53 protein-coding genes and 3 tRNA genes (1 of these 56 cut by a window edge) are annotated in these 55,825 nt (G+C 75.3%); 28 read left to right on the plus strand and 28 right to left on the minus strand.

What is annotated here, in order from left to right; translation table 11 throughout:
• Positions 1–85 precede the first annotated feature (85 nt).
• The gene (locus O2V63_RS00005; RefSeq protein ID WP_269165534.1) at positions 86–1,228 is read right to left on the minus strand and encodes an acyltransferase family protein; all 1,143 of its coding nucleotides are present in this window, start codon (positions 1,226–1,228) and stop codon (positions 86–88) included.
• A gap of 198 nt (positions 1,229–1,426) precedes the next feature.
• Here O2V63_RS00005 and O2V63_RS00010 point away from each other — a divergent pair, with 198 nt between their 5' ends.
• Genes O2V63_RS00010 through O2V63_RS00030 form a run of 5 tightly spaced genes read left to right on the plus strand, consistent with a single transcriptional unit; the run spans position 1,427 to position 7,175 of the window.
• Positions 1,427–2,923, plus strand: coding sequence for a hypothetical protein (locus O2V63_RS00010; protein ID WP_269165535.1), 1,497 nt, complete (start codon positions 1,427–1,429; stop codon positions 2,921–2,923).
• A complete protein-coding gene (locus tag O2V63_RS00015; RefSeq protein ID WP_269165536.1) occupies positions 2,920–4,275 on the plus strand; it encodes a lipopolysaccharide biosynthesis protein in 1,356 nt (451 codons plus the stop codon). The genes O2V63_RS00010 and O2V63_RS00015 overlap by 4 nt, the downstream gene beginning before the upstream one ends.
• Positions 4,272–5,594, plus strand: a complete 1,323-nt coding sequence (locus tag O2V63_RS00020) for a hypothetical protein (RefSeq protein ID WP_269165537.1) — start codon at positions 4,272–4,274, stop codon at positions 5,592–5,594. Before O2V63_RS00015 ends, O2V63_RS00020 begins: the two co-directional genes overlap by 4 nt.
• On the plus strand, positions 5,591–6,679 hold the full coding sequence (locus O2V63_RS00025; RefSeq protein WP_269165538.1) for a glycosyltransferase family 4 protein: 1,089 nt from the start codon (positions 5,591–5,593) through the stop codon (positions 6,677–6,679). The genes O2V63_RS00020 and O2V63_RS00025 overlap by 4 nt, the downstream gene beginning before the upstream one ends.
• Complete coding sequence (locus O2V63_RS00030; protein WP_269165539.1) at positions 6,669–7,175, plus strand: hypothetical protein; 507 nt, start codon at positions 6,669–6,671, stop codon at positions 7,173–7,175. The genes O2V63_RS00025 and O2V63_RS00030 overlap by 11 nt, the downstream gene beginning before the upstream one ends.
• Before the next feature lie 9 nt (positions 7,176–7,184).
• Here the strand turns inward: O2V63_RS00030 and O2V63_RS00035 are convergent, their stop codons facing one another.
• Both O2V63_RS00035 and O2V63_RS00040 read right to left on the minus strand, forming a co-directional pair.
• Positions 7,185–8,444: a glycosyl hydrolase family 28-related protein gene (locus O2V63_RS00035; protein WP_269165540.1), complete on the minus strand. Its 1,260-nt coding sequence runs from the start codon at positions 8,442–8,444 to the stop codon at positions 7,185–7,187.
• Entirely contained in the window at positions 8,441–9,550 is a 1,110-nt protein-coding gene (locus O2V63_RS00040) for a glycosyltransferase (RefSeq protein WP_269165541.1), read from the minus strand. The genes O2V63_RS00035 and O2V63_RS00040 overlap by 4 nt, the downstream gene beginning before the upstream one ends.
• A 350-nt stretch (positions 9,551–9,900) precedes the next feature.
• On the opposite strand from O2V63_RS00040, the gene O2V63_RS00045 reads away from it, so the two are divergent.
• The 3 genes from O2V63_RS00045 to O2V63_RS00055 all read left to right on the plus strand — a co-directional run bounded on the left by O2V63_RS00045 (position 9,901) and on the right by O2V63_RS00055 (position 13,189).
• On the plus strand, positions 9,901–11,403 hold the full coding sequence (locus O2V63_RS00045; RefSeq protein ID WP_269165542.1) for a sugar transferase: 1,503 nt from the start codon (positions 9,901–9,903) through the stop codon (positions 11,401–11,403).
• 75 nt (positions 11,404–11,478) lie between these two features.
• Positions 11,479–12,237 carry a 3'(2'),5'-bisphosphate nucleotidase CysQ gene (locus O2V63_RS00050; protein ID WP_269165543.1) on the plus strand — a complete coding sequence of 253 codons (759 nt, stop codon included), beginning with the start codon at positions 11,479–11,481 and terminating at the stop codon, positions 12,235–12,237.
• A 64-nt stretch (positions 12,238–12,301) separates the two neighbouring features.
• A complete protein-coding gene (locus tag O2V63_RS00055) occupies positions 12,302–13,189 on the plus strand; it encodes a hypothetical protein (RefSeq protein WP_269165544.1) in 888 nt (295 codons plus the stop codon).
• Between the two features lie 3 nt (positions 13,190–13,192).
• Here O2V63_RS00055 and cysC read toward each other — a convergent pair whose 3' ends face one another.
• The 5 genes from cysC to O2V63_RS00080 form a co-directional block, all read right to left on the minus strand.
• Entirely contained in the window at positions 13,193–14,221 is a 1,029-nt protein-coding gene (gene cysC / locus O2V63_RS00060; protein WP_269165545.1) for an adenylyl-sulfate kinase, read from the minus strand.
• Between the two features lie 84 nt (positions 14,222–14,305).
• The gene (locus O2V63_RS00065) at positions 14,306–14,473 is read right to left on the minus strand and encodes a hypothetical protein (protein WP_269165546.1); all 168 of its coding nucleotides are present in this window, start codon (positions 14,471–14,473) and stop codon (positions 14,306–14,308) included.
• A 187-nt stretch (positions 14,474–14,660) separates the two neighbouring features.
• The gene (locus O2V63_RS00070) at positions 14,661–14,804 is read right to left on the minus strand and encodes a hypothetical protein (protein WP_269165547.1); all 144 of its coding nucleotides are present in this window, start codon (positions 14,802–14,804) and stop codon (positions 14,661–14,663) included.
• Between the two features lie 172 nt (positions 14,805–14,976).
• Positions 14,977–16,026, minus strand: a complete 1,050-nt coding sequence (locus tag O2V63_RS00075; protein ID WP_269165548.1) for a PHP domain-containing protein — start codon at positions 16,024–16,026, stop codon at positions 14,977–14,979.
• 9 nt (positions 16,027–16,035) lie between these two features.
• Positions 16,036–16,584: a DoxX family protein gene (locus tag O2V63_RS00080; protein ID WP_269165549.1), complete on the minus strand. Its 549-nt coding sequence runs from the start codon at positions 16,582–16,584 to the stop codon at positions 16,036–16,038.
• A 484-nt stretch (positions 16,585–17,068) separates the two neighbouring features.
• On the opposite strand from O2V63_RS00080, the gene O2V63_RS00085 reads away from it, so the two are divergent.
• A complete protein-coding gene (locus O2V63_RS00085; RefSeq protein ID WP_269165550.1) occupies positions 17,069–17,728 on the plus strand; it encodes a hypothetical protein in 660 nt (219 codons plus the stop codon).
• A gap of 27 nt (positions 17,729–17,755) precedes the next feature.
• Here O2V63_RS00085 and O2V63_RS00090 read toward each other — a convergent pair whose 3' ends face one another.
• The 4 genes from O2V63_RS00090 to O2V63_RS00105 form a co-directional block, all read right to left on the minus strand.
• Positions 17,756–18,244 (minus strand): hypothetical protein, encoded by a 489-nt coding sequence (locus O2V63_RS00090; RefSeq protein WP_269165551.1) that lies wholly within the window; start codon positions 18,242–18,244, stop codon positions 17,756–17,758.
• 414 nt (positions 18,245–18,658) lie between these two features.
• A complete protein-coding gene (locus O2V63_RS00095) occupies positions 18,659–19,204 on the minus strand; it encodes a DUF6318 family protein (RefSeq protein ID WP_269165552.1) in 546 nt (181 codons plus the stop codon).
• A 288-nt stretch (positions 19,205–19,492) separates the two neighbouring features.
• Positions 19,493–20,035, minus strand: coding sequence for a phosphatase PAP2 family protein (locus O2V63_RS00100; RefSeq protein WP_269165553.1), 543 nt, complete (start codon positions 20,033–20,035; stop codon positions 19,493–19,495).
• 9 nt (positions 20,036–20,044) lie between these two features.
• Positions 20,045–20,575: a CGNR zinc finger domain-containing protein gene (locus O2V63_RS00105; RefSeq protein ID WP_269165554.1), complete on the minus strand. Its 531-nt coding sequence runs from the start codon at positions 20,573–20,575 to the stop codon at positions 20,045–20,047.
• Positions 20,576–20,680: 105 nt separating this feature from the next.
• Here O2V63_RS00105 and O2V63_RS00110 point away from each other — a divergent pair, with 105 nt between their 5' ends.
• The 3 genes from O2V63_RS00110 (at position 20,681) to O2V63_RS00120 (ending at position 22,162) form a co-directional block, all read left to right on the plus strand.
• Positions 20,681–21,889: an MFS transporter gene (locus O2V63_RS00110; protein ID WP_269165555.1), complete on the plus strand. Its 1,209-nt coding sequence runs from the start codon at positions 20,681–20,683 to the stop codon at positions 21,887–21,889.
• A gap of 88 nt (positions 21,890–21,977) precedes the next feature.
• Positions 21,978–22,066 (plus strand) — tRNA-Ser (locus tag O2V63_RS00115).
• Between the two features lie 23 nt (positions 22,067–22,089).
• A tRNA-Arg gene (locus tag O2V63_RS00120) sits at positions 22,090–22,162 on the plus strand.
• 70 nt (positions 22,163–22,232) lie between these two features.
• Here O2V63_RS00120 and O2V63_RS00125 read toward each other — a convergent pair.
• Entirely contained in the window at positions 22,233–22,904 is a 672-nt protein-coding gene (locus tag O2V63_RS00125; RefSeq protein ID WP_269165556.1) for a biliverdin-producing heme oxygenase, read from the minus strand.
• 57 nt (positions 22,905–22,961) lie between these two features.
• A complete protein-coding gene (locus tag O2V63_RS00130; protein ID WP_269165557.1) occupies positions 22,962–23,381 on the minus strand; it encodes a PaaI family thioesterase in 420 nt (139 codons plus the stop codon).
• Positions 23,382–23,556: 175 nt separating this feature from the next.
• Between O2V63_RS00130 and O2V63_RS00135 the strand changes: the two genes are divergently transcribed.
• Positions 23,557–26,355, plus strand: a complete 2,799-nt coding sequence (locus O2V63_RS00135) for a penicillin-binding protein (protein WP_269165558.1) — start codon at positions 23,557–23,559, stop codon at positions 26,353–26,355.
• A 287-nt stretch (positions 26,356–26,642) separates the two neighbouring features.
• Here O2V63_RS00135 and O2V63_RS00140 read toward each other — a convergent pair whose 3' ends face one another.
• Together O2V63_RS00140 and O2V63_RS00145 are read right to left on the minus strand one after the other, a co-directional pair.
• Positions 26,643–27,554 carry a universal stress protein gene (locus O2V63_RS00140; RefSeq protein ID WP_269165559.1) on the minus strand — a complete coding sequence of 304 codons (912 nt, stop codon included), beginning with the start codon at positions 27,552–27,554 and terminating at the stop codon, positions 26,643–26,645.
• Positions 27,551–29,002 carry a dihydrolipoyl dehydrogenase family protein gene (locus tag O2V63_RS00145; protein ID WP_269165560.1) on the minus strand — a complete coding sequence of 484 codons (1,452 nt, stop codon included), beginning with the start codon at positions 29,000–29,002 and terminating at the stop codon, positions 27,551–27,553. The genes O2V63_RS00140 and O2V63_RS00145 overlap by 4 nt, the downstream gene beginning before the upstream one ends.
• A 110-nt stretch (positions 29,003–29,112) precedes the next feature.
• On the opposite strand from O2V63_RS00145, the gene O2V63_RS00150 reads away from it, so the two are divergent.
• Positions 29,113–29,754 carry a class I SAM-dependent methyltransferase gene (locus O2V63_RS00150; protein WP_269165561.1) on the plus strand — a complete coding sequence of 214 codons (642 nt, stop codon included), beginning with the start codon at positions 29,113–29,115 and terminating at the stop codon, positions 29,752–29,754.
• Between the two features lie 36 nt (positions 29,755–29,790).
• Here O2V63_RS00150 and O2V63_RS00155 read toward each other — a convergent pair whose 3' ends face one another.
• A complete protein-coding gene (locus O2V63_RS00155) occupies positions 29,791–31,077 on the minus strand; it encodes a lactate 2-monooxygenase (protein ID WP_269165562.1) in 1,287 nt (428 codons plus the stop codon).
• A 251-nt stretch (positions 31,078–31,328) separates the two neighbouring features.
• Here O2V63_RS00155 and O2V63_RS00160 point away from each other — a divergent pair, with 251 nt between their 5' ends.
• The 9 genes from O2V63_RS00160 (at position 31,329) to O2V63_RS00200 (ending at position 40,937) form a co-directional block, all read left to right on the plus strand.
• The gene (locus O2V63_RS00160; RefSeq protein ID WP_269165563.1) at positions 31,329–32,531 is read left to right on the plus strand and encodes a hypothetical protein; all 1,203 of its coding nucleotides are present in this window, start codon (positions 31,329–31,331) and stop codon (positions 32,529–32,531) included.
• A 59-nt stretch (positions 32,532–32,590) separates the two neighbouring features.
• Complete coding sequence (locus tag O2V63_RS00165; protein WP_269165564.1) at positions 32,591–33,106, plus strand: MarR family winged helix-turn-helix transcriptional regulator; 516 nt, start codon at positions 32,591–32,593, stop codon at positions 33,104–33,106.
• Between the two features lie 97 nt (positions 33,107–33,203).
• The gene (locus O2V63_RS00170) at positions 33,204–34,703 is read left to right on the plus strand and encodes an HAD-IIIA family hydrolase (RefSeq protein WP_269165565.1); all 1,500 of its coding nucleotides are present in this window, start codon (positions 33,204–33,206) and stop codon (positions 34,701–34,703) included.
• The gene (locus O2V63_RS00175) at positions 34,700–35,701 is read left to right on the plus strand and encodes a glycosyltransferase family 9 protein (RefSeq protein ID WP_269165566.1); all 1,002 of its coding nucleotides are present in this window, start codon (positions 34,700–34,702) and stop codon (positions 35,699–35,701) included. Before O2V63_RS00170 ends, O2V63_RS00175 begins: the two co-directional genes overlap by 4 nt.
• The gene (locus O2V63_RS00180) at positions 35,698–36,663 is read left to right on the plus strand and encodes a glycosyltransferase (RefSeq protein ID WP_269165567.1); all 966 of its coding nucleotides are present in this window, start codon (positions 35,698–35,700) and stop codon (positions 36,661–36,663) included. Before O2V63_RS00175 ends, O2V63_RS00180 begins: the two co-directional genes overlap by 4 nt.
• Positions 36,660–37,868: a glycosyltransferase gene (locus O2V63_RS00185; protein WP_269165568.1), complete on the plus strand. Its 1,209-nt coding sequence runs from the start codon at positions 36,660–36,662 to the stop codon at positions 37,866–37,868. Before O2V63_RS00180 ends, O2V63_RS00185 begins: the two co-directional genes overlap by 4 nt.
• 23 nt (positions 37,869–37,891) lie before the next feature.
• A complete protein-coding gene (locus O2V63_RS00190; RefSeq protein WP_269161253.1) occupies positions 37,892–38,560 on the plus strand; it encodes a D-sedoheptulose-7-phosphate isomerase in 669 nt (222 codons plus the stop codon).
• Positions 38,557–39,960 carry a D-glycero-beta-D-manno-heptose 1-phosphate adenylyltransferase gene (gene rfaE2 / locus O2V63_RS00195; protein WP_269165569.1) on the plus strand — a complete coding sequence of 468 codons (1,404 nt, stop codon included), beginning with the start codon at positions 38,557–38,559 and terminating at the stop codon, positions 39,958–39,960. Before O2V63_RS00190 ends, rfaE2 begins: the two co-directional genes overlap by 4 nt.
• Positions 39,960–40,937, plus strand: a complete 978-nt coding sequence (locus tag O2V63_RS00200) for a glycosyltransferase family 9 protein (RefSeq protein ID WP_269165570.1) — start codon at positions 39,960–39,962, stop codon at positions 40,935–40,937. The genes rfaE2 and O2V63_RS00200 overlap by 1 nt, the downstream gene beginning before the upstream one ends.
• A 39-nt stretch (positions 40,938–40,976) precedes the next feature.
• On the opposite strand, the gene O2V63_RS00205 is transcribed toward O2V63_RS00200, so the two are convergent.
• The 7 genes from O2V63_RS00205 to O2V63_RS00235 all read right to left on the minus strand — a co-directional run bounded on the left by O2V63_RS00205 (position 40,977) and on the right by O2V63_RS00235 (position 49,234).
• The gene (locus tag O2V63_RS00205) at positions 40,977–42,638 is read right to left on the minus strand and encodes a VWA domain-containing protein (protein WP_269165571.1); all 1,662 of its coding nucleotides are present in this window, start codon (positions 42,636–42,638) and stop codon (positions 40,977–40,979) included.
• Positions 42,639–42,807: 169 nt separating this feature from the next.
• On the minus strand, positions 42,808–43,800 hold the full coding sequence (locus O2V63_RS00210; protein WP_269165572.1) for a UDP-glucuronic acid decarboxylase family protein: 993 nt from the start codon (positions 43,798–43,800) through the stop codon (positions 42,808–42,810).
• 215 nt (positions 43,801–44,015) lie between these two features.
• Positions 44,016–45,347 carry an ABC transporter substrate-binding protein gene (locus O2V63_RS00215; protein WP_269165573.1) on the minus strand — a complete coding sequence of 444 codons (1,332 nt, stop codon included), beginning with the start codon at positions 45,345–45,347 and terminating at the stop codon, positions 44,016–44,018.
• A 113-nt stretch (positions 45,348–45,460) separates the two neighbouring features.
• A complete protein-coding gene (locus O2V63_RS00220) occupies positions 45,461–46,639 on the minus strand; it encodes a branched-chain amino acid ABC transporter permease (protein ID WP_269165574.1) in 1,179 nt (392 codons plus the stop codon).
• Between the two features lies 1 nt (position 46,640).
• Positions 46,641–47,525, minus strand: coding sequence for a branched-chain amino acid ABC transporter permease (locus O2V63_RS00225; protein ID WP_269165575.1), 885 nt, complete (start codon positions 47,523–47,525; stop codon positions 46,641–46,643).
• A 46-nt stretch (positions 47,526–47,571) separates the two neighbouring features.
• Positions 47,572–48,342: an ABC transporter ATP-binding protein gene (locus O2V63_RS00230; RefSeq protein WP_269165576.1), complete on the minus strand. Its 771-nt coding sequence runs from the start codon at positions 48,340–48,342 to the stop codon at positions 47,572–47,574.
• On the minus strand, positions 48,335–49,234 hold the full coding sequence (locus O2V63_RS00235; RefSeq protein ID WP_269165577.1) for an ABC transporter ATP-binding protein: 900 nt from the start codon (positions 49,232–49,234) through the stop codon (positions 48,335–48,337). The genes O2V63_RS00230 and O2V63_RS00235 overlap by 8 nt, the downstream gene beginning before the upstream one ends.
• A 171-nt stretch (positions 49,235–49,405) precedes the next feature.
• Here O2V63_RS00235 and O2V63_RS00240 point away from each other — a divergent pair, with 171 nt between their 5' ends.
• Positions 49,406–50,611 (plus strand): helix-turn-helix domain-containing protein, encoded by a 1,206-nt coding sequence (locus O2V63_RS00240; protein ID WP_269165578.1) that lies wholly within the window; start codon positions 49,406–49,408, stop codon positions 50,609–50,611.
• Between the two features lie 17 nt (positions 50,612–50,628).
• Here the strand turns inward: O2V63_RS00240 and O2V63_RS00245 are convergent, their stop codons facing one another.
• From O2V63_RS00245 to O2V63_RS00255, 3 genes are read right to left on the minus strand one after another with little or no spacing between them, the layout of a single operon-like run.
• Positions 50,629–50,862 (minus strand): DUF2630 family protein, encoded by a 234-nt coding sequence (locus O2V63_RS00245; RefSeq protein ID WP_269165579.1) that lies wholly within the window; start codon positions 50,860–50,862, stop codon positions 50,629–50,631.
• Between the two features lie 43 nt (positions 50,863–50,905).
• Entirely contained in the window at positions 50,906–51,826 is a 921-nt protein-coding gene (locus O2V63_RS00250) for a prephenate dehydrogenase (protein ID WP_269165580.1), read from the minus strand.
• Positions 51,823–52,290, minus strand: coding sequence for a PaaI family thioesterase (locus tag O2V63_RS00255; RefSeq protein ID WP_269165581.1), 468 nt, complete (start codon positions 52,288–52,290; stop codon positions 51,823–51,825). Before O2V63_RS00255 ends, O2V63_RS00250 begins: the two co-directional genes overlap by 4 nt.
• 12 nt (positions 52,291–52,302) lie before the next feature.
• Here O2V63_RS00255 and O2V63_RS00260 point away from each other — a divergent pair, with 12 nt between their 5' ends.
• From O2V63_RS00260 to O2V63_RS00275, 4 genes are all read left to right on the plus strand, one after another.
• Positions 52,303–52,827, plus strand: coding sequence for a tRNA adenosine deaminase-associated protein (locus O2V63_RS00260; RefSeq protein ID WP_269165582.1), 525 nt, complete (start codon positions 52,303–52,305; stop codon positions 52,825–52,827).
• The gene (locus tag O2V63_RS00265) at positions 52,824–53,474 is read left to right on the plus strand and encodes an HAD-IA family hydrolase (RefSeq protein ID WP_269165583.1); all 651 of its coding nucleotides are present in this window, start codon (positions 52,824–52,826) and stop codon (positions 53,472–53,474) included. Before O2V63_RS00260 ends, O2V63_RS00265 begins: the two co-directional genes overlap by 4 nt.
• 82 nt (positions 53,475–53,556) lie before the next feature.
• Positions 53,557–54,015: a nucleoside deaminase gene (locus O2V63_RS00270; protein WP_269165584.1), complete on the plus strand. Its 459-nt coding sequence runs from the start codon at positions 53,557–53,559 to the stop codon at positions 54,013–54,015.
• A 10-nt stretch (positions 54,016–54,025) separates the two neighbouring features.
• Positions 54,026–54,113: transfer RNA gene (locus tag O2V63_RS00275), tRNA-Ser, on the plus strand.
• A gap of 58 nt (positions 54,114–54,171) precedes the next feature.
• Here the strand turns inward: O2V63_RS00275 and O2V63_RS00280 are convergent.
• Positions 54,172–55,825, minus strand: partial view of a serine/threonine-protein kinase gene (locus O2V63_RS00280; RefSeq protein WP_269165585.1) — the 3' portion only. It continues 251 nt past the right edge of the window; the window shows 1,654 of its 1,905 coding nt (coding positions 252–1,905); its start codon lies off the right edge, out of view; its stop codon occupies positions 54,172–54,174.

Consider the following 55,825-nt stretch of genomic DNA (forward strand, 5'->3'; position numbering starts at 1 on the left):
GGCGCAACGCGCTGGACCGTGACCACTGGGTGGCCGCCGGCTGGACCTACCGCGCGCTCGGCCGCCGCGCCGGCTGAACGCCCCGCTACCGGCGGGCGGCGGTGCGGGCGGTTGACCCGGCCGCCGCCCGGTGCTGGCGCGGAGTCCCGCGGTGGGCTGGAGAGGGACCGCTGGGCCCACGGGTCCTTCGGCGGAGGGCGGGCGGCAGGTCGAACAGCCAGATCGCCCACGGCCGCCCGGCTGTGAACGTGGCGACGGCGAACGGGATGCCGACGCCGGCGGCGACGGCCACCAGGGCGATGACGTACGGCTGGTCGACCCCGAACTGCACGAGCACGATCCGGACCCCGGCCACCACCAGCACGTGCGCCAGGTAGATCGGCAGGGTGCGGCGGCCGATCACGGCCAGCAGGCCGCGCAGCGGCGACACCCGGGCCAGCAGCACCGAGACGGCGAGCAGCGCGACCGTGCCGGCCACCGCGGCGCCGAGGCTCAGCGCCCGCTCGGCCAGGCCGACCTCGGCCGGCAGCGTCGACGGGACGACGTCGGCCCGCAGCAGCAGCCCCAGCGAGCCGGTGCCGAGCAGCCCGACCGCCGTCCAGGCCCAGACCGGGCCCTGCATCCAGGCGCCCAGCCGAGCCAGCCCGACCATGGACCCGGCCGCCGAGAACGCCAGCAGCGAGAGCCCGGTGAGCCCGAACAGGGTCGGGTTCCAACCCCAGGTGAGCAGGCTGGCCAGCACCAGGCCGCCGCCGCCCAGCAGTCGGCGGGCCCGGCCCTGCCACGGTCGCAGCACGGCCAGCACCGCCGCCGTCACGATCAGGAACGGCAGGAACCACAGGTGGGCGAACGGCTCCCACACCCGCCAGATCGCCCCGGCGTCCCGCGGCACGTTCTTGACTTCGTTGGTCGCCAGCTCGGCGAGGCTCTGCACCAGGAACCACAGCAGGTACAGGTAGAGCATCAGAGTGGCCCGCTCGCGGACGTAGCCGACCGCCCCACGCCTGGTCACCGCGCGGGGGACGAACAGCCCGAGCAGGAACGCCAGAGCCGGCATCCGGAACAGGTACAGCGCCGAGTTGACCGCCTCGAGGGGGTGGTCGGCCGGGATCAGGCCGGCGTTGAGCATGCCGTCGATGGAGTGGTTGGCCGCGACGCCGACGATCGCCACGGCCCGGGCGACGTCGATCGCCGCCACCCGCTGCGGGGGCGCGGGGGCCTCGGTCACGCGGCAGAGCCTAGGTGTCGATCTTCCGGTGTCCAGCCGGGGTCCGAAGACGTATGCGCAGGTCAGTGGCTCGTTCCCTGCTGTCCACCCGGCGTTCACCCGGAGGGATGAGTGGCACCAGTGCAGTCGGACGAGCCCTATCATCTGGACGCTGTTGCGGGCGGACTCCGCCGATGGCACGAGGGAGGACGCACGCGCATGAGCAGCTCGACAGGCCGGCCGGCCGGCACCAACCCGGGAGGCGGCGCGCCTGAGGACGCCACCCGGGCCGACACCTGGCCCGGGCCGGCTGCGCCGCTGGCCTGGCTGGCTCGGCTGGCGCTCGTCGGCGCCCTCCTCGGCGGGCTGCTCGGCCTGCTGGTCGGGCTCGTCGCCGAGGAGGAGGTCACCGCCTCGGCCACCTTCGAGGTCGTCCCCGACGCCCAGGTGCTCAGCGGCCCGCTGCCGACCACCGTCCAGACCGGCACCGACGACTCCGTGGTCGCCGGCCGGCTCGAGGTGCTGGACGCGCTCCGGCTGAGCCAGGAGGAGCAGACGGACGACGCGGTCACCGTCTCCGTCGCGCAGGTCGGCACCTCCGACGTCCTGCGGATCAGCGCCACCGCCCCCACCGCCGAGCAGGCCGTCCAGGCCGTGACGACGCTGCTCGACGGCTACGTCACCGCCCGCCAGGAGGCCGCCGGGACGGCGGTGACCGCGGCGCTGGACGCGGTGCAGCAGCGGCTGGACGCCCTCGGCGAGCCGGGCGCGGTGAACAGCCCGGTGGCCCAGGAGGTCGAGCGGCTGCTCGCCGAGCAGAGCCAGCTGACCGGCGCCGCTACCCGGGTCCCCGACCTGGTGCCGGTGCTGCGCGACCCGACCGTCGACGAGGAGACGGGTGCGCCGGCCGCGCTGCTGTCCACCGTGCTGGGCGCGGTGCTCGGTGCCGTGCTGCTGCTGGCCGCCGGCGCGGTGTGGCGGGCGACGTCGAACCGGCTGTTCGACGCCCGGCTGCTCGTGGCGGCCGGCGTGCCCGTGCTGCTGCCGCGGCTGCCGACCGGGCGGGTGCGCGGCCGCAGCCCGCAGGTGCCCGCCCGGCTGCCCCGGGCCGAGGCCCTCTCGGCGGCCCGACTGCTGGTGCCGCAGGTGCTCGACGTCAGCGCCGGTGCCCGCCGCCTCGTGGTGGTCGGCGCCGACGAGCGCGCCGGGGCCGCCGAGGTCGCCTGGGAGCTGGCCTGGGCGATCTCCTCCACCGGTGCCCCCGTGGTGCTGGTGAGCACCGCGGCGCACGCGCACAGCGCCCGCCCGGCCGCGTCGGCGGAGTTCCCCGGCGAGCAGGCGCACACGCCGCTGCTGACCGTCGTCGCCGTCCCGCCGCACGACGGCGACGCGGCGCTCGCCGCGACCGTCGCCCGGCACACCGCCGCCGGCCGGCACGTCCTGCTGCACGCCCCGGCGCTCACCTCCGGCGCCCGGTTCGACGGGACAGCCCGGCACGCCGAGCAGGCCGTCGTCGTCGTGGGGGAGGGGGTCACCTCGCTGGAGGACGCGCTGGCCGCCGTCCGCGACGTGACGTCGTCCGGCCCGGCGCTGCGGGGCGTCGTCGTCACCACCACCGGGCGGCACCTGGGGCGCGACCGGCCCCAGCCGTCGCCCCCGCGGGCTGCGGAGGAGACGACGTCCCCTCGGCAGGAGCCCGTCGCCAGCGAGGCGTGAGCGTGGGCGTGGAGGCGGACCGGCCTGAGGGTCAGCAGAGCCAGGAGGTCCGCCGGAGCTTCGGCCTGCGCATGGTCGTGGCCGTCCTCGGGCTGGTCGCCACGTTCCTGACGTCGGTGCTGGCGGTCCGCACCCTCGACGACCGCGCGGCCACCGGCTTCCTGGCCGTGCTCGGCGCCCTGATGCTCGGGCCGATGGTCGGCCGGCTGGGCCTGGGCCAGCACGCCATCCGGGCGATCGCCGCGGCCTCCTCCCCGGCCGAGGTGGCCGCCCAGGTGCTCGCCCACCTGCGGGCGGTCGCGCTGCTGAGCCTCATCACCGCACCGGCGGTCGCCTGGGTGGCCACCGCTGTCGTCCGCGACGACCGGGCGCTGGTGGTCGCGCTGGTCGCCGGGCTGATCGTGCTGGAGACCGTCCGGCTCACCGTCAGCGACGTGTACGCCGCGGTCGGCCGGATCCGCTGGTCGGTCGCGGCCACCCACCACAGCCGGTCGGTGCTCGCCCTGCTCGCCATGGGCGTCGTCGTCTGGGTCCAGGGCGGCCGGACGTCGCTGGTCACCCTGCTGACCGTCTACGCCGCGACCTCCCTCGCGCTGCTGGTGGCCGTGCTGCTCCGGCTGCCGCTGCGGGCCCGGGTGCGGGGCGCCCGCTGGTGGTCGCCGATGGCCGCCGCCGTCGCGGGCGGGGCCTGGCTGTTCACCGTCGAGCTCGGCGCCTTCCTGGTCGGCCGCGGCGACGTCTGGCTGGCCGGCTGGGCCTTCCCCGGCGACCAGGCGCTGCTCTACTCGACCGCCAGCGTGCTGGCCATGCAGGTCACGGTGCTCGAGGGGCTGGCCAACATCGCCATCACCCCGGTGGCCGCGCGGCTGGAGGCCGAGGGGCGGCGCGACCGGGTGCTGGACCTGCTGTCGGCCGCGGCCACCGTCTCGACCGCGGTCACCGTGCTGCTGGTCGCCGCCACCTGGCTGCTCGCCCCGCAGGTCCTGCGCGTCTACGGCGAGGGGCTGGACGACGCCGCCCCCTACCTCGCCGTGCTGGCCACCGGTGGCCTGGGCATGGCGGTCTGCGGCTCCTGCGCGGTGCTGCTCGTCGTCACCGGCCACGGCCGCGCCGCCGCCCGCGCCGTCGGGCTGGCGCTCCTGGTGGTCGTGCCCGCCGCCGTGCTCGCCGCCCAGCTGGGCGGTCCGCTCGCGCTGGCCCTCACCAGCGCCACGGCGACCGTGGTGCTCTTCGGCTCCTACGCGGTCGCCTGCCGCCGGACCTTCGGGACGGCGCCGCTGCCCGGGCTGCAGCTGCGGCGCAGCCTGCGACTGCTGGCCGGCCGCGAACCGGACGACGTGGGAGCCCGATGAGCACCCGGATCACCGCCGTCCGGCCGCGGACAGCGGATCTCGGCGGTCGGCCCGGGGGCGTGTGGTGGCTGTCGCCGGTCGCGCTGATCGGACTGGTCGCGCTGCCCACCACGTGGCTGAGCCTGGCCATCGCCGACGAGCGCTACCGGGCGCTGTGGGGCACCCCGAAGGCGATCGACCTGGAGTGGACGCTGTGGTTCACCGCCGGCCTGCTGCTGTTCCTCGGCGGCGCGCTGCTGCCGGGGCTGCGCGGCGTCCGCCGGGTGCCGGGCTGGCCGGGGCTGTCGGCCGGCGACCTGCACGTCCTGGAGCGCGCGGCCACGGTGCTGTTCTGGCTGACCATGGTCGGCTACCTCGCCTACGGCATCAACGCCGTCCGGGTGGGCCTGGACCCGGTGGTGCTGGTGACCGCGCTGATCGACCAGGAGCTCTACGGCCTGGGCATCCGCGACCAGCTGGGCACCGTGCCCGGGCTGACCACGATGACCCAGTTCGGCGTCGCCTTCGTGGTGCTGACCGGTGTGCTGCTGCTGGCGCAGGGGCGCCGGCCGCGGTACCTGCGGCGGCTGGCCGTGGTCGCCTTCCTCGCCCTGCTGCGGGCCTTCTTCGTCACCGAGCGCCTCGCCCTGCTCGAGCTGCTCGTGCCGCTGCTGGTGCTGGTGGTCGCCGGGATGTCCCGGACCACCCGGGGCACCCGCCGCGCGGCGTTCCTGCCCGCGGTCCTGCTGCCGGTGGTGGTGGTCGTCTTCGCCGCCTTCGAGTACTCGCGCAGCTGGGTGTTCTACGCGGCGCAGGGCGGCCAGTCCTTCCCCGTCTTCGTGGTGGAACGCTTCGCCGGCTACTACGTCACCGCCTACAACAACGGCGCCATCCGGCTGCTGCACCAGGAGCCGGCCGGGCTGCCCTACGACCTGTGGTCGGCGTTCTGGACGGCGCCGGGCATCGGCAGCCTCAACCTGTTCCGGTCGCTCACCGGCGTCGACCCGGAGCCCGCCTACACGCTGGCGCTCGCCCAGTTCGGCAACCCCGAGTTCAACAACTACGGCGGCGTGGCCAGCCCGTTCGTCGACCTGGGCATCGCCGGCGGGCTGCTGTTCTTCCTCGGCGCCGGCCTGCTCACCGGCACCCTGCACCGCGCCCTGCGCGAGGGCCGGATCTGGGGCCTGCTGCTCTATCCGCTGTTCGTGCTGACCATGCTCGAGCTGCCGCGGTACTTCTACCTCGGCCAGGGCCGGGCCACCCCCGGGGTGGTCGCCCTGGTCGTGGTGGCGCTGCTGGTCAACCGCGCCCGACGACGCCGTACCGGAGCCGTGCTGTGACGCCCCGACCGCTGCGCTACCTGCTGATCGGCACGCACGTCCCGGCCTCGGGCCAGGGCGGCGGGATGGTGCGCTACGTGGTGCAGCTGGCCCAGGGGCTGGCCGCCCGCGACGACGTGGAACTGCACGTGCTGGCCGGCGCCGGTGCGCAGGGCGCCTTCACCCACCTGGTCGACGCCGACCGGGTGCACACCCTGCCCGGCCGCGGTCCGCTGGTCTCCGCCGTCGAGCGGCTGGCGGGCGCGCGGGTCGGCGGCCCGATGGACGTCGTGCACGGAACCAAGCACCTGCTGCCCCGCGGGGTGCCCGGCGTCGGCGTGCTGACCGTGCACGACATGCTCGCGCTGGACCGGCCGCACGACTTCGGCCGGGCCAAGCGCTGGCTGGTGCGACCGCCGTACCTCGCCTCGCTGCGGGCCGCCGACGCGCTGGTGTGCGTCAGCGCCGCCACCCGGGAGCGGCTGGTCAGCTACCTGCCGTCCACGGCCCCGCGGGCCTCGGTGGTGCACCACCCCGACGGCTCCTCGCTCACCGACGTCGTCCCGGAGCTCGTGCCGGAGCTGGTCGGCCGGCCGTTCGCGCTGGTCGTGGGCGACCCCTCGCCGCGGAAGAACGTCGGCCTGGTCGTCGACGCCTGGGCGCAGGTGCGCGCCGCCGTCCCGGACGCCGTGCTGGTGGTGGTCGGCCCGGACAGCTGGGGGCCCACCGACCGCGGCCGGGCGTTCGCCGAGCTGGCCGCCGACGGCGCGGTCGTCGCGATGGGCCACGTCCCCGACGGTCGGCTGCGCTGGCTCTACGAGCACGCCCGCGTGGTGCTGTGCCCCAGCCTCGCCGAGGGCTTCGGCCTGCCTGCCGCGGAGGGGCTGGCGCTGGGCGCACCGGTGCTGACCTCGGAGGACCCGGCGCTGGCCGAGGCATCCCCGGTCGGGGCGCAGCGGCTGCCCGGCCGCCGTCCCGAGGTGTGGGCCGCCGCGCTGGTGGAGCACCTGGGCCGGCCCCGGCCGCCGGTGCTGCTCCGGCCGGCCCGCCGCGGCTGGGACGACGTCGTCGAGGAGACCCTGGAGGCGGTCCGCCGTGCCCGCTGATGTCCGCGCCATCCTCTCCACCCCGGTGTTCGGCGAGGTGCTGGGCGTGCTGCACGTCGCCGGCCCCGCCGAGCTGGCCACGGCCCGGGCGACCGCCGCCGCGCAGACCGCCGCCGGCTGGCGCACCGGTGTGCTCGAGCCCGCCGCGCTGCCCGAGGCGGCGCTGGACGACGTCGACGTGGTGGTGCTCTGGGGCCGGCGCGCCGCCGCCGGGCGGGACGTCGTCGCCGGCCGCCGGGCGACCGTCGTCGTCCTCGGGGCCCGGGACGTGCGCGCGGTGCTGAGCTCGCCGCTGCGCTGGGCCCGGGAGCTGCGCCGGACGCCGCGCACCAACCTGCTGCTGGTGCCCGCCGGGCTGGCCGAGCGCTACACCCGGTGGGGTCCGCCGGTGCCGCTGGCGCACCGCCCCGAGGGGCTGCCGGAGCCGGACGCCGTCACCGTGCTGTCGGCCTGGACGGCGCGGGCCCACGCGTTCGGCGCGCGGCCGGCCGGCTGAGCCGGTCGCTCACCAGCCGCGCTTCTCGGGGACGGGGGAGCCGTCGTCCCGGACGCCGATCAGCCGCACCGCCGAGGGCACGTTCGTGTAGAACGGCCGCTGCGGGCCACCGGTGAGCGAGATCCCGGAGAGGGTGACCCGCTGGACGCCCGCACCCGGGTCGGCCAGCACCCCGAGGTCCCAGCTGGCGCCGGCCCGGGTGCCGCTGACCGCCAGGTCGCGGATCGTGACGTCGGCGGTCGTGGTGCCGCTGTTGCCGGCGTAGACCAGCACCGCGCCGTGGTCCTTGGCCGGGTTGGCGTTGGCGCCGGTCACCGTGCCGCGAGTGACCCGAACCCGGCGCGAGGGGAACGTGTAGTACGGGTCGCCCTCGCTGCCGACGTAGACCGCGGCGGCGTCGGTGTCCCGGATCGCCACGTCGGTGTAGGTGATGTCGTCCCCGCCGACGACGGAGATGCCCCGGCCCCACGTCGTCCCGTTCACCGTCGGCGAGGTGATCTGCACCCGCGCGCACGGCACCCCGTCGGCCCGGTAGGAGACGACGGCGACCCCGTCGTCCCCGGTGCCGGTGGTGACGGGGGAGACGACCCGGCCGTCGTGCGCGCCGCCGGTGACGTGCACGCCGTCGGCGCGGCTGCCGACGACCGTCACCCGGTCCAGCAGGAACCCGCCGGAACCGTTGCCGACGTAGAAGCCGGCCGCCGCCGCGCCGCGGACGTGCACGTCGCGCAGCACCACGCGGTCGGCGGAGACCCGGACCTTCATCTGCTCGTAGGCGTGGAAGCGCTGGGTGGAGGTGCGGAGGGCGAACGTGACCCCCTCGACCACCACCCGGTCGGCGTCGACGTGGAAGGCCGACCGGGTCTCCTGGGTGGCGGTGACGGTCGCGCCCTTGCCGGTGACCGTGAGGCCGGGGGTGCGCACCCGGAGGACGTCGGAGTGCAGGTAGGTCGCGCCCGCGCGGAGCCGCAGGGTGCTCCCGGTGGGCACGCTGTCCAGCGCCCTCTGCAGCGCCGCGGTGTCGTCACGGACGCCGTCGCCCACGGCGCCGAACCGCTCGACCGGGACCACCTGGCGCGCCGAGCCGGCCGGCACGACGGCCCCCGCGGCGCCGGGACCGGTGGCGGCTGCCGGAGGCGTGGCGCCGGGCGGCACCGTCGAGCCCGTGGGCCCGACGGCACACAGCGCCAGCAGCGCGCTCGCCAGCACCGCCCGGGACACCAGGCGCCGTGCGCGCCCGCTGGGGGCCGTGCCCACGCGCGTGCTCATCGAGCCCCGGCCAGGCGCAGCAGGTGCTCGGCGACGGCGGCCTGCGAGGTGGCCGCCGCGAACCGGGTGGTCGCGACCGACCGGCCCACCTCGGCCTCCCGGGCGGCGGTGGCCGGGTCGAGCAGCCGGGCGGTCAGCGCGGCGGCGAACGCCTCGACGTCGAACGCCGGGACCGCCGCACCCGCGTCGCCGAGGGACCCGCCGATGCCGGCGACGTCGAAGGCGACCACGCTGCGCTGACCGGCCATCGCCTCCATCGCCACCAGCGGCAGCCCGGCCTCCCAGCGGGAGGGGACGGCGACGACGTCGGCGGCGGCGTACCACTCGGCCAGCCGTTCTCCGGGGGCGAAGCGGACCGAGTCGTCGGCCCGGGCGCGCAGCGCGGCCTCGTCCGGGCCGGTGCCGACGAGCACCAGCCGGGCGTCCGGCACGGCCCGCCGCACGCTGGGCCAGGCCGCGAGCAGCATGTCCTGGCCCTTCTGCCGGGCCAGCCGCCCGACGCAGACCACAGTGGGCGCCGCCGTGAGCCCGAGGGCGTCGCGGGCGGTCGCCCGGTCCTGCGGGGCCCACACCTCGGGCTCCACGCCGTTGGGCGCCACCACCGCCGGCCCGGTCAGGCCCGCGGCCCGCCCGGTGGCCAGCTCGGCCTCGCTGACGCAGAGGGTCAGGTCGGTCCAGCGCTGGGCGAACCGCTCCCACCCGCGGGAGGCCGTCTGCACCGGCCCGGTGACCGCCTCGAACGACCAGGCGTGCGGCTGGAACACCGTCGGTCGCCGGCCCCGGACCGCCAGCCGCCCGGCCAGCCCTGCCTTCGCGCTGTGCAGGTGCACCACCTGGGGGTCCGTGGTCGCCACGATGCGGCGCAGCGCCGCCGCCTCGCCGGGCACCGACGGGCCGGGTGAACGGCTCGCCCGCCACGGCAGCAGCCGGGCGCCGGCCGCGCGGACCGTGTCGGGCAGCCAGCCCTCGCCGGGGCAGGCCACCAGGACGTCCCAGCCGCGGCGGCGCTGGTCGGCGACCAGCCCGGCCACCACCCGGGCCACTCCTGCCTCGACCGGCTGGCTGACGTGCAGGACGCGCAGCGTCGGGTTCTCGGGTCCGCCCACGGGTCGAGCATGCGGCACCGGCAGCGGCCTCGACGAAGGACACCACGAGCGTCCAGGAGGTGACCGATCTCACGAGGATGACACCAGGTGGACGGCAGCTGACGGCTGTATGGACCCTTCTGCGCGCCGTCACCGTCCGCACCGGGAAGGAGACGTGTAGTCCTCATCGATGTGGCGCACTCCACGGCCGGCGATCGTGGTCCGCTCGTGGTCCCGGAGCGGGGCTAGGCGACCGGAGCGGACCGACCATAGGTTCCCCCGGGTCCGTCGGGGGAGCTGTTCCCCGACCGACCGGCGGCGACCAGGCGTCGCACGTGACCACCGATCGACCGACGTACGGGAGCCGGACCTTGTCGCTGCTGGAAGCCCCCGAAGAGAAGGTCCTGCCGCGGACGGAGGTCCTCGCCCGCCGTCGCTTCTGGTCCGCGGCGCGCCTCCGCGGCGAGGGCACCGCGGCTCGCCGGGCCTGGCGGAAGACCTACGTGCGCCGGATCCTCCTGGGCGACGCCGTCGTCGCCGTGCTCGCCGCCCTGGTCGGCCGGCTGCTGCCCGAGCAGGGGCCGCTCGCCGCGCACCACGCCCCCTGGCCGGTCGTCGTCCTGCCGCTGGTCTGGGTGGCGGCGATGGTGGTCGGCCGCAGCTACGAGGAGCGCTTCCTCTGGGTCGGCCCCGAGGAGTTCCGCCGGGTCTTCTTCGCCGCGGCCCTGCTGCTGGCCTCCGTCGGCACCGTCTCCTGGGCGTTCAAGCTCGAGGTCGCCCGCAGCTTCGTCGTGGTCGCGCTGCCGCTGGCCACCGTGCTGACCCTGCTGCAGCGCTACGCCCAGCGCGCCTGGCTGCACCGGCAGCGCGCGTACGGCCGGTACCAGCAGACCGCGATCCTGGTCGGCCACCGCAACGGCACCGCGGAGCTGCACGCCCAACTGGTCCGCCAGGCCCAGCACGGCCTCCGGGTGATCGGCGTCTGCCTGCCGACGGCCCCGCCCGCCGGGACCGTCTTCGACGGGCTGCCGGTGCTGGGCGGCTTCGCCGACATCGCCGACGTCGTCCGCCGGTACGAGGTCGACACCGTCGCCGTGCTGCCCTCGCCCGAGCTGGACGGCGCCGCGCTGCGCCGCCTCGGGTGGGACCTGGAGACGACGGAGGCCGAGCTGCTGCTCGCCCCGGCGGTGACCGAGTTCGCCGGCCCGCGGGTGGGCATCCGGCCGGTCAACGGTCTGCCGCTGATGCACCTGGAGCGGCCGGAGTTCCGCGGGCTGCGACGGGTCACCAAGGACGTCTTCGACCGGTCGGTCGCGCTGGCCGCCGTCGTGCTGCTGCTGCCGGTGCTGCTGGTGCTGGCCGTGGCGGTCAAGGCCACGAGCCGGGGCCCGGTGTTCTTCCGGCACGAGCGGATCGGCCGCGCCGGACAGCCCTTCCACGTGCTGAAGTTCCGCAGCATGGTGTCCGACGCCGACCAGCGGATGGCGGCGCTGCTGGCCCAGAACGAGGGCAACGCCGTCCAGTTCAAGATGAAGCGCGACCCGCGGGTCACCCGGGTGGGCGCCGTCATGCGGCGCTGGTCGCTGGACGAGCTCCCGCAGCTGCTCAACGTCGTCGGCGGCACGATGTCGCTGGTCGGCCCGCGGCCGCACGTGACCCGTGAGGTCGAGCAGTACGGCTTCGACATGCGGCGCCGCCTGCTCGTCAAGCCCGGGATCACCGGCCTGTGGCAGGTCAGCGGCCGGTCGGACCTGTCCTGGGACGACTCGGTGCGGATCGACGTCCGGTACGTGGAGAACTGGTCGCTCGCCCTGGACCTGATGATCCTGGGCAAGACCCTGGGTGCGGTGGTCCGCGGCTCCGGGGCCTACTGACGGGACCCGCCGCGGCGGCGCGGCGGCGCGGGGCCGGAGGATGGCCCCTCACCCCCGCCCGGACGGAGACCGACGTTGACCGGCACCGATCACGACCTCGCCCGCACGCTGGCCACCCAGGCCGGCGAACTGTTGCTCACCGTGCGCAGCCGGGACTTCGCCGACGCCGCAGCGCGCAAGGCCGCCGGCGACGGGGAGTCCCACCGCTGGCTGGCCGAGCAGCTCGGCGCGCTGCGGCCCGGGGATGCCGTGCTCTCCGAGGAGGCCGCTGACGACCCCGCCCGGCTCACCGCCGACCGGGTCTGGATCGTCGACCCGCTCGACGGCACCCGGGAGTTCTCCGAGCTGGAGCGCACCGACTGGGCGGTGCACGTCGCGCTCTGGGAGCGGGGCGAGCTCGTCGCCGGTGCCGTCGCGCTGCCGGCCGAGGGCGCGACCCTGGGCACCTCCGCCGTCGGGCCGCCGCCGGCCCGCCCGGGCGGGCCGCTGCGGCTGGCGGTCAGCCGCAGCCGGCCGCCGGCCATGGTCGCCGAGCTCGTCGCGCAGCTCGCGGCCGAGCCGGTGGCGATGGGCTCGGCCGGGGTCAAGGCGATGTCCGTCGTCCGCGGGGCGACCGACGCCTACGTGCACGGCGGCGGCCAGTACGAGTGGGACTCCGCCGCGCCCGTCGCGGTGGCCCGGGCCGCCGGGCTGCACACCAGCCGGCTCGACGGCTCCCCGCTCCGCTACAACCGGCCCGACCCCTACCTGCCCGACCTGCTCATCTGCCGCCGTGAGTTCGCCGACCAGCTGCTCGCGGCCCTGGCCGACCCGGCGGGAGGCGACCGGAGCTGATCCCTCCGGAATCGGCAGCCCCGACCCGGTCAAGTACCGGTGCGGACCTGCCGATCACGAGGACATGCCGTGGTGGGGATGGGTGCTCGTCGGGTGGACGACGCTCGCGGTCCTCGTCGCCGTGCCCCTGGGCATGGCGCTGCGGATCGCCGACGAGCGCTCGCGGGCGCAGGACGGTCTGCTGCCGACCGCGCCCCGCCCCGCCCGGGCCCGCCCACGCCGACGCCGGCTCCCCGTGCCGCCGCTGGCCGCCGCGCTGATCGGCATCGGCGTCACCCTGGAGTCCATCGGCCTCGGCCTGCGGATCGCCGGCAACGACCGGGGTCTCGCCCGCCACCTGTCCATGGACGCCCCGCTGTCGGTGCCCCGGATGTGGGTCACCGCCCTGCTCGCCACGGCGGCCGTGGCCGCCTTCGTCGGCGCCGCCCGCGCCACCGACCGCCGGCCGTGGTGGCTGGGCGTCGGCGTGGTCGCCGCCCTGGTCGCGCAGGTGAAGGGCGGCGGGACCGTGCACGTCCAGGCGCTGGAGACCACCGGTCTGGCCGGTCGGCCGGTGCTGGCCGCCGTCCTCAGCGCCCTCCTGGCCGCACTGACCCTCGCCGTGCTCTGGTGGCTCAGCCGCACCGAGCGGCGTGACCGCCGGCGGGTGATGGCCGCCTTCGCGGTCTACGCCGCAGCCGCCGTCGTCCTCTCCGGCATCTCCTCCCTCGTCGGGTCGGCGTCCGGGACGTTCCCGTGGGCCGCCGTCGCCACGTTCGTCGAGGAGAGCGGTGAGGTCGTCGGTGCGGTCGCCGTGCTCACCGCCGTCCTCGTGGGGGTCGCCCCCCGGCTCGTGCTCCCGGCCGACTGGGCGCTCCGCCGCCGCGCCGACGCCGAGACCGTGGACGCCCCCGGCGTGCTGCCGGACTGGCGCACCGGGCCCGACCGGCTGCCGGGCTGGCCCGGCTCCTGACCCTCAGCCCCCGATGAGGTGCGCCAGCACCTGCCGGGCGCTCTCCTCGGGGCTGTACTCCCGGGTGTCGAGGGTGAGCTCGGCGTCCGTGGGCTCCTCGTAGGGGTCGCTGATCCCGGTGAAGGCGGCGATCTCCCCGCGCCGCGCCTTGGCGTAGAGCCCCTTGCGGTCCCGGGCCTCGCACTCGGCGAGCGGGGTGGCCACGTGCACCAGCACGAACGACCCCGGCCCGGCCTGCTCCTCCACGAGCCGGCGGGCGTCGGCGCGGGTCGCGGCGTAGGGGGCGATCGGGGCGCACACGGCCAGCCCGCCGTGCTTGGCGATCTGCGCGGCCACCCAGCCGATCCGGCGCACGTTGGTGTCCCGGTCGGCCTGGGAGAACCCCAGCCCGGCCGACAGGTGGGTGCGCACCTCATCGCCGTCCAGCAGCGTGACCGTCCGGCCGGCCTCCAGGAGCAGCTCCACCAGGCGCCCGGCGATCGTGGACTTCCCGGCCCCGGACAGCCCGGTGAACATCACCACCTGGCCGCCGGTGCGCAGCGGTGCCGGGTCGATCCGGCTGCCCAGCAGCTCGGCGCCGTAGGCGGCGGCGACCTCGGCCCAGCCGGCCTCCGGCGCGTGCGCGGTCACCGGCACGGGGACGACGACCAGCTCGCGTCCCGCGGCCCACCCGGCCCAGGCCGCCGCGCCCAGCGACATGGCCGCCGAGTCCGGTGAGGTGCCGGCCGCGGGGAGCAGCACCAACAGTTGCTCGGGCAGCTCCGTCCCGTCGGCCGGTGGGCTGCCCACCCACGCCTGGGGGGCCGACCAGCCGCGCTGCACCAGCTCGGCGCGGACGACGGACGGGGCGCGCCAGCGGGGGATCTCCCGGACGGTCAGCCCGCTGTCGTCCCGGGTGGCGACCAGCACGCCCTCGGCGTCCTCCAGCTCGGCGGCCGGGGGGACGGCGGGCGCGCCGGCCACGAGGTCGAAGCCGTACCGCGCGAGTGCCGCGAGCTCGGTGTCGATCAGTCGGGCCCGCGTCTGTGCCATGCAGGCAGTCTGGCAAGCACCGTGCGCCCGGACCGAACCGGTCGGGACGCGACGGGTAGGGGCGTCACCCGGCCGGGTGCGCCGTCACATGCCGGGGCGGACGACCCCGCAGCGGCAGGCGTAGAGCGACGCACCGCTGAACGGGTCGTCACCGGTGCGCCGGTACCGGTGCAGGTGCAGGTGCGAGGGCCGGCTGCTGCCCGGCCACAGGCCGACGGTCGAGCCGGGGGGTGGCGATGCCAGGAAGCGCACCCGCCGAGTGTGGAGCCCACCGGCCCGCGGCGGAAGCGCACGGGACGTCAACAGTCGATGAACTCCGTCACTCGTCCGGGGCACCCGGACGGGGTGCCGGTCGGCCGGGTCGTCACCGACCGTGGTCGCTGACCACCCGGTACCTCCGCGACGCCCGGTCGGACGAACGCGACGGAGCTGGCCGGGATCAGCGGGTAGCAGGCCCGACCCGGTCGCGCGGGGTGCGCTCGTCCGCGGCCCGCTGGGCGGCGAAGCCGGACTGCAGGGCGTCGGCGAGCGCGATGGCGGAGTCGACGGGACCGGTGACCGGAGCGTGTGCAGTACGCGTCATGGCAGAGAAGCTAGGGCTGGACTGTGGTGCAGAGAACAGCGACACACGGTCGGCGTTGGTTGCGAGTTCATGACGGGTGCACACCCGTCACATCGGGCAGACGATCCCCCAGCGCAGCGTCCAACCAGGCGTCGGTCCTCCGGTCCCAGGTGCGGCAGCGGCCCCGTCGCGCTCAGCCGTGCGTGCGGGCGAGCAGCTCCTCCGCTGAGCGGGTGTTGACGACCCGGTCGGCCGGGACCCCGCACTCCACCGCCCGGGTGCAGCCGGCGTCCTGCCAGTCGAGTTGACCGGGGGCGTGGGCGTCGGTGTCGATGGCGAAGTCGCAGCCCAGCTCGACGGCCCGGCTGAGCAGCCGCCGGGGCGGGTCGAGTCGTTCGGGGCGGGAGTTGATCTCCACCGCCGTCCCGTGCTCGACGCAGGCACGGAAGACGGCGTCGGCGTCGAACTCGCTCTCCGGCCGGGGGCGCTGGGTGCCGTTGCGCTGCTTGCGGCCGATGACCAGCCGGCCCGTGCAGTGCCCGAGGACGTCGGTGTGCGGGTTGGCGACCGCGGCCAGCATCCGCTCGGTCATCTGGGCGCGGGGTGCCCGGAGTTCGGAGTGCACGCTCGCGACGACGACGTCCAGCCGGCCCAGCAGTTCGTCGGTCTGGTCGAGGGAGCCGTCGACGAGGATGTCGCACTCGATGCCGGTGAGGATGCGGAAGGGCGCCAGCTCCTCGTTGAGTGCGGCGACCACGTCCAGCTGCTGCTCCAGCCGTTCGGGGGTGAGGCCGTTGGCCACGGTGAGCCGGGGGGAGTGGTCGGTCAGGGCGAGGTACTCGTGGCCGATGCTGATCGCTGCCTCGGCCATCTCCCGGATGGGGCTGCCGCCGTCGGACCAGTCGGAGTGGGCGTGCAGGTCGCCCTTGAGCGCGGCTCGCAGCGCCGCGGCGTCGTCGGCCAGCGGGGTCAGCTCGGCGTGCGCCTCCTCGAGCTTGGCCAGGTAGGCCGGCAGCTCGCCCCGGTGGGCCTCGAGGACGACCGTGGCGGTCTTGTCGCCGATGCCCTTGAGGTCGGTGAGGGTCCGGGTCGCGACCCGGCGGTCGAGCTCCGCGTCGTCCAGGGCGGCGACGACGGTGGCCGCCGTGCGGAAGGCCTGGACGCGGTAGGACGGCTCGCGGGCGCGTTCCAGGAGGAAGGCGATCCTCCGGAGCGCGCCCGCGGGCGTGAGTGCCGTGCTCATGCGGTCAGCTCAGTGCGCGAGCTTCTTCGCCTGCTTGGTGGCCCGCTTCTGGGCCTTGGCGGCCCGCTTCGACGCCTTCGTGTAGCTGGCCTCGGCTGCGGCGGCCGCCATGCCGGCGGTGCGCTTGGCGCGCCAGCCCACCGACGGCTTGCCCTCGGTGTCGACGGCGGCGAGCAGCAGGCCGCCCATGATGCCGACGTTCTTGACGAAGTTGCTGGTCTGCCCGAAGCGCTCCTTGGGGTCTTCGTGCTCCCAGAAGCGGTGGCCGGCCAGCGTGGTGGGCACCAGGGAGGTGGCCAGTGCGAGGGCGGAGAAGCGGGGGAACCGGCCGAGGGCCAGCAGCGACCCGGCGCCCACGTGCACGCCGGCGTTGATCTTGACCCACTGCTCGACGTCGCGAGGGACCTCGACGGGGAGCTGCTTGTCAGCGATCTCGGTGATCTGTTCGACGATCGGTGCTGCACCGGGCACGCGCGACTGCGGGTTCCGAAGGGTGTTGACCCCTCCGTAGATGAACGTGGCGGCGAGCATCGGCCGGGCGATCCGGCGGACCAACATCTGGAACCTCTTCCCATCGGTGACGTCAGCGGTGCAGTGCCCTGGTCAGCGCCAGGACAACCGCTGCATCGGAACCGTAGTGAGAAGTGGCGATCACCGCCGGGCGAGCGGCTGAGGCCGCGCGTGGGCTCGGTCCCCGCGAGGGGACCGGGGTCAGTGGCTGGGCTGCGGGCTGCGTGCGCCCACGATGTCGGCGACCTTCAGGTCGGCGGGCAGGCCGACCAGGTGGTCGGTGAAGGGGGCACGCTCATCGGCCATGCGGACGCACCCGCCGATGACGAGTGCGACGACTCCGGACACGGCGGCCCACGACAGGGCGACGACAGCGACGATCACATGTACTTCGTACTGGTCAGAGGCGCTGGTCAGGCCGCTGTTCGCACGGCAGAACCTGACCAAGCTCGGTGATCGCCGTTGGGGGATCGCGTGCGGAGGACGCCCGGCGGTCGTGCGGATGACACAGGTGGGTCGGGAGGATGGTCCTGTGACGGGCGAGGTGTCGGGACCGCGGCCGTCACCGCCGGGCGAGCGCCCGCGTCCGGCCCCGTGGGTGCTGGCCCCGGCGGCGTTCGGCGGGGTGCTGTTCACCGTCGGGCTGCTGGTCGAGGTGCGCTGTGCGGTGGGCCGGTGCCCGGCCGCCGGGTGGTCCCGGTCCGTCGCGCTGGACGGGGCAGGTGCGCTGCCGCGGCTGTTCACGGCCGCGGTGTTCCTGGCCGTCTGGCTGCTGGCCGCGCTCGCCGCGGTCCGGTCGACGGGGTGGGCGCGGTCGTGGTGGGCGGCGGTCGTGGGTGTCGGCGTCGTGCTCGGGACCGCGAAGGCGGTCAGCGCCTCGTCGACGGTGGAGCAGGGCGGCGGTGAGTACACGACGCTGGTCGGGGGCGTGCTGCTGTCGGTGATCGGCCTGCCGCTGCTGTGGCGGGCCGGACGACGCTGGGCGGTGCGCGGCGCGACCCCGGTGACGCTGGCGTTGGCCGGCTGCGGGGTCACGGTGTTGGGGCTGGACCAGGTGACTGAGGCGGTGAGGTCGGTGTCGTCCTCTCCGGTGGCGTTCGCGGTGGCGACCTCCGTGGAGGAGGGCGGGGAGGCGATGGCCGCCCTGCTGCTGCTGGCCGCGACGTCGGCTTGGCGACCCCGGCGGACCTGACGCGTGGTCCATGCCCCGCTGGGGCTGTCAGTCGTAGGGACTGGTGAGCACCGAGCGGGCCTGGCGGACGGTGAAGGTGGCCGGCGCACCGTCGGTGGTCGTGGTGCCGGGGACGTCGGCGCTCACCCCGCCGTCGACCGAGTAGGTCGCGCCCCAGGTGGTGGTGAGGGAGGCCGTGTAGGTGCCCGAGGAGTACTCGTGGCTGATCGTGTGGTCGGGGTAGGGGGCGCCCGGGTCGGTGGTGGTCAGGGTCGTCCCGTCGCCGGTGCGCCAGGTGTAGCCCACCGCGTTCGCGGTGATCAGGACGTCGAACCCGCGGATGTCGACCGTGAAGGTCTGGGTCGTCGGGCTGTCGGTGAAGAAGATGACCGGCAGGCCGACCAGCGCCTCGCCCGGTGGCTGCTGGCGGGTGGTCAGCTGGGGGAGTGGCAGCGTCTCGAAGTAACGGAAGACCTCCGCCGGCGACGGCGGCGGATTCAGGTCCGTGACATCGACACAGGCAGTTCCCTCGGTCACCAAAGGTCCGTACTCATCGCCCACTTCAGTGCCGGACGGAATGGGCAACTCGTCTACGGGGCCAGTCGTCAATAAAACTCTGCGGTGTTGGACTAAGTAATACTGAATGATTCGTCCATCGATGGTTGGGCACGTCGCAGCCCCAGGAATGCAGGCGCCTACAGTGTCGTCTGAAACCTGGCACGACGTGCGCAGATACCATCGGTATGGCTGCCCTGGCGGGGGTGTTGAAGTGGTCGCCCGACGCACGCTCGTTGAGTCGGCGGCGGCAAGGTAACTTGCGACCAGTGCGCCGGGGGCCGTTGAAACGTCCGGGCATGACGCTCTACGACACTCGGCACTAAAGGCGTCGGTCACGGAGAGAGCGAGGAGCACTACGGCAACCGCGACGGAGGCAACTAGTCGGCGCATGGGTTATCCGAGCGTCAACTCTGTGACCATCCAAGACGCTATGCCCTTGTTCCAAGTGAGCACTGATCCAGACTGTAGGTCATCGAGCGCGGGGAATGACAAACCCGGTACGGGTTGCCCGTTAGAGTTCTCTATGGCGAGTTCTTCTTGGTCAATCACAAATGCCGACTCCGCCTGTCCGGGCGTCGAAAGCGTCGCTTCTAGACTGCTTGTGACACTGAGGCGGCCACCGACATAGCGGTAGCCGGCGAGTGCGTCGGCGTCAGTCTCGTCAGCGATGCGGTCACAGGTCGCGCAGTCGCGAGACAGTTGGCGAAGGAATTGCGGGTCCATGTCTGAGTTCGTGTGATTGATTAACTCCACGTAGTACCGGATGAAGGCTGCTGCGCCGGCTTCGGTCTGTTCGCGGGCTTCGGGGGGCATGGGGAGGTCGGGTGGGCCGAGGGGTGGGAGTGCCTCGCTGGTCTCGGCCGCTGACGGGGACGCCTCGGGCAGGGTCTCGTTCGCCGTCTCTCCGCGTGAGCAGCCGCTGAGCACGGCGATCGCCACGGCCGCTGCCACAGCTGCTCGAACCGGCCGCATGCGTCGTCCTCCCTGCGCCACCCGACTGAAGTCGTGAGGAGAGTACGCAGGTCAGCGGCTCGCCGCGTCGCCCATAAGGTCGAACTGTGGACGCTAGTGCTCTGGTGCAGCCGTGCAGCCAGAGCACTAGTACGGCCGGATGCAGTGCCCGGTCAGGCGGTGGCGACCGTGGGTCAGTCGGTGGCGACCGCGCCCAACGTGGCTCGGTCGTGTCCTACCGGCGTGGCCGGCGGGGCTGGCGACACATCGCGTCGGTCACCCGGAGGTCGGCTGGGTGGGGACCGTCCGCCAGTGCCGGCTGGCAAGTGCGACGCCGAAGCCCAACGCCATCCCGGCGAGCACGTCCCCCGGGTAGTGCACGCCCACGTGCACCCGTGAGTAGCCCACGCCGAGCGCCAGCGGCGCGATCAACGCCCCGGTCGCCGGGCTCTCCAGCGCGACCCCCGTGGCAAAGGCCGCCGCGGACGCCGAGTGTCCGCTGGGGAAGGACGAGGTGTGCGGAGCCCGGCGCAGCGCCCGCTCGCCTTGCGTGGCCGCCAGGTCTGGCCGGACACGGCTGAACACCCGCTTGGCGACGGCGTTCACCAGCGCGCTCGACACGGCCATCGACCCCAGCCCGCGCACGGCGGCGCGGCGCGGCTGCCCGGGCCGTAACGCAAGGACGACCCCGATCAAGGCCCAGAGCTTGCCGTGGTCCGCCGTGGTCGACAGCCGGCGCAGCCACCGGTCGACCGGCGTCGCGGGCAGTCGGCCCACGCGTTCGAGGAGCAGCGCGTCCCAGTGGCGGGGATGGAGCACCCGCCGTCCTCAGGTTCGCTGGCGGGCGCGGTACGCGGCCACCGTCGAGCGGCTCGCGCAGGTGTTCGAGCAGTACCGCCGGCTGGCGTTGCGCGAGGTGTCGACGTACACGTGCCCGCAGCCCTCGGCCGAGCAGACGCCCAGACGCTGCCAGCCGTGCTGCACCACCACCTGGGACAGGCCCATCGCCACCGTCGTCGTCAGCTGCTCGACCACACCGGCGTCGGGGCGGGCGTAGTGCAGGTGCAGCTCGCCGTCGTGGTCGGTGGCATAGGGCTTCGGGGAGGCCAGGGCCAGCAGGGCGTTCAGGTGCGCCATCACCTCCGGTTCGCTGTCGGCCTCGGCGACGTCGCGCACCAGGGACGACGTCTGCGCCACCGCGCCGGCCTCGGCGGGGCGCAGCTCCAGCGCCGTTCCGGCGGTGAACCACTCGTCGTGGGCGTCGAGGAACACCCGCACCCAGTCCGGGTCGTCGCGGTCGGCGTTGGCCAGGTCGATGGCCAGTTCGACGGCGTTCGACCCGTAGGTGTCGTAGTCCATTTGACTCCCTACTCGTTGGTCCGTAACCTCCGGGACCTGTAGGCGGTGAACATCATCTGACCGCCTACAGATTCCCCATCTCGCACGTCTCGAAGTGAGCCAGTCATGCGTTCGTACCTCGCCGTGTGGCGGTTGCCGTCCGCCCCGGTCCTCCTGCTCGCCGGGTTCGCCGGGCGGCTGCCGTCCTCCATGGTGCCGCTCGCACTGCTGCTCATGGTGCAGGAACAGACCGGGTCGTACGCGATCGCCGGCGGTGTCTCGGCCACGTACGGCATCGCCACCGCGGTGATGGCCCCGGTGCTGGGGCGGCTGGCCGACCGGCGCAGCCCCCGCCTGGTGCTGTTCGTCCAGTCCGTGGGCTACCCGCTGCTGCTGGCGCTCGTGGCCGCCGCCGTCCTGGGCCGTGCGCCGCTGCCGTGGGTGTTCGCCGCCGCGGCCGCGGTCGGGGCCAGCACCCCGCTGGTCTCCGGCACGGTGCGGGCGCTCTGGTCGCGGGTCGACGTCCGCGTCCGCCCCACCGCCTACGCCCTGGACGCGACCGCCACCGAGCTGGTGTTCGTGGCCGGCCCCACCCTGGTCGCGGCGCTGACGTTCCTCGCCGGCCCGGCGATCGCCCTCGGCCTCGCCGGCGTGCTCGGCGTCCTCGGTGCCCTGGGGATCGCCACGAGCGCACCGATGCGTGCCTGGCGGCCGGTGGTCGCGGAGTCGCGGCGGCTGCTGTCGACGGTGACCACGCCGGGCATGCCGCGCGTCCTGCTCAGCGGCACCGCACTGATGTTCGGCGTCGGCGGGCTCGAGGTCGCGGTGCCGGCGTTCGCCGACGACGCCGGGTCGCCCGGCATCTCCGGCCTGCTGCTGGCCGTGTGGGCACTGGGCTCGGCCGGGGGCGGACTCTGGTTCGGCGCCCGCGTGGTCAGCGCCTCGCTGCCCCGCCAGTACCGCTGGTGCCTGCTGGGCGTGACGATCGGACTCGCGCCGCTGGCCGCCATCTCCGACCCGTGGGTGCTGGGCGCGCTGCTCTTCCTCGGCGGGACGGCGATCGCCCCCACCCTCACGGTGCAGAGCTCGCTCGTCGGGTCGATCGCCCCCGCGTCGGCGGTCACCGAGGCGTTCACCTGGCTGTCGACCGTGACCTTCGGTGCCTCGGCGATCGGTGCTGCGGTCGGTGGCGCGCTGATCGAGACCTCGGCCGGGGTGGCCGGTGCTCTGGTGATGGCCACCGGCGCCGCCGCGCTGGCCGTGGCGGTCACGCTCCTGCCCGGGCGCCGTCCCGACCTGCCCGCCGAGCCCCGGCGCGAGGCCGTCCCGGCCTGATCGACGGCGGCTCCCGACCCCGGTTGGGAGCCGCCCGCACGCGCTGGTAACCTTTCCCCTCGGTGGTTCCGGGGCAACCCGGTCCCCGGGAGGCTTCGCCTAGTCCGGTCTATGGCGCCGCACTGCTAATGCGGTTTGGGTTAATCCCCATCCCGGGTTCAAATCCCGGAGCCTCCGCGCGACAACTGAACACGCACCACGCGCCCGTAGCTCAACGGATAGAGCATCTGACTACGGATCAGAAGGTTAGGGGTTCGAGTCCCTTCGGGCGCACGTCTGGTTGAGACAGCACCACGGCCCCGCACTCCTCGGAGTGCGGGGCCGCAGTGTTCTCCGGGGCGGTTCAGGCCGGGGTGGGCCCGCCCGTCCCGTGCCGCGCGCCGAGGTCGGCGAAGACGTCGGCGTTGAGCCGGAAGGCCAGCGACACCTCGGCGATCACCCGGTCCTGTTCCGCCGCGCTCCACGGTGCGGCGTCGAGCGAGGCCCGGTAGGCGTCCTTGAACGGCTTGGGCTTGGGGATCTGGTCGAACACGTAGAACCGCACGCCGTCCTGCTCCAGCCCGAAGGTGCGGCCGACCAGTCGGCGGATGATCTGCCCGCCCGACAGGTCGCCGAGGTAGCGCAGGTAGTGGTGGGCCACCAACCCGGCCGGCCAGTCGAAGGCGACCTCCCGCAACCGGGCCACATACCGCTCCGTGGCCGGCAGGACCGCCCCCTCGCTCCGCCACCCCGGCCCCAGCAGGAAGGCCAGGTCGGCTTCCAGCGCGGGCAGCCGGACCAGCCCCGGGTGCAGGAACGGGCGCACCTCGGGGGAGTCGGCCTGGGCCACGGCCGCCTCCTCCAGCACCGCGTAGACGGCGTGGGTCTGGGTGAGCAGGTCCGCGTAGGCGGTGCGGGGGAGCTCCCCGGCGAGCAGTGCGGTGACGAACCCCGAGGCCTCCGCCGCGGTGTGGTCGGCCTGCGTCGCCTCCTTGAGCCGGACGGCGAACCCGGGTGGCGTGAGGGTGCTGGTCATCGGTGGGGCTCTCCGGTCGTCGTCACGAGTGTGGGCGGGTGCGGTGCGCGTCCGTGCTCAGCGGGGGCGCAGCACGGTCTTCGTCACCTGGCCGGCGGCGACCAGCACCCCGTCGACGCTCGCCTCGGCGCGCAGGAACGCCACCGACCGGCCGAGCCGCAGCAGTGTGCCGGTCAGTCGCAGCTCTGCGCCCGGCTGCACCGCCCGCAGCAGCGAGCTGGTCGCGTCGTGCGTCACCGCGTTCTCGCCCGGACCCAGGTGGGGGAGCAGGTGGACGTAGGCGGCGACGTCCAACAGAGCCGCCACCAGCCCACCGTGCAGCACCCCGCCGTTGTTCAGCGTCGGCGGCCCGACCGGCAGGACCAGGCCGGCCGCGGGGTCGGCCTGGTCGGCGAGCCGCAGGCCGAGCCAGGCGTGCAACGGGACGTCGAGCACGCCCTGGACCCGTTCGGTCAGCAGCTCCTGCGCAGCGGTCACCGAGCGACCGTACGGCCCGGACGGGCGCGCCGCCGCGCCCCTCCGGCGGCACCGCGAACATGACGATCGCGTTGAGAAGTGGCGATGGTGTGCATGGGCCGGGCATCCCGGAGCACCGTGGGGGACAACCCACCGTGGCCGGCGGGCGGAAGTCGGCTGCCCAGCGTCGGAAGAGGTGCAGGTCATCGCCGGAGGAGGAGGTCGCCCCTCGGGCGGACGGCCCTGGCTGCTGCCGGCGGCGGAACCGGCCGCGCCGCGTCCCCGGCGCCGCGGCGTCGTCCTGCTCCGCCTGGTCGTCGCCCTCGTGGTCGCCGGCGGGCTGGTCGCCGGGGTGATCGCGCCCTGGATCGGCGGGGCCAGCGCGCTGGCCCAGCAGGGTGCCGCCCTCGTCCGCCCGCTCGAGACCGCCGCCGTCGACGCCCGGCTGCCGGGCAACACCCGCGTCCTCGCCGCGGACGGCTCGCTGATCACCGAGTTCTACTCGCGCAATCGGCACCCGCTCACCGGCGAGCAGATCGCCCCGGTGATGAAGGACGCGCTGATCGCGATCGAGGACGCCCGGTTCCGCGACCACCCGGGGGTCGACTCCCGCGGGCTGCTGCGCGCCCTGGCGCGCAACATCGCTGCCGGTGAGGTCGCCGAGGGCGGCTCCACGATCACCCAGCAGCTGGTCAAGCAGCTGCGGCTGCAGACGGCCGAGGACGCCGACGGGCGGGCCGCGGCGACGGCCGACACCGTCGGCCGCAAGCTGCGGGAAGCGCAGATCGCCCTGGCGGTGGAGGCGCAGTACACCAAGGAGGAGATCCTCACCCGCTACCTGAACACCGTCTACTTCGGGAACGGTGCCTACGGGGTGGCCGCCGCCGCGCAGCGCTACTTCGGGACCACCGCCGACCAGCTGACCGCAGCCCAGGCCGCGATGCTGGCCGGGTTGGTCCGCAGCCCCGCCTACTACGACCCGGTGACCGCGCCCGAGCCGACGAAGCAGCGCCGCGACCTCGTCCTGCGCCGCATGGCCGAGGTCGGCCTGCTCGACCAGGCCGCCGCGGACGCCGCCCGGGCGGAGCCGCTCGGCGTCGTCGACGGGGGCAGCGCCCCCAACGGGTGCACCGAGGCGACCATCGGCGGCTTCTTCTGCGGGCACCTGCTGAAGGAGCTCACCCAGCAGTACGGCGTGACCCTCGAGCAGTTGCAGGCCGGTGGGCTGACCGTGCGCACGACCCTGGACCCGGTGGTGCAGCGAGCCGGGGACGCCGCCGTGGTGCAGACCCTGGCGCTGGAGGACCCACGCGCCGCCGTCTACGTGAACGTCGAGCCCGGTACCGGCCGGGTGCTGGCCATGTCCGTCAACCGCAGGTACGGGCTCGACGAGACCGACCCGGCACAGACCACGGTCGACCTCCCCGCCGCCGCAGGCCAGGGCGCCGGCTCGACGTACAAGGTCTTCACCGCCGCCGCCGCGCTCGAGCAGGGCTTCGGGCTGGACTTCGAGCTGCGGACCCCGGACCCCTACGTCTCCGAGGTCTATCGCGACGGGGACGGTCCCTACGACGTCGAGAACGCCGGCAACTACCCGCGCCGGCTGGACATGGAGCAGGCCCTCTACCGCTCCTCCAACACCTACTTCCTCGCCCTCGAGGACGCGCTGGGCAGCGTCGAGGGGCCGGTCCGGGTGGCCCAGCGGCTCGGGTTGACCAGCCTCGACCCGATCGCCGACCAGGTCATCGCGGAGAACCGGGGCTCGTTCACGTTCGGGGCCGAGCCGACCAGCCCGCTGGCCCTGGCGAACGCCTACGCCACCCTCGCCGCCCGCGGCACGTACTGCGAGCCGCGGCTGGTCGAGGCCATCGTCGACCAGGCCGGGGAGCCGCTGACCGGCCCGGACGGCCAGCCGCTGGTCGGCGGCCCGCAGTGCACGCCCGAGGTGATCGCGCCGGGCATCGCCGACACGCTCACGCACGCGCTGCGCAAGGACGTCGAGCCGGGCTTCCCCGGGCAGACCGGTCGCCGGGCGCACGTCCCCGGCCACCAGATCGCCGGGAAGACGGGCACCACCCAGGGCAACTACTCGGTCACCTTCGTCGGCTACACCCCGCAGTTCGCGGCGAGCGTGATGGTCTACGACCCGGTCCGCAACCAGGACGTCGGCGGGTTCGGTGGTGGCAAGGCGGCCACCGTCTGGCACGACGCGATGGCGCCGGTGCTCACCGGCCGGCCGGTCGCGGCCTTCGCGCCGCCGGATCCGCAGTACCTGCGCAGTGAGCGCGCCACCGTGCCGGGTGGGTGCGTCGGCGCCTGGTCGGACTGGTGTCGTGGACTGCTGGCCGAGCGCGGGTTCCAGGTCGCCCGACAGGTCGTGGACGGCGCCCGGCCCGCCGGCCGGGTGATCGGTCTCTCCCCGTCCGGCGGTCGTTCCGTCCCGCCGGGCGGCCAGGTGACGATGCTGGTCAGCAACGGGGCCGACTACGCGCCCCCGCCGCCCCCGAAGCCGGTGCGCCCGCCCGCGCCCCGACCCGAGCCGGCTCCCGCACCGAGCCCGGTGCCGCCCCCAGCGCCCGAGCCCGCCCCCGAACCGACTCCTGCGCCCGAGCCGACCCCGGAACCGACGCCGACTCCTGTACCGGAGCCGACTCCTGTACAGGAGCCGACTCCTGCACCGGAGCCGACTCCCGCGCCGGACCCGACCCCTGCGCCGGAGCCGGCGCCCGAGCCGGGACCTGGGCCCGCACCGGAGCCGGAGCCTGCCCCGGCGCCTGTCCCGGAACCGGAGCCTGCTCCGGAGCCCGTGCCGGCTCCCGATCCCGCGCCGGAGCCGACGCCGGAGCCGTCGCCGGAGCCGGCTCCCGCTCCTGAGCCGGAGCCCGCACCGGCTCCCGCTCCCGCTCCTGGGCCGGAGCCCGCGCCGGCTCCCGCTCCCGAGCCGGACCCTGCGCCCGCACCGGAACCCGCACCCGAGCCGGATCCGGCCCCCTGAGCCCGCACCCGGATCGGGGTCAGCACCCGGGCCGGAGCTCGCTCGCCGATGCGACACCTGAGCGGGCCCCGGCTCCCTGAGCCCGCTCCGGCGCAGCACGTGAGCCCGCTCCCGGACCGGAGCCGGCACCCGCGTCCGAGCCGACCACAGAGGAGGGGCTGAGGGGCTGAGGGGCGGGGGGCCGGTCCTGACGGTCTGGCCGCGTTGGTCGGTCTCTCCAGCAGTGGAGAGCCACTCGTAGCCGGCTCCCCCGCCCGCATCAACTGTGACTCAGGCCACAGTCGTCGTCAAGCCAGCCGCGGCGCGCCGTCGTCGCCGCGCGGTACCACCAGCACCGGCACGGTGGCGGCCCGCAGGATCTTCGTCGCCGTCGAGCCGAGGAAGACCCGCCCCGCCGGTCCGAGCCGGGACGACCCGAGCACCAGCACGTCCCCGGGTGCCCACGGCACGGCAGCCACCGCCCCCGCCCAGCCGGCGCCGCGGCCCTGCACGGTCTCCGGGGCGGGCCACGGGCCGCACCAGTCCGCCACGGCGTGCTCCAGTGAGCCCTGCACCTGGCCGGCCCAGTCCTCGCTGACCACGTGCTCCAGCGGAAGGCCGGTCTCCGAGGGCAACAGGGCGGCGCGCTCGGGCACGAAGGTCGCCAGCCGGACCGCCACGCCCCAGCGTTCGGCGAGCGCGCGGGTCGCGGACAGCGCGTCGGTGGAACGGGCGGCGTCCGCCCAGGTGCAGGTCAGCCGGGTGGGCTCCGCCGGCGCCGACCACGCCCGCGGGGCCAGCGCCAGGGGCACCGGCGAGCTGTGCAGCAGCGGTTCGGCGACCGAGCCCGCCGCGAACCGGCCCGCCGGCGCCTCGGTCGCGGCACCGAGCACGAGCACCCGCGCCCGGTACCGGTGGGCCGACTCGACCAGGCCGGCGGGCACGGAGGACGCCGGGACGACGGCGGCGCGGACGTCCTCGACTCCGGCCCTCCGCAGTGCGGTGAACGCCTCCGCGTGGCGGGTGGCGGTCAGCGCGGCCCGCCACTGCCGGTACTCGTGGTCGAGCCGGGAGGTGGTCGCGTGCGGCGGGTCGAGCGGCACGACCGTCGTCACGACGACCGGGGAGCCGTCCGCGCCGGCCAGCCCGGCGGCCAGCCGGAGGGCGCCGTCGTCCCCACCGCTGTGCTCGGCGGCCTCCAAGCCCAGCAGGACGGTCATCGGGTCAGCGCCGTCCGGAGGCGGTGCAGGTGGCGGAGCACGGCGATCGCCCGCCGGGGGACCGGCGCCGCCAACCGGCCCCGGTAGTCGCTGATGGCCGCCTGCCAGACCGGGTCGGCATGGGTCGGGTAGGGGTGGGTCGAGGCGGTCAGGTCGCTGGTGGTGAGCCCCTGCGTGACGGCGAGGGTCAGCTCGGCGAGGGTCTCCCCGGCCCGTGGCCCGACGACCGTCGCGCCGCGCACCCGGTGCCGGGCGTCGACGGCGAGGCGGGTCACCCCGTCCGTGCGCCGGTCGGTGATCGCCCGGTCGCTGTGCTGGTGTCCCTGCTCCAGCACCCGCAGGCCCTGCTGCTCGGCCGTGCCGGTCGGCGCACCCACGGCAGCGACCTCCGGCTGGGTGAAGGTGACCCGGGGCAGCGCGGTCAGGTCGACCCGGCGGCGCAGCCCCAGCACGGCGTTGGCGGCGACCGTCGAGCCGTGCAGACCCGCCAGGTGGGTGTACTGCGGTTGGCCGGTGACGTCGCCGGCGGCCCAGATGCGCGGGTTGCTGGTGCGCAGGTGCGCGTCGACGACGACCCAGCCGTCGTCGTCCCGCTGCACGCCGGCCGCGTCCAGCCCCAGGCCCTCGCCGGCGGGACGTCGCCCGGTGGTGACCAGCAGGCGGTCGCAGCGGAGCTCGCCGCCGCCGGGCAGCGTCACCCGGGTGTCGCCCGGCGCCCCGGACACCCGCTGGACCTGCGTCGAGAGGTGCACGGTGACGCCGTCGGCGCGCAGGGCGGCGGTGACCAGCGCCGAGGCGGCCGGGTCCTCGGCCGGCAGCAGCCGGTCGGCGGTCTCCACGAGGTCCACCCGGACGCCGAGCCGGGCCATTGCCTGGCCCAGCTCGCAGCCGGTGGTGCCGCCACCGAGCACGACCAGCCGGTCCGGCAGGTCCGGCTCCTCCCAGAGCGTCTCGGTGGTCAGCGGCGAGGAGTCGGCCAGCCCGGGGACGGCGGGCAGCGCCGGGGCGGAGCCGGTGGCCACGACGGCCTGGCGGAACCGGACCCGGCGGTCGCCCAGCACGGCGCTGGACGGGCCGGTGAACAGCAGGTGCCCCTCGGCCACCGCGACGCCCGCGGCCCGCTGCGCCTCGGGCGAGTCGACCGGCTCGATCTCCCGGACCGCCGCGCGGACCGACGCCAGCACCGCCGCCCCGTCGATCCGGACGCCGTCCACCTGTACCCCGAACCCGGCGGCGGCGCGTGCGGCCGCTGCGGCCTCGCCGGCCGCGATGAGCGCCTTGGAGGGCACGCACCCGGTCCACAGGCACTCACCGCCCCAGGTGCCGCGGTCGACGAGCAGGACCCGGGCGCCCAGGGAGGCGGCGGTCTGGGCGGCGAGCAGGCCGGCGGTGCCGGCGCCCACGACCAGCAGCTCCCACCGCCTGCGGGTGACGTCGGGGTCGGGCACGACGGGCGTCTCCGGTGGTCGAGGGCGGTGCGGGCCAGTCTGCCCGGTGGGACGTAGGTGTGCACCGCGGCAGGAAGGGAACCGGGACCACAGCGACGGAGGGAGCAGCGATGGTCGGCCGTGCCCGGCAGTACGAGCTGATCGCGCCCGTCTACGACCTCGTCTCCGGTGAGTGGCCGGTGTACCGGGCGGGCCGGCTGGCCGGCATCTCCGGGCTGCGGCTGGACAGGGGCGACCGGGTGCTCGTCGTCGGCTGCGGCACCGGCCTGGACCTGCGGCCGGTCCACGACCGGGTCGGGGACGACGGGCGCTTCGTCGGGCTGGACACCAGCCGGGCGATGCTCGCCCGGGCGGGGCGACGGGCCGCCTCGCTCGGCTGGTCGGGGGTGGAACTCGTGACCGGCGACGCGATCCGGCCGCCGGTGCAACAGCTGGCGGAAGCGTTCGAGGACGACGGTGCCGACGCCGTCCTGTTCACCTACGCGCTCTCCCTGATGGACGACTGGCCGGCCGCCTGGCGGGCCGGGGTGGCCCTCGCCCGGCCGGGTGCCCGGGTCGCGGTGGTCGACATGCAGCGGGCGCAGCGGGGACCGTGGCCGGTGCGCGCGCTGGCGGACGTGGCGATGTGGAGCGGCGGCGCCGACCCAGCCGCCCGGCCGTGGCAGGCCGTCGAGCAGCAGTGCACCGACGTCGACCGGGCCGACCTGCGCGGCGGGCACGTCCAGGTCCGGGCCGGCACCCTCCCCACCTGACCCGCCACCTGACCACCAGAATGGCCATTGTGGTGGTCAGGGGCGGCGGCGGAGGACCTCGCGGGTGAGCTGGTCGACGGCGGTGTGGCCGGTCAGCCCGAGCGTGAGGTCGAACTCGCCGAGCACGTCCTCCACCACCTGACGGACGCCCTCCTCGCCGGCCACCCCCAGGCCCCAGGCGTAGGGCCGGCCCAGCAGCACCGCCCGCGCGCCCAGGGCGACGGCCACCAGCACGTCGGCGCCGCTGCGCACCCCGCTGTCGAAGAGCACCGGCACCCGGTCGGCGACGGCGTCCACCACATCGGGCAGCGCGTCCAGGGCGGCGATCGACCGGTCGACCTGCCGCCCGCCGTGGGTGCTGACCACCAGCCCGTCGACGCCCTCGTCGACCGCCCGCCGGGCGTCGTCCGGGTGTAGGACGCCCTTCAGCACGATCGGCAGCCGGGTGCGCTCGCGCAGCCAGGCGAGGTCGGCCCAGGTGATCGACGGGCGGGAGTAGATGGACAGGAAGGTCTCGACGGCGGCGCGGGGGAGCGGGGAGCGCAGGTTCTCCACCAGCGGGCCGGGCCAGGCGCGGGCCATCCCCACCAGCGCGCGGACCGCAGCGAGGTTCGGTCGCGGCTGGGGGTCCCGTGGTGCGCCGGCCGCAGCGGCCCGCTCCTCGACCAGCCGGCGGAACACCGGGTCGGAGGTGTACTGCGCGATGCCCTTGCCCAGTGCGAAGGGCAGGTGCCCGAGGTCGAGGTCGCGGGGGCGCCAGCCGAGCATCGTGGTGTCCAGGGTGACGACGACGGCGTCGCAGCCGGTGGCCTCGGCGCGGCCCAGCAGGCTCTCGACCAGCTCGTCGGACGTCGACCAGTAGAGCTGCATCCACCGCGGGCTGTCGCCCATCGCCGCCGCGGTGGTCTCCATCGGCACCGACGCCTGGTTGGAGAAGACCATCGGCACCCCGACGGACGCCGCGGCGCGGGCGACGGCGAGGTCGCCCTCGGGGTGCACCAGCTCCAGCGCGCCCACCGGCCCGAGCAGCACGGGTGCCGGGAGCCGGCGTCCGAACAGCTCGACGGAGGTGTCCCGGCGGCTGACGTCACGCAGCACCCGGGGCACGACGGACCAGCGGTCGAACGCCGTCCGGTCGGCCCGCTGGGTGGCCTCGTCGCCGGCGCCGCCGGCGACGTAGCCGTAGGCCCGGGCGTCCAGCCGGCGCTTGGCCTCCCGGGCCAGCGCCCGGTACACGGTGGGCACCCGGGGGTGCCTGCCGTAGACCCCCGCCCGGTAGACCACGTCCTGCCGCCGCCGCCCGGTCCCTGCCGCTGAGGTCATCGGCTCACCGTAGTGACCTGGATCTCGTGCTCGGCGCCTTGGACCGGCTCCGGCGGGGGTCGCGACCGTCCACCCGGCGCGACCGGCGTGGGCGACACGCCGGTCGCGCCACGCCTGTGGGACGGAAGTGACGGGAGTGGCGGACTCCCCGCCGATCGAGGCCACCGGGCATGGTGGAGGGAGTTCCTGGGCAGGACGACGGTGCGCCGCGCAGCAGTTGTCCGTCGAGCGCTGGAGAACGGGGGACCGCAGTGCCGCTGACGTGCTCGTCCGCCCGCCCGGTGCTGCCCGCTCGACTGACCGTCGGCCTCGCCCTCGGTGCGGTCCTGGTCGCCGGGGCCGCCGTGGCGGGTCCCGCCGCCGCCCTGGAGGACCCGCGTCGCCCGGTCGGGACGGTCACCCACGGCCCCAGCTGCGGTCCGGGCGTCGTCCGCGTGCAGATCACGAACGGCACCGAGCCGCACCGGGTCGCCCTCGTCTTCGACGGTGTGGACGAGCAGGACGTCGCCGACCTCGCCCCCGGCCAGCAGGTGGAGCTGACCAGCGAGGACGTCGACTGGGGCGTCACCGTCGACGTGTCGGTGACGGTCGCGGACCCGGACGGGACGCTGGAGCAGCCGCTGCAGTTCCACACCTACACCCGGCCGAGCGAGGAGGACTGCGAGGCGGTCCGACCGACCCCGACCCCGACCCCCACCCCGACTCCCACGCCGACCTCGACCCCGACCCCCACGCCGACCCCCACGCCGACCCCGGGTCCGTCCGGCTCCCCGGACCCGTCGACCCCCGTGCCGGACCCGGCGCCGTCTGCCGCCCCGCCGCCGGCGGTCACGCCACCCCCGGCGGCCCCCGCGCCGTCGAGCCCGACGCGGACACCTCCGCCGTCCAGCGCGACGCCCCCGCCCAGGACGCCGTCCCCCACGACGACCACCTACACGCCGTCGAGCACGTCCGGGCCACGGTCCAGCGGCCCCAGCGGCGCAGCGACCGGTACGCCGTCCACCACGGCCACGGAGCCCGACGTCGCAGCCGGCGCCTCGTCCAGCCCGAGCGACTCCGCGGCCTCGACCCCGGCGGTGACCGTGTCGCCGGGCGGGGTCGTGACCGTGCGGGCCAGCGGCTTCGAACCCGGTGAACCGGTCGACGTCCGGATGGCCGACGGGGCCGAGCTGCTCGGCACCGTCACCGCGGCGGCCGACGGCAGCGTCGAGGCGGTCGTCCAGATCCCGCGCGGTACCGCCCTGGGTTCGGCCACGCTGGAGCTCGTCGGCGGCCAGTCCGCGGCGACCGCCGAGGTCGCCCTCCAGGTGGCCGCCCGCGCCGCACCGGTGACCGAGCGGACCGGTTCGCCGGCGGTGCTCGCCGCCGGGCTGGTCCTGCTCACCGCAGCCGGTTCACTCGGACTGGTGGGCGTGCGCCGGTCGCGCAGCGGGCACCCCGGGGGACGACGCTGAGCGGGCGGCACGGCGGACGACACCGGCACGAGCACTGCGAAGGAGACGTGGACCCACCGATGGACCAGCCCAGGGACCGGCTGCACGACGGCGCGCCACCTCGAGGCGTCCCCCGGGACGTGCGGGGGCTTGCGGCCGCGGGGCCGAGTGCCCCCGAGACCTGGCTGCGGATCGTCCAGGTGCACGACCGGATCACCCGGCGGGTCGACTCGGCGCTGCACCGGCAGCACGGGTTGTCGCTCACCGGCTTCGAGGTGCTGCGCCGGGTGGCCGAGTCCCCGCACGAGCACGCCTCCATGGGCGACCTCGCGGACGCGGTCGGCCTCTCCCGGCCGGGGATCACCAGCACGGTCAACCGGCTCGTCGACGACGGACTGGTCACCCGCGAGCGACTGGACGGCGACCGGCGGCTGCTGCACGCCCGGCTGACCGACACCGGCCGGGACCGGGTCCGCGCGGCGATGTCCACCCACGACGACCTGGTGGCGCACCTGCTCACGATGCTCGGGGACGACGCCGCCGTGGTCACCGACGCGCTCGCCCGGGTGTCCTCCGCCACTCGCCGTCCCCGCTGACGCGGGCACACCCCCCGATCGGGTGAGGGACGGCCAACGGCGGGGAAACTTAAAGCCCGTAGTGTTTCGGGAACGATCTTCCGGGCACGATCGGGGCATGACGGGTGTCCTGCGCAACTGCACGGTCGTCGTGCCGACGATCGGTCGGCCGTCGCTCGACGTGCTCCTCGATGCCCTGGCCGCCGCCGCCGGTCCGCGGCCGGCCGAGATCGTGCTGGTCGACGACCGGCCCACCGGTGAGCCGCTGCGCCCGGAGCGCCCCGGGCTGTCCCCGGTCCGGGTGGTGCGCACCGGCGGCGGAGGTCCGGCGGTGGCCCGCAACCTCGGCTGGCGAACCGCGGGCACGGAGTGGATCGCCTTCCTGGACGACGACGTCGTCCCCGACCCCGACTGGTACGCCCGGCTCGCCGAGGACCTCGCCGCCCTGCCCGCCGACGCGGCCGGCACCCAGGGCCGGGTCCGGGTGCCGCTGCCGGCCGACCGCCGGCCCACCGACTGGGAGCGCGGCACCGCGGGGCTGGCCACGAGCAGCTGGATCACCGCCGACCTGGCCTACCGCCGGTCCGCGCTGGCCGCGGTCGGCGGCTTCGACGAGCGCTTCCCCCGGGCCTTCCGGGAGGACTCCGACCTCGCCCTGCGGGTCATGGACACCGGCTCGACGCTGACCCGCGGCGAGCGGTGGATCACCCACCCGGTCCGGCCGACCGACCGCTGGGTGTCCGTGCGCGTGCAGGCCGGCAACGCCGACGACGTCCTCATGCGCCGGTTGCACGGGCCGACCTGGCGCGAGCGCGCCGACGCCGCCGTCGGCCGCCGTCCCCGGCACCTCGCCGTCGCCGGGGCAGCGCTGGCTGCGCTCGGGCTGGCCGCCGCGGGACGGCCGCGGGCCGCGGCGCTCGCGGCCCTGGGCTGGGCCGCCGGCACCGCCGAGTTCGCCTGGGCGCGGATCGCCCCCGGCCCGCGGGACCGCGCCGAGGTGGCCACCATGCTCGCCACCAGTGCGCTCATCCCGCCGCTGGCCAGCTGGCACTTCCTGCGCGGCGCCGTGCAGCACCGCACCGTGACGCGGTGGCGTGGCCTGCCCGACCTGGTCCTCTTCGACCGCGACGGCACGCTGGTGCACGACGTGCCCTACAACGGCGACCCGGCGCAGGTCCGGCCGGTCGGCGGCGCCCGCGCTGCGCTGGACTCCCTCCGGGCGCGCGGGGTGCGGATCGGGCTGGTGACCAACCAGTCCGGGGTGGGCCGGGGCCTGATCACCCGGACGCAGGCCGATGCGGTCAACGCGCGCGTCGCCGAGCTGCTGGGCCCCTTCGACACCGTGCAGGTCTGCCCGCACGCCCCCGAGGACGGTTGCGACTGCCGCAAGCCGGCCCCCGGCATGGTGGAGTCCGCCTGCGCCGAGCTCGACGTCGACCCGTCCCGCGTCGTCGTCATCGGTGACATCGGTGCCGACGTCGGGGCCGCCACCGCGGCCGGTGCCGCCGCGATCCTGGTGCCCACGATGGTCACCCGCCCCGCCGAGGTCACCGCCGCGGCACACCGGGCGCCCACCCTCGTCGAGGCGGTCGAGGACGTGCTGGCAGGCGCCTGGTGACCCGCACCGTCCTGGTCGCCCGGCTGGACAACGCCGGCGACGTGCTGCTGCAGGGCCCGCTGGTGCGGGCCGTGGCCGCCGCCGCCGACCGGGTGGTCTTCCTGGCCAGCCCGCAGGGGACGGCGGCGGCCGAGCTGCTGCCCGGCGTCGACGACGTGCTGACCTGGCACTGCCCGTGGATCGACGGCTCGCCACAGCCGGTGGACGCCGAGGACATCGGCGCCCTCGCCGACCGGGTCCGTGCGCTCGGAATCGACGAGGCGGTGGTGAGCACGAGCTTCCACCAGTCACCGCTGCCGCTGGCGCTGCTGCTGCGCACCGCCGGGGTGGCGCGGATCTCCGCGATCAGCGTCGACTACCCCGGCTCGCTGCTCGACGTCCGGCACCGGGTGGAGGACGACCTGCCCGAGCCGGAACGGGCCCTCTCGCTGGCCCGCGCGGCCGGCTTCGAGCTGCCGGCCGGCGACGACGGGCTGCTCGCCGTGCGCCGTCCACTGCCGGCGACCGCGCACGAACCGGGCTACGTCGTCCTGCACCCCGGCGCCTCCGTGCCGGCGCGGGCCTGGCCGGCCGAGCGCTGCGCGGAGGCGGTCGAGGCGCTGACCGACGCCGGCTGGCGGGTGCTGGTCACCGGCGGGCCGGGGGAGCGGGCGCTGACCGCGGCCGTCGCCGGGAGCCGCGGCGTGGACCTCGGCGGGGCCACCACGCTGGCCGAGATGGCCGCGCTGCTCGCCGGTGCGGCCGCCGTCGTCGTCGGCAACACCGGTCCGGCGCACCTCGCCGCCGCGGTCGGCACACCCGTCGTCTCCCTCTTCTCCCCGGTCGTCCCGGCCGTGCGGTGGGCCCCCTACGGCGTGCCCACCGTCCTGCTCGGCGACCAGTCGGCCCCCTGCCGCGACACCCGGGCGCGCGAGTGCCCGGTGCCCGGTCATCCCTGTCTGACGTCGGTGAGCCCAGCCGACGTCGTCGCCGCCGTCGACAAGGTGGTCGCCTCATGAAGGTCCTGCTCTGGCACGTGCACGGCTCCTGGACGACGTCCTTCGTCCAGGGCACCCACGACTACCTGCTCCCGGTGACCCCGGATCGCGGGACCGACGGCCTGGGCCGCGCCCGCACCTGGGAGTGGCCGGCGTCGGCCCGCGAGGTCACCCCCGACCAGCTCCGCAACGAGGACGTCGACGTCGTGGTGCTGCAGCGCACCCGCGACCTCGAGCTGGTCCGCGAGTGGCTGGGCCGCGAGCCCGGCCGCGACCTCCCGGCCGTCTTCCTGGAGCACAACGCCCCCGACGGGGCGGTGCCGAACACCCGTCACCCGCTGGCCGAGCAGTCCGCGATCCCGATCGCGCACGTCACCCACTTCAACCAGCTCTTCTACGACAACGGCAGTGCGCCGACGACCGTCATCGAGCACGGCATCGTCGACCCGGGCGAGCGGTACACCGGCGAGCTGGCCCGGGCCGGGGTGGTGGTCAACGAGCCGGTCCGTCGGGGCCGGTACACCGGCGGCGACCTGCTGCCGCTGCTGTCCGCCGCCGCGCCGCTGGACGTGTTCGGCATGGGCCTGGCCGGGCTGCACGAGCGCTACGGGCTCGACCCCGACCGGGTCGGCCTGTACGACGACCCGCCGCAGGCCGCGATGCACGACGAGCTCGCCCGCCGCCGGGTCTACGTGCACCCGGTGCGCTGGACCTCGCTGGGGCTGTCGCTGCTGGAGGCGATGCACCTGGGCATGCCGGTCGTCGGGCTGGCGACCACCGAGGCGGTGGAGGCGGTGCCGGCCGAGGCGGGGGTGCTCTCCACCCGGCCCGAGCGGCTGGCCGAGGCGGTCCGGTACTTCGTCGCCGAGCCGGACGCTGCCCGGCTGGCCGGCAAGGCGGCTCGCGCCGCGGCGCTGGAGCGGTACGGCCTCGGCCGGTTCCTCGCCGACTGGGACGCTCTCCTGACGGAGGTGACGAGATGAGGATCGACCTGGTGAGCGAGCACGCCTCGCCGCTGGCCGCCATCGGCGGCGTCGACGCCGGCGGGCAGAACGTGCACGTGGCCGCACTCGCCGCCGGCCTGGCCCAGCGCGGGCACCAGGTCACGGTGCACACCCGCCGGGACGACGCCGAGCTGCCGGACCGGGTCACCACGGCCGACGGCTACGACGTCGCGCACGTCACCGCCGGGCCGGCCCGGGTGGTGCCCAAGGACGAGCTGCTCCAGCACATGGGCACCTTCGCCGACGTGCTGCGCGACGAGTGGTCGGCGACCCGGCCGGACGTCGTGCACGCGCACTTCTGGATGAGCGGCCTGGCCTCGGTGCAGGCCGCCTCCCGGCTCGGCATCCCGGTGCTGCAGACCTTCCACGCCCTCGGCTCGGTCAAGCGCCGGCACCAGGGCGACGCCGACACCTCCCCTGAGCAGCGGATCGACCTGGAACGCGGCCTGTGCGGCGACGTCGACCACGTGGTCGCCACCTGCAGCGACGAGGTGTTCGAGCTCCGCCGGCTCGGGCTGCCCAGCGACCGGGTGTCGATCGTGCCGTGCGGCGTGGACACCGACGAGTTCACCCCGGACGGGCCGGTCGCGCCGCGCGCCGGCCGTCCGCGGCTGCTGGTGCTGGGCCGGCTGGTCGAGCGGAAGGGCCAGGAGGACGCCGTCCGGGCGCTGGCCGCCGTCCCCGACGCCGAGCTGGTCGTCGTGGGCGGCCCGCCGACCGACGAGCTGGACACCGACCCGGAGGTCTGCCGGCTGCGGGCCATCGCCGCGGAGCTGGGGGTCGCCGACCGGCTGGTCTTCACCGGCGCGGTGTCCCGGGCCGACGTGCCGGGCTGGATCCGCTCGGCCGACGTCGTCCTGGCCGTGCCCTGGTACGAGCCCTTCGGGATCACCCCGCTGGAGGCGATGGCCTGCGGCCGCCCGGTCGTGGCCACCGCCGTCGGCGGGCTGGTCGACACCGTCGCCGACGGCGTGACCGGTGACCTCGTCCCGCCGCGCGATCCCGCAGCCCTCGGGCAGGCGCTGGCCGCCCTGCTCGCCGACGACGAACGGCGGGCCGGCTACGGCGCCGCCGGCGTCACCCGGGCCCAGAGCCGCTACCGCTGGTCCCGGGTCGTCGCCGACACCGACGCCGTCTACCGCTCGGTGCTCTCCGCCGGGAACCCGGTGGAGGCCGCCCGATGAACCCCCTCGCTGGAAGGACCGTCATGAGCACCGCCCCGTCCTCGGACCTCGAGGTCGTCTCGCCCGACACCTGCACGCACCTCACCGGGCACGACCACGTGGCGTCGCTGAGCGCCGCGCTCCGCGGGCTCACCGAGCAGGTCGAGACGCTGGACCGCTGGGGCCGGCTGCTCGCCGACGTGCTGACCGGGCCCTCCCGCGGCCGGCTGCTCGCCGCGGGCAACGGCGGCAGCGCGGCGCAGGCGCAGCACCTCACCGCCGAGCTGGTGGGCCGCTACCGCGCCGACCGTCCGCCGTTCTCCGCGATCTGCCTGACCGCCGAGACCTCCTCGCTCACGGCCATCGCCAACGACTACCCGGCCGACGAGCTGTTCGCCCGGCAGGTCGAGGCGCACGGCCGGGACGGCGACGTGCTGGTGCTGCTGTCCACCAGTGGCCGCAGCCCCAACGCGGTCGCCGCCGCCCGCCGTGCCCGCGAGTGCGGCATCACCGTGCTGGCGATGACCGGGCCGGCGCCGAACCCGCTGGCCGCCGTCGCGGACGAGACGGTCGCCATCGACTCGCCGTGGACGGCGACGGTGCAGGAGTGCCACCTGGTCGCGCTGCACCTGCTCTGCGCCGCCTTCGACGCCGCCGTGCTCGCCGACTCACCCCGGATCTCCACCAGCAACCACGTCGAGGTGGTCCCGTGACCCGCGCGGCCTCCCGGCCGGTCGTCGTGGTCGGTGATGCCCTGCTGGACGTCGACCTGGTCGGGACGGCGTCCCGGCTGACCCCCGACGCCCCGGTGCCGGTGGTGGAGGACGTCGAGACCCGCGAGCGTCCGGGCGGGGCCGCGCTGGCCGCGGTGCTGGCCGCGCGCTCCGCCGGCGGCCGGGAGGTCGTGCTGGTCACCCCGCTGGCCGACGACGAGGGCGCCGCCCGGCTGCGCGCGCTGCTCGACGGCCGGGTGCGGTTGATCGAGATCCCGGCCAGCAGCGCCACCCCGGTCAAGCAGCGGATCCGGGTCGGCGACCACTCCGTCGCCCGGCTGGACAGCGGGGGAGCGGTCTCGACCTTCGGTGCACTCCCGGCCGCCGCGGCCGAGGCGATCCGGGACGCCGCCGCCGTGCTGGTCGCCGACTACGGCCGCGGGACGACGTCGGCCCCCGACGTGCGCGCCGCGCTCTCCGCCGCCTCCGGTCCGGTGGTCTGGGACCCGCACCCTCGCGGCGCGGACCCGGTGCCCTCGGCCCGGCTGGTCACCCCGAACGGGGCGGAGGCCACCCGGGTCGCCGGGCTGGACGTGACCGGCGACGGGCTCGCCGCGGTCGGCGCCCGGGCGCAGGCGCTCATCGCGCACTGGGGGGTGGGCGCCGTCGCGATCACCCTCGGTGCCCGCGGTGCCCTGCTCTCCTACGGCGAGGGCGCACCGATGGTCGTGCCCGCCACCCCGGTCACCGGCGGCGACCCGTGCGGTGCCGGTGACTCCTTCGCCGCCGCGGTCACGGTGGCGCTCGCCGGTGGTGCGGTCACCGGCGAGGCGGTGACCTCCGCGGTGGCCTCGGCCGGGGCGTTCGTCGCCCGCGGCGGGGCCACCGCCTGGGACACGGAACCGGCCGCGGCGCCGGCCCCTGCCGCCGGCGTCGACGCACAGGGCCCGGCGCCCCGGCTCGCGGCCCTGCTGGACCGGGTACGGGCGGCCGGCGGCACCGTCGTGGCCACCGGCGGCTGCTTCGACCTGCTGCACGCCGGGCACGTCGCCACGCTGCAGGCCGCGCGCGGGCTCGGCGACTGCCTGGTGGTCTGCATCAACTCCGACGACTCGGTGCGCCGGCTCAAGGGCCCGTCCCGTCCGCTGGTCACCGCAGCCGACCGGGCCAGGGTGCTGGAGGCCCTGGAGTTCGTGGACGCCGTCGTCGTCTTCGACGAGGACACCCCGGCGCAGGTGCTCGAGCAGGTGCGGCCCGACGTCTGGGCCAAGGGCGGCGACTACGCCGGCGCGGACCTCCCGGAGGCCGCGGTGCTGCAGCGCTGGGGCGGCCAGGCCGTCGTCCTGCCCTACCTGGACGGCCACTCGACCACCGCCCTGGTCGCACGCTCCCGCGTCTGATGACGGACCCCGCTGCTCCCCACCAGAATGACCGTTCCGGTGGGGAGGACGGTCGGGAGACGGCGGTGGTGTTGCGGCCGTTGGGGCTCGGGGACCTGCTCACCGGGGTGCCGGCGATCCGGGGGATCCGGGCCGCCGTGCCCGAGCACCGGCTGGTGCTGGCCACCACCCGGGCGCTGGAGCCGCTGGCCGCGCTGATCGACGTCGTCGACGAGGTGCTGCCGGCCGTCGAGCTGGAGCCGCTGGACTGGGCCGGTCCACCGCCGGAGCTCGCCGTCGACCTGCACGGCAAGGGCCCGGCCTCGCACATCGTCGTCGCCGGCCTGCGCCCGCAGCGACTGCTCACCTTCGACAGCCCCGGCTACCCCGGGCCGACCTGGTACGCCGACGAGCACGAGGTGCGCCGCTGGTGCCGGCTGGTCGCCGAGGGGCTGGACGTCGACTGCGACCCGGACGCCCTGGACCTCGCCGTGCCGGACGTCGAGCCGCCGGTCCGCGACGTCGCGGTCGTGCACCCGGGGGCGGCGTTCCCGGGCCGCCGCTGGCCGGCGGAGCGGTTCGCCGCTGTGGCCCGGCACCTGGCCGCCCAGGGGCTGCAGGTCGCGATCACCGGCGGCCCGGCCGAGCGGGAGCTCGCCCTGGCCGTGGCCGCGCAGGCCGGGCTGGGGGACGGCGCCGTGCTGGCCGGCCGGACGACGTCCCTCGAACTGGCCGCCGTGGTCGCCGCCGCGCGGGTGGTGGTCTGCGGGGACACCGGGGTGGCCCACCTGGCGACCGCCTACCGCCGGCCGTCCGTGGTGCTCTTCGGCCCGGTGTCACCGGCGCTGTGGGGGCCGCCGCCTCGCGCTCAGCACGTCGTCCGCTGGCACGGCGACGGCACCGGTGACCCCTGGGGGACGACGCTGGACCCCGCCCTGGCCACGGTCACCGTCGACGAGGTCACGACAGCCCTCGACGCCCTCCTCGCCCGCACCTGATCCGGCCCCTCTGCAGGGTGGGGGCAGAGGGGTCCTTCTTCAGCCGCGGCGGCGGATGGCGTCGAACAGCACGCCCTGCAGGTCCTCGGGGTCCAGTGCCTGGTAGGCCGCACCGCCGGTCGCCTCGCCGATCTGCTCCAGCGCGCCGAGGTCGGCGTCGGGGCCCAGCGCGATCCCGATGACCTTCACCGGGCGCTCCGGGTCGGCCTCGGCGCGCAGGGTGTCCAGCAGGGCGGGCAGCTCGATGGCCGCCGCGTCGTCGTCGTCGGTCCCGTCGGTGATGAGGACGACGCTGTTCACCGCGTTCGGGTCGTAGGCCTCCCGCGCGGCACGGACGGCGGCGAGGGTCGTGTCGTACAGCCCGGTGCCGCCGGGGGCGAGCAGGTTGGGCAGGGTGTCGAGCTGCTCGTCGACCAGCTCGCGCTGCGTCCGGCCACCGGCGTCGGCCCCGAGAGCGCGCAGCGGGGCCAGCTCGACCCAGTCGCGCTCGCCGTCGAGCTGGTAGGCGAAGCCCCAGACGCCGCCGGAGTAGGAGTCCGGCAGCAGGGTGAGTGCGCTCTTGGTGGCGTCGCGAGCCAGGGTGGCGCGGGTGCCGTCGCCGGCCGGGGCGTTCATCGAGGTGGAGACGTCGATGACGGTGAGCAGCCGGGACGGGGTGGCCAGGCTGGACAGCCGGCCGAGCAGGGCCTGCACCGCGGCGGCGTCCAGCTCCAGCGGCTCCGGCGCCTCCGCCTGCACACCGGTGCCGGGGCCGGCGCCCTCGGGCGCGGTGCCGGCGGCGTCGCGGAAGCCGGCGGCCCGGGCCTGCTCGCCGGCCGAGGCGGCGGTCAGCGCGTCGACCACGGCGTCCACGGCCGCGGAGTCCTCCTCGGCGGAGGGCAGCCGCAGCACCGGGTAGTCCAGGGACGGGGAGCCCTCGCTCGGGTAGATCGCGACGAGGGAGTCGGAGCCGGCGGCGCGGTTGGCGGCCAGCACCTCCTGCTCGCTGACCGGCACCAGCGGTGCGTCGGCCCCGTTCTCGGTGCCGGTGGCCAGTGCGTCGGCGACGGTCGGCACGTCGCCCCGCCCGGCGGCCAGCACGGCCTCGACGACGGCGTTGTCGGCGTCCTCCCCACCGCCGAGCGACTGCCGGACGGCGGCCAGCACGGACAGCCCCTCGGCGCTGGCGGCCAGGTCGGGCACGGCCAGCGGTCGGCCGGTGGTCAGGGCCTCGCCCCAGCTGGGCGCGTCGTCGGTCCAGCCCAGCTCGTCGGCGGCGGCCCGGCTGGTGGCGAGCACCAGCGGTGAGGTGGCCAGCGACCCGGCGACCTCGAGGTCGGCGCTGCTGGCGCGGGCGGCCCACAGGGAGGAGTCGGGCACCCAGACCTGGGGCAGCGAGTCGGCGCCGAGGGAGCCCAGCGCGGCCAGGGTCTGCAGCGGCTCGGTCGCCTCGACGTCCGCCACGGCGCATGCGTCGCCACCGAGCGGCAGCGGCTCGGCCAGCAGTTCCCGCACCAGCGTGCCGAGCTCGGGGGCCACCGTCACGCGGACCGTCTCGGTCTCCTCGCAACCGGCGGCCTCTGCCGTCCCGTCGTCCGGGCCGGAGACGAACCAGGCGACGCCGGCGATGAGTGCCGCGGCGACCACGACGGCGAGCCCGGCGAGCAGGGCCGGTCGGCTGGCTGTCCCGGGCCGGGCGGGAGTACGGGCGTGCCGCCCCATCTGGGTTCTCCGTCGTGTCTGGTCCGTGCAGGTGCCGAGCGGACGTCGCGGGGCGACGCGTGCTGTCGCGTCGGTTCGGCACTCTACCCAGTTCTGGGCGACCGACGGTCGCCGATCCTGCCCGCTGCGTGCGGTTGGTGACCCTCCGTGGTGGAGATGGTGGGGCGGGTCAGCCGGCCTGGGCGGCGACGGCATCGCGTTGCGCGGCGAACCACGCCACGGTGCGCCGCAGGCCCTCCTCGGACGACACGCTGGGGTGCCAGTTGAGCCGCTCGGCGGCCAGCGTGGTGTCCGGGCGGCGCACCTTCGGGTCGTCGACGGGGAGGTCGATGAAGCCGACCTCCGACGCCGACCCGGTGAGCCGGACGATCCAGCGGGCCAGCTCCAGCATCGACAGCTCGTCCGGGTTGCCGATGTTCATCGGGCCGGTCTCGGAGCTGAAGGCCAGTGCCAGGATGCCGCGGACCGTGTCGTCGACGTAGCAGATGGACCGGGTCTGGGAGCCGTCGCCGGCCACGGTCAGCGGCCGGCCGGAGAGCGCCTGGCCGACGAAGGCGGGGATGGCCCGGCCGTCGTCCGCGCGCATCCGGGGGCCGTAGGTGTTGAAGATCCGCACGATCGCGGTGTCGATGCCCTGCGAGGTCCGGTAGGCGGTGGTCAGTGCCTCGCTGAACCGCTTGGCCTCGTCGTAGACCCCGCGGGGGCCCACCGGGTTGACGTTGCCCCAGTAGTCCTCGCGCTGGGGGTGCTGCAGCGGGTCGCCGTAGACCTCGGAGGTGGAGGCCAGCAGGAAGCGGGCGCCCTTCTCCTTGGCCAGGCCGAGGGCGTGCAGGGTGCCCAGGCTGCCGACCTTGAGGGTCTCGATCGGCATCTTCAGGTAGTCCAGCGGGCTGGCCGGCGAGGCGAAGTGCAGCACCAGGTCGACCGGGCCGGGTACGTGCACGTAGTCGGTGACGTCGCAGCGGACCAGCCGGAAACCGGGGTGCTCCATCAGGTGCAGCACGTTCTGCGGGGATCCGGTCAGGAAGTTGTCCAGGCAGACCACCTCGACGCCCCGTTCGAGCAGCTGCTCGCACAGGTGCGAGCCCAGGAAGCCGGCGCCGCCGGTCACCACTGCCCGACCGATCTCCCGTGTGCTCCGTGCCGCCTCGTGCACCGCCATCCCTGCTCCCGTTCTGCCGAGTCCGCGCGCCGTGCACCGCGGATCCCCGCGCCACTACCCGGAGATCAACTCCGCGACACTTCGCTGCCGAAGTGTTCCCCTGCACGACGACCGACGGGCCGCCGGCCTCCCGTGAGGGAGACCGGCGGCCCGTACGGCCCCGACCAGAGGCTCACCCCCGAGCGCGCGAGGGGTGAGGAGGACGGGGTCCTCTCTCAGTCGATGACCGACTCCTCGTTCGGGATGCCGTTCTCCGGGACCTCGGCCGGCTCACCGTCGTAGGGCTCGATCGGTGCGTCGCCGATGTCGGTCAGCTGCACCGGCTCGACCTGCTCGGTGGTGTCACCGGTGATCCGGCTGATCGACATGCCGGCGGTGCCCATGTGGCTCTCCTCGGAGTAGCGGAACGGTGCGAGCACCGGCCCCTCCCAGTCGCCGCCGGCGATCTCGATCGCCTCGACCAGGTCGTCGCGCGTCGGGTTCTGACCGGCCGCCTGCAGGGCCTGCACGGTGGTGTAGGCCTGCGCCATGCCGTAGATCCGGTAGTTGGTCAGCTCGCCCTCACCGCCGCACTCGTCCCAGATCCGCTGGAACTCCTGCACCCACGGGTTGTCCGGCTCGTCGACCGTCGGCAGGTAGTCGGTGGTCAGCGCGCCGTCGAGCAGGCTGGCGTCGCTCACCTGGCCCTGCGAGAAGTTGTTCAGCAGGTTGCCGACCAGCGTCGGGTCCGAGCCCACGTTGGAGTAGAACCACTGCGGGTCGTAGCCGAGCTGCAGCGCGGTCAGCTGCGACAGCGCCGTGTAGCTGGGCACGTTGAAGCCGACGACGAAGTCCGCCCCGGCGGCCTGCAGGGCGGCGATCTGCGGGCCGACGTTGGTGTTGCCCGGGGTGTAGCGCTCGGCGGCCACGATCTGGTCGTCGATGTACTGGCGGATGCCGGCCTCGCCGTCCTCGCCGAAGTCGTCGTCCTGGAGGAAGAGCCCGACCTTCGCGTCCGGGAAGTTCTCGGCGATGTACTCACCGATGATCTTCCCCTCGCTCTCGTAGTCGGTCTGCCAGCCGAAGGTGTAGGGGTTCGTCTCCGGGTCCGCGCCCCACAGCAGGGAGCCGGAGGAGACGAACAGGTCGGGCACGCCCTCGCTGTTCAGGAAGTCCAGGACGGCGCTGTGCGTCGGGGTGCCGAGGCCGCCGACGATGGCGAAGACCTCGTCCTCCAGCACCAGCTGGTTGACCACCTGGCTGGTGGTGGTCGGGTTGTAGGCGTCGTCGCGGTAGATGTAGTCGATCGTCCGGCCGTTCACCCCGCCCGCCTCGTTGAGGCAGTCGAAGTAGGCATCCGCACCGGTCGGGATCTCGCTGTAGCCGGGGGCGGCCACACCGGTGAGCGGGAAGTGGGCGCCGAGCTTGATCGAGTCCTCGGTGATGCCGATGTCGGACGCCTCGTTGGCGCCGGCGTCGCCGCCACCACCGCCGTCCCCGCCGCCGTCATCGCTCCCGCCACAGGCGGCGAGGGTGGATGCGGCGGTGGCGGCGGCGATGGCGGTCATGAGACGTCGAGAGGATCTGGACAACGGTTCTCCTCTGGTGCTGTCCGGGCTTCGTTGCCCGGGGGTGTGTGGGGGGTCGTGGGGCCGGGAGCGGCGGTTCGGTCTGGTCGTCCTCACCCCCTGCTCGGCTGGGCGGCCGACCGCTTCGCCTGGCGGGTGAGCCAGCGCATGCGGAGGGTGCCGACGACGCCGGCGGGGGCGAAGATCATCGCGACGATGAGCACCACGCCGTAGACGAAGGGGGCCAGCTGGGCGGCCTCGGTGTTGTCCAGGCCCCAGCCGGCACCCAGGTCGGTGACGAACGGCGGCAGGAAGACCAGCAGCGCGGAGCCGAGCAGGGCGCCGAGCAGGCTGCCCAGCCCGCCGATCACGATCGCGGTGAGCAGGGCCAGCGAGAGCACCAGCGTGAAGCCGCTGGGGGCGGCCAGCCGGACGACGAGGGCCAGCACCCCGCCGGCCAGCCCGGCCGCTGCGGCGCTCACCACGAAGGCGAGCACCCGCCACGCGCCGAGGTTGATCCCGGCCAGTTCGGCGGCGACCTCCTGGTCGCGCACCGCGCGCCAGGTGCGGCCGATCCGACTGCGGATCAGGTTGGCCAGCAGGAAGTAGGTGATCAGCAGGCAGATGGCGCCGAGGTAGGCCAGCCACTTGGTGTTCGTCGCCGAGTTGCCCGAGACGGCGCTGATGAAGGACTCGAAGACCTCCGGGGCCCGGGGGGCCCGCACCCGCATGCCCTGCTCGCCGCCGAGGACGTCGTGGAAGTAGATCGCCAGGCCGGGCAGGCCGACGGCGAGGGCCAGCGTGGCGCCGGCGAGGTAGGGGCCGTGCAGCCGGGCGGCGGCCACCCCGACCAGGGCGCCCACGGCGGTGGCGACGACGATCGCGGCCAGCAGGATGAGCGGCAGCGGCAGCGGCTCGTCGGCGGAGAGGAACAGCGCTGTGGTGTAGGCGCCCACCGCCATCAGTGCGCCGTGACCCAGGGAGATCTGGCCGTTCATCCCGGTCAGCACGGTGAGGCCGCCGGCCGCGATGGCGTAGTAGGTCAGCGTGGCCAGCTGGGAGTTGGTGAACGGGTCGGTGATCTCCAGCAGCACCACGGCGCCGACGGCCGCGATCAGCAGCACCAGCAGGTGCCGCAGCAGCGTCGACTGGGGGAGCAGGCTGCGGCGCCGGGTGGCGGTGGGCTCGTCGGCGCCGGCGGTCGCCTCGGTGGGGGCCTCCTCGGAGGCCTTGCCGGCGGTGGCCGTGCCCGCGCCGTTCTTGCCCGTGGTGGGGCTCTGCAGGTCGCTCATGTCATGCCCTCCGAGCCGTGCTGCTGGCGAACAGGCCACCGGGGCGCACGAGCAGCACGATCATCAGGATGACCAGGGCGGCGACGTTGACCAGTGCGCTTCCCCGCTCGACGTAACCGCTGACGTAGCTCAGGGCCAGGCCCAGGATCAGCCCACCGACGATGGCGCCGATGGGGGAGTCCAGGCCGCCGAGCACGGCGGCGACGAACCCGAACACGATCAGGCTGTCCATGTAGGCGGGGTAGACGAACTCCCCGCCGGCGATGAGGAGCCCGGCCAGCGAGCCGACGACCGCGGCGAGCGCCCAGCCGAGGGTGAGCATCCGGCCGACCCGCACGCCGAGCAGCCGGGCGACCTCCTGACCGAAGGCCGAGGCGCGCATCGCCAGGCCGATCCGGGTGAACCGGAACAGCACCACCAGCAGCGCCATGGTGACCAGCACCGCGGCGATCACCCAGACGCTGTTCGGGGTGAGCGCGATCCGGTTGTCGCCGACCTGGAAGCCCTCCAGCCCGAACGGCGTCGGGAACGACTGGAACGCCGAGCCGAAGACGATCGCGATCGCGGCCTGGATGGCGACGAAGAGGCCGAGGGTCACGATGACCGCGTTGAGCTCCGGGCCGCCCTCGACGGGCCGGATGACGACCCGTTCCACGATGGCGCCCAGCACCAGCCCGGAGAGCAGGGCGACGACCAGCGCCACCCAGTAGGACTGCCCGGCCTGGATCAACGCGAGGGCGATGAAGGTCGTCGCCGCCGCCATCGAGCCCTGGGCGAAGTTCACGATCCGGGTGGACCGCCAGATCAGCACCAGGGCGAGGGCGAAGGCCGAGTAGACCATGCCCTCGGTCAACCCGGTGAGGGTGACGTTCACGAAGTACTGCACGGAGGAGGTGCCTTCCTGGCGGTGCGGAGGGGACTCGGGGAGTGGGTCAGAAGCCCAGGTAGGCGTGCCGGAGGTCCTCGTCGGCCATCAACGTGCGGGCGGAGTCGGTGACGACCACCCGGCCGAGGTTGAGGACGACGCCCACGTCGGCCACCGACAGGGCGCTCCGCGCGTTCTGCTCGACCAGCAGGACCGACAGCCCCTCGTCGTCGACCAGTCGGCGGAGCAGGCCGAAGATCTGCGCCACGATGCGGGGTGCCAGGCCCAGCGACGGCTCGTCCAGCAGCAGGATCCGCGGCTGGGCCAGCAGCGCCCGCCCGATCACGAGCATCTGCCGCTCGCCGCCGGAGAGGACGTGCGCCGGCTGGTCGCGGCGCTCGGCGATCCGGGGGAACAGGTCGTAGATGCGGTCGTACTCGCTCTTCTCGACCTTGCCGCGGAACAGCGCCCCGACCCGGAGGTTCTCGTGCACGGTGAGCTCGGCGATGACGCCGCGCCCCTCTGGCACGTGGGCCATGCCCCGGCCGACCATCGACTCGACGGAGGCGGAGGTGATGTCCTCCCCGTCCAGGACGACCCGGCCCGAGGAGCTCCGGACCAGCCCGCTGACGGTGCGCAGCAGGGTGGTCTTGCCGGCGCCGTTGGCACCCAGGACGGCGGTGATCCGGCCGGTGTCCGCGCGCAGCGAGACCCCGTCCAGTGCCCGGACCGCCCCGTAGGAGGAGGTGAGGTCCTCGACCTCCAGCAGCGCCGGGCCGGCGGCGGTGCCCCCGTCGGTCGCGACCGCCGTGCTTCCGTGTGCGCGGGTGTCAGCCATGGTGGCGCCCTCCGTCGGTGCGGGTCGTGCCGGCCGCGTCCTCCTCGGCGGTGACCTCGTCGCCGAGGTAGGCCTCGGTGACGGCGGGGTCGGCCTGTACCTCGGCCGGGGTGCCGGCGGCGATCTGCCGCCCGGAGTCCAGGACGGTGATCCGGTCGCAGACCCGCATGACCAGGTCCATGTGGTGCTCGACCAGCAGCACGCTCATCCGGCCGGACAGGGTGCGGATGAGCTCGCCGAGCTCGTGCATCTCGTCCTCGGCGAGACCGCTGGCGGGCTCGTCGAGCAGCAGCAGGTCGGGGGCGGAGACCAGTGCCCGGGCCAGTGCGACCCGCTTCTGCACCGGGTAGGGGAGGCCGCCGGGGTAACGGCCGGCGTGCTGCTGGGCGCCCAGGTCGCTCAGCGCGGCCAGGGCCCGGGCGCGCAGCTCCCGCTCGTCGCGGTCGGAGCGCGGCAGGGCGAACAGTGCGGAACCGAAGCCGGCCCGGGCGTGCCGGTGGGCGCCGATCATGACGTTCTCCAGCACGGTCATGCCGGGGAAGAGGCCCACGCCCTGCAGGGTGCGGGAGATGCCCAGGCCGGCCAGCTGGTGCGGCTTGAGCCGGCGGAGCGGCTGGCCGCGCCAGGTCATCTCACCGGCCGTGGGGCGCACGATCCCGCAGGCGACGTTGAACAGCGTCGTCTTGCCTGCGCCGTTCGGGCCGATCAGCCCGTGCACCTGGCCGGGCTCGACCACCAGCGAGACCTCGGAGAGCGCGATCACGCCGCCGAAGGCGACGGTGATCCCGGTCATCTCCAGGCTGGCAGAGGGGGCGCGGTCGGTGTCCGGGGCAGCGGTGCGGTCGATCGCAGTGCTGCCTGCAGTCGGGGTCGGCTGCGCCAACGGGCCCACGGCTCCTTTGCCTCGGGTACCCCGTCCGCCGGGCATGGCGCGGCGGACGAGTGCCGGATGATCCGACTCCCCGAGCGTGCGGTGCGGTGAGAGCCGTCACAATGGGCGCGGAGCACAGCGATCGCTGTGCTTGCTTGTGCAGTGTGCCGTGTGTCACAGAGGGGGGGCGAGGTGCAACCGTTCCGACCCGAGGTCTCCGCGCGCCTGGCCCAGCTCGCTCCGCCGCTGCTGAGCCAGCTCGACGAGATGACCTCCCGGATGATCAGCATCCTGGAGCGCACCGAGGGGGCCTACACCGAGCAGGGTCCCGTCGTCCGGGCCGAGTTGTTCGAGTCCAGCCGGGCCAACCTCGAGCGGGCGGTGCGCACCCTGATGGGCGACTCCGACGACGGTGGCCGCGCGGCGCTCGCCGCGGCCCGGGAGGTCGGGAGCCGCCGGGCGATCCAGGGGGTGCCGCTGGAGACCGTGCTGCGCGCCTACCGGCTGGGCGGGCAGGTCACCTGGGAGGCGCTGCGTGCGACGGCCCGGGCCGCCGAGGCGCCCGGCGACAGCGACGTCCTGCTCGAGGTGGCGGGTTCGGTGTGGCACGTCAACGACGTGCAGTGCGCGGCCCTGGCCGAGGCCTACCGGACCGAGGAACGGCGGCTGGCCGGCATCGACGACCAGGCGCGCCAGCAGGTGCTGGACGGGCTGCTGGGTGGCCGCGGGGGCGACCCGGTGTTCGTCCGGACGGCGTCGGAGCTGCTGGCGCTGCCGCTGGACGGGCGGTTGGTCTGTGCCGTCGCGCCCCCGGACGAGTCCGGGGGGCCGAACCTCGACGATCCCGGCGCCCGGCTGCTGAAGCGGGGCGTGCGCTCGGTGTGGGGCTGGCGCTCCGGTGCCCAGGTCGGGGTGGTGGCGCTGGGCACCCGTCAGGTCGGCGACGTGCTCACCTGGCTGGCCGAGCTGGCCGGGGGCCCGGTGGGCGTCTCGGCCGTGGTGGACGGCGCCGCGGCGGTCGCCTCCGCCTGGCGGCTGGCCGACACCGCGGCCCGCACCCTGCCCCCCGGCCAGCCCCGGGTGGTCACGATCGACGACCGGTTGCCCGAGGCGCTGCTGAGCAGCTCCCCGGAGATCACCCGCCGGCTCGTGGAGCAGTCGCTGGGCCGGCTGCTCGACCTGCCCGCCGACGAGCGCGACGTGCTGCTGGACACGCTGACCGCCGTGCTGGCCGCGGACGGGTCACCGACCCGGGCCGCCGACCAGCTCTACTGCCACCGCAACACGGTGATGCACCGGCTGCGCCGGATCGAGCAGGTCACCGGCCGGTCGGTGGCCGACCCCCGGTCCCGGCTGCTCTGGCAGCTCGCCCTGCTGGGGGCCGACCACCACCGCTGACGGACCGGGGGAGGCGGTTACTGGAGGTAGTTCTCGACCTGCGGCTCCGGGCGCGGCTGGGCCTCGTCGGGGTCCTCGCCGTACTGCCGCTTGGCGTCCCGCTGGCGGACCAGGTCCCACAGCTGGTCGCGCTCCTCCTCGATCTGCCGGAGCCGGGCGCGCTGCTCGTCGGTGTGCTCGCTGGGGTCGCGGAGCGCGTGCTCCTCCTCGACCAGCGCGTCGATCTTGCTGCGGATCTCCTTGTCGTCCATGGCGGTCACCTTGCCCGGTCCGGGCGCCTCCCACGCCTGCCGGTCACGGCCGATCCGGCACCCAGCCCTCGACGAACGCAGCCAGCCGCCGGGTGACCGCGCCCCCGGCCCGGCCCAGCGCGAGCAGGGCCGCCCGGTCCAGCGGCACCCGGACCGTCCGCCGTCCGGCGTCGGCCACCCGCACCGCGTGCCCGTCGGCGACCAGCTCCGGCCAGGGGCGGTCCAGCTGGGCGCGGACCCGGTCCAGCGCCGCAGCCGCCGGGCCGGCGTTGCCGGTGACCAGCGCGGTCACGAACGCCGGGTCGCTGCCGATCACCCGGGTGGCGTCCCGGAAGCTGCCGGCGGCGAGGGAGAGCGCGAGCGGGCCGGCTTGCTCGGCGGCGGCCGCCACCGCGGCGGCCAGCAGGTGCGGGACGGCGCTGATCGTCGCCACCGCGTCGTCGTGCTCGACGGCGGTCACCGGCACCACCTCGGCGCCGACGGCCAGCGCGATCTCGGCCACCCGCAGCCAGCGCCGCAGGTCGGTGTCGGCCTCCAGGCACAGCGCCCAGCGGGCACCGGCGAACAGGGTGGGGTCGACGGCGGTGTGCCCGGAGCGTTCGGTGCCGCACATCGGGTGCCCGCCGACGTACCGGTCCCCGTGGGCGGCCCCCAGTTCGGCGAGCACCGGCGCCTTCACCGAGCCCAGGTCGGTGACCGTGGCCCCGGGGTCGATCCGCAGCCCGTCCAGCGCCGTGGCCATCGCGGGGAGCGGGACGGCGAGCACGACCACCCCGGTCAGCTCCCGGCGGATCGCCACGCCGGCGTCCTCCGCTGCGTCGCGGGCGGCCGGGTCGACGTCCCAGCCGGAGACAGGCCGCCCGGCCGCGGCCAGCGCGGCCGCCAGCGACCCGCCCAGCTGTCCGAGGCCGACCACGGACACCGGCGGTGCCGGCATCGTCGGGACGGGGAAGGAGCCGGTCACGGCGCCGCCTCGCCGGTCTCCCAAGGGGTGCCCAGCCGGAAGACCCGGGCCAGGGCGGTGGCGACCGGCCGGCCGTCCGCGGTGGCCGCCTCGATCCGGTAGACGGCGGTGCGGCCGGTGCGGTGCAGCTCGACGCCCTCCGCGACCAGGTGGTCGCCGGGCCGGCCGGCGGAGAGGAACTCGGTGTGCACGTCCTGGGCGACGGCGACCGTGCCGTGGCTGTTGCTCACCGCGGCGTGCACCACGTCCAGCAGCGCCATCGTGGCGCCGCCGTGCGCCGTGCCGACCGCGTTGAGCAGGGTCGGGCCGACGGTCATCGACGCGCGGGCATAGCCGGGCCGGACCTCCTCCAGCTCGATGCCCAGGTGAGCGGCGAGCGGATCGGCGGCGAGGGCGGCGAACAGCGCCGGGGCGACGGCGGGGACGTCGACCGGCGCGCTGTCGTCGGGGAGGGCGTCGGCCATGATCTACAGGCTATGGCCCTCTCCTCCGACTCCGGCACCACGCTGCGGCAGAGCTTCGCCGTCCGGGTCAGCTCGGCCGCCGGTCGCTGGCAGTGCGAGCTGCTCGCCGCCGGCGCCGACGACGAGCTCCCGGCCCTGGAACGCGCGCTCGGCGAGCCGGGCACCGCCGGCTGGCCGGGCCCGTTCGTGGTCGTCGTCGACAGCCGCCTCTACTTCGTCGTGCTGCGACACGGACCGGGCGGCATGGTCCGGGCGCTGGTCTCCGACGCCACGTTCCAGGAGCACCTGCTCGCGGCCGAGGCGGTGGAGCGCTACGGCATCCCGGTCGAGACCGGCGCCACGATCGACGACGCCTTCGACGAGGACGGTCAGGGCTGGCCCGGCGGTGACCTCGACGTCTTCGCCGACGCCGGGCTGCCGGCCGAGGAGCTGGCCCGGCTGCTGGACTCCGACGAGCTGTGGGCCGACGAGATGGTGCTGGCCATCGCCGAACGGCTGGGCTTCGCCGACGAGCTGACGGCGGTGGCGACCCCGTGAGCGTCCCCGGCCACGTCAACGCCGTCGTCTTCGACCTGGGCGGCGTGCTCACCGAGAGCCCGCTGACCGCCTTCGCCGCCTACGAGGAGGAGGCGGCGCTGCCCGCCGGGTTCATCGTCGGGCTGAACAGCACGGACCCGGACACCAACGCGTGGGCCCGCTACGAGCGCCGGGAACTCGACGAGCCGGGGTTCCGGCGCGCCTTCGAGGCCGAGGCCGCCGCCGCCGGGCACCCGCTGGACGCCGCGCGGGTGCTCGCCGCGCTGGCGGGGGAGCTGCGCCCGGCGATGGTGGCGGCGGTGCAGCGGCTGCGGACGGCGGGGCTGCCGCTGGCGCTGCTGTCGAACAACGTGGCCCCGATGCAGCGCACCGGCCGGCTGGGCGAGCTGCTGGAGCTGTTCGACGTCGTTGTCGAGTCCTCGGTCGAGGGCGTGCGCAAGCCCGAGCCGGCGATCTACCCGCTCGCGGTGCAGCGCCTGTCGCAGGCGGTCGGCCGGGAGATCGCGCCGTCGGACTGCGCCTACCTGGACGACCTGGGCATCAACCTGAAGCCGGCCCGCGCGCTGGGGATGCACACGGTCAAGGTCGTCGACCCCGCCGCCGCGCTCGCCGAGCTGTCGGCGCTCACCGGCCTGGACCTGACATGACCTCTCGGCGCAGTCGTGCTCTGGTCGCACCGGTGCGCCAGAGCTCGAGCGGCGGCGAGGCACGTCTGCGGGCGGGCCGGCGGTGACCGACGACGAGGCGATGCTGCGGGCGCTGGAGCTCGCGGCCGCCGCGCAGGAGTGGGGCGACACGCCGATCGGCGCCGTCGTCCTCGGGCCGGACGGGACGGTGCTGGCCGAGGCGGCCAACGAGCGGGAGAAGCAGGGCGACCCGACCGCGCACGCCGAGGTGCTGGCCCTGCGCGCCGCCGCGGCGGTGCACGGAGACGGCTGGCGGCTGACCGGGGCGAGCCTGGTGGTCACGCTGGAGCCCTGCACGATGTGCGCCGGGGCGAGCGTGCTGGCCCGGGTCGCGCGGGTGGTCTACGGCGCCGACGACCCGAAGGCGGGGGCCGCGGGTTCGTTGTGGGACGTCGTCCGGGACCGGCGGCTCAACCACCGGCCCGAGGTGACCGGCGGGGTCCGCGCCGAGGAGTCCGGCGCGTTGCTACGTGCGTTCTTCCGCGCGAAGCGGGGCCTGTAGTCTCTCCGGCGGTGGCGTGTCCGAGCGGCCGAAGGAGCACGCCTCGAAAGCGTGTGAGGTGCAAGCCTCCGTGGGTTCAAATCCCACCGCCACCGCCAGTCGAGAACGGCAGTGCCCACCGGGGCGCTGTCGTTCTCGCGTTCCGGGGGACTCCCCTCAGACCGCGACGTCGTAGTCGATGAGCAGCTGGCCGTCGTCGCCCCGGACCAGGGTGATCTGGTGCTGCTCGGGTCGGACGGTGCCGTTGCGCTCGGTGAAGGTCACCGGCATCGAGGCGACGAGCGACCCGTCCTGCGCCGACACCGGCCCGCGACGGACGTCCCGGAAGCGGTTCCAGAAGGCGAGGTAGGCCGACCTGCTGCCGATCTCCGCCCGCAGCCGGGGCCCGGTGCGCTCCCAGGCCGACTCGGGGTCGCCGGGCAGCAGTGCGTAGTAGCTGGTGATCGCCTGGGTCACCTCGGCGGCGGAGCCCGGGGCCGGGCCTGCGGGCGGCGGGGTCGAGCTCGGGGCTGCGGGCGGCGGTGCTGTCGTGGGCGTGGGGCTCGAGGTCGCCGTCGGGGTCGGGGTGGCCGCGGCGGTCGGGGTCTCGACCGTCGGCGTCTCCGACGGGGTCGCCGGCTCCTCCTCGGTCGCCGGCGCGGGCTCGGAGGACGACGGTGCGGGCTCGGAGGACGACCGTGCCGGCGGTGGGGTGCTGGCCGCTGCCGACGGCGCCCCGCCGTCGTCCTGCCGGGCGTTGAGCCAGACCGCGCCGAGCGTGCCGGACAGGGCGAGGAGCACCACTGCGACGGCGGCGAGCAGGCGGGACCGGCGGCGACCGCGGCGCGGCGCGGGGACGGACGAGGTGGGCCGGTCGGCCGCAGGCACCGCACCGGCCACCGGTGTGGCACTGCCGGTCCCCGGGCCGGCGGTGGCCTCGGGCTGACCGCCGGTCTCCGGGGACGGCGCCGGGGCGGCCGGGACCGCCGACCGGGCGGCGGCCGCCCCTGCGGCGGACGCGGCGGATGCGGAGTCGGCGTCGGCGGACCCGGTCATGGGGGAGTCGGGGCCGGTGGACTCGGTGGACCCGGTGGACCCGGTGGACCCGGTGGACCCGGTGGTGGGGGAGACGGTGGCGGCCGGCCCGTCCGTCGGGCCGGTCGGCTCCGCGTCGGACACCGGGCGCAGGTCGGCGAGCGTCGGCAGCAGCGGCGTGCGCGCGGTGAGCACCTCGGTGACGTCGCCGTCCCGGCCGGCGGCCAGCTTCGCCAGCTGGTCACGTACCTGCGACATCGTCGGCCGCTTCGCCGGGTCGTTGTCCAGCATGCGCCGGAGCGGCCGGGTGAGCGCCCCGGCGTTCCGCGGGCGGTTCACGTTCCCGCCGGCGACCCGATGGAGCATCTCCAGCGGGTTCTCCGTCATGCCGAACGGCGGGGTCCCCTCCAGGCAGGCGTGCAGCGTCGCACCCAGGGAGAAGACGTCACTGGCCTCCCCGGGCTCCTGCCCGCGGGCGACCTCGGGGGCCAGGTAGGCCGGCGTCCCCTTGACCACGCCGGTCTGGGTGAGGGAGACGTCGCCACGGGCCCGGGAGATGCCGAAGTCGGTGATCTTCACCAGGCCGGCGCTGCGCGGCCCCTCGCCGATCAGGATGTTGCCCGGCTTCACGTCCCGGTGGACCACGCCGACGGCGTGCGTGGCCACCAGCGCATCGGCGACCTGGGCGCCGATCTGGGCCACCTGCTGCACCGGCAGCGTGCCCCGCTGGGCCAGCACGCTCGCCAGGCTCTGGGAGGGCAGGTACTCCATGATCAGCCACGGCGTCCCGCCGTCG

The organism is Modestobacter sp. VKM Ac-2977, from assembly GCF_026968045.1.
Classification (GTDB): Bacteria; Actinomycetota; Actinomycetes; order Mycobacteriales; family Geodermatophilaceae; genus Modestobacter.

Excerpts from the sequence above, each read along its gene's own strand:
- O2V63_RS00255 (WP_269165581.1), bottom strand. The coding sequence starts at position 52,290 with ATGGCCGACGCCCTCCCCGACGACAGCGCGCCGGTCGACGTCCCCGCC.
- O2V63_RS00125 (WP_269165556.1), bottom strand. The coding sequence starts at position 22,904 with ATGACCAGCACCCTCACGCCACCCGGGTTCGCCGTCCGGCTCAAGGAG.
- O2V63_RS00185 (WP_269165568.1), top strand. The coding sequence starts at position 36,660 with ATGAGGATCGACCTGGTGAGCGAGCACGCCTCGCCGCTGGCCGCCATC.
- O2V63_RS00220 (WP_269165574.1), bottom strand. The coding sequence starts at position 46,639 with ATGAGCGACCTGCAGAGCCCCACCACGGGCAAGAACGGCGCGGGCACG.
- O2V63_RS00180 (WP_269165567.1), top strand. The coding sequence starts at position 35,698 with ATGAAGGTCCTGCTCTGGCACGTGCACGGCTCCTGGACGACGTCCTTC.
- O2V63_RS00070 (WP_269165547.1), bottom strand. The coding sequence starts at position 14,804 with ATGACGCGTACTGCACACGCTCCGGTCACCGGTCCCGTCGACTCCGCC.
- O2V63_RS00210 (WP_269165572.1), bottom strand. The coding sequence starts at position 43,800 with ATGGCGGTGCACGAGGCGGCACGGAGCACACGGGAGATCGGTCGGGCA.
- O2V63_RS00140 (WP_269165559.1), bottom strand. The coding sequence starts at position 27,554 with ATGACCGTCCTGCTGGGCTTGGAGGCCGCCGAGCACAGCGGTGGGGAC.
- O2V63_RS00080 (WP_269165549.1), bottom strand. The coding sequence starts at position 16,584 with ATGTTGGTCCGCCGGATCGCCCGGCCGATGCTCGCCGCCACGTTCATC.
- O2V63_RS00035 (WP_269165540.1), bottom strand. The coding sequence starts at position 8,444 with ATGAGCACGCGCGTGGGCACGGCCCCCAGCGGGCGCGCACGGCGCCTG.
- O2V63_RS00200 (WP_269165570.1), top strand. The coding sequence starts at position 39,960 with ATGACGGACCCCGCTGCTCCCCACCAGAATGACCGTTCCGGTGGGGAG.
- O2V63_RS00010 (WP_269165535.1), top strand. The coding sequence starts at position 1,427 with ATGAGCAGCTCGACAGGCCGGCCGGCCGGCACCAACCCGGGAGGCGGC.
- O2V63_RS00260 (WP_269165582.1), top strand. The coding sequence starts at position 52,303 with ATGGCCCTCTCCTCCGACTCCGGCACCACGCTGCGGCAGAGCTTCGCC.
- O2V63_RS00230 (WP_269165576.1), bottom strand. The coding sequence starts at position 48,342 with ATGGCTGACACCCGCGCACACGGAAGCACGGCGGTCGCGACCGACGGG.
- O2V63_RS00165 (WP_269165564.1), top strand. The coding sequence starts at position 32,591 with ATGGACCAGCCCAGGGACCGGCTGCACGACGGCGCGCCACCTCGAGGC.
- O2V63_RS00020 (WP_269165537.1), top strand. The coding sequence starts at position 4,272 with ATGAGCACCCGGATCACCGCCGTCCGGCCGCGGACAGCGGATCTCGGC.
- O2V63_RS00245 (WP_269165579.1), bottom strand. The coding sequence starts at position 50,862 with ATGGACGACAAGGAGATCCGCAGCAAGATCGACGCGCTGGTCGAGGAG.
- O2V63_RS00105 (WP_269165554.1), bottom strand. The coding sequence starts at position 20,575 with ATGGACTACGACACCTACGGGTCGAACGCCGTCGAACTGGCCATCGAC.
- O2V63_RS00170 (WP_269165565.1), top strand. The coding sequence starts at position 33,204 with ATGACGGGTGTCCTGCGCAACTGCACGGTCGTCGTGCCGACGATCGGT.
- O2V63_RS00190 (WP_269161253.1), top strand. The coding sequence starts at position 37,892 with ATGAGCACCGCCCCGTCCTCGGACCTCGAGGTCGTCTCGCCCGACACC.
- O2V63_RS00155 (WP_269165562.1), bottom strand. The coding sequence starts at position 31,077 with ATGACCTCAGCGGCAGGGACCGGGCGGCGGCGGCAGGACGTGGTCTAC.
- O2V63_RS00215 (WP_269165573.1), bottom strand. The coding sequence starts at position 45,347 with ATGACCGCCATCGCCGCCGCCACCGCCGCATCCACCCTCGCCGCCTGT.
- O2V63_RS00110 (WP_269165555.1), top strand. The coding sequence starts at position 20,681 with ATGCGTTCGTACCTCGCCGTGTGGCGGTTGCCGTCCGCCCCGGTCCTC.
- cysC (WP_269165545.1), bottom strand. The coding sequence starts at position 14,221 with ATGGCACAGACGCGGGCCCGACTGATCGACACCGAGCTCGCGGCACTC.
- O2V63_RS00150 (WP_269165561.1), top strand. The coding sequence starts at position 29,113 with ATGGTCGGCCGTGCCCGGCAGTACGAGCTGATCGCGCCCGTCTACGAC.
- O2V63_RS00055 (WP_269165544.1), top strand. The coding sequence starts at position 12,302 with ATGCCGTGGTGGGGATGGGTGCTCGTCGGGTGGACGACGCTCGCGGTC.
- O2V63_RS00205 (WP_269165571.1), bottom strand. The coding sequence starts at position 42,638 with ATGGGGCGGCACGCCCGTACTCCCGCCCGGCCCGGGACAGCCAGCCGA.
- O2V63_RS00075 (WP_269165548.1), bottom strand. The coding sequence starts at position 16,026 with ATGAGCACGGCACTCACGCCCGCGGGCGCGCTCCGGAGGATCGCCTTC.